The sequence below is a fragment of the Azorhizobium doebereinerae UFLA1-100 genome, assembly GCF_000473085.1.
GTDB lineage: Bacteria > Pseudomonadota > Alphaproteobacteria > Rhizobiales > Xanthobacteraceae > Azorhizobium > Azorhizobium doebereinerae.
In genome coordinates this window covers 1-55036 of the sequence record NZ_AXBA01000035.1, presented here as the reverse complement: position 1 = coordinate 55036, position 55036 = coordinate 1, and the positions used below count along the sequence as shown (strand labels likewise).

53 protein-coding genes are annotated in these 55036 nt (G+C 68.6%); 17 read left to right on the top strand and 36 right to left on the bottom strand.

All coding sequences use genetic code 11. The features are described 5' to 3' along the window. From YU1_RS32870 to YU1_RS30570, 6 genes are all read right to left on the bottom strand, one after another. Window positions 1-199 (bottom strand): transposase (locus tag YU1_RS32870; protein ID WP_029006138.1); only part of this gene is annotated, 199 nt, incomplete at its 3' end. A gap of 27 nt (window positions 200-226) precedes the next feature. Continuing rightward, window positions 227-589 carry a hypothetical protein gene (locus tag YU1_RS33630; RefSeq protein ID WP_156922340.1) on the bottom strand — a complete coding sequence of 121 codons (363 nt, stop codon included), beginning with the start codon at window positions 587-589 and terminating at the stop codon, window positions 227-229. Continuing rightward, window positions 583-2316: an AAA family ATPase gene (locus YU1_RS0121440; RefSeq protein WP_245263402.1), complete on the bottom strand. Its 1734-nt coding sequence runs from the start codon at window positions 2314-2316 to the stop codon at window positions 583-585. The genes YU1_RS33630 and YU1_RS0121440 overlap by 7 nt, the downstream gene beginning before the upstream one ends. A 308-nt stretch (window positions 2317-2624) precedes the next feature. Then, window positions 2625-3107 carry an SDR family NAD(P)-dependent oxidoreductase gene (locus YU1_RS34845; protein WP_342447007.1) on the bottom strand — a complete coding sequence of 161 codons (483 nt, stop codon included), beginning with the start codon at window positions 3105-3107 and terminating at the stop codon, window positions 2625-2627. Then, window positions 3086-3424: an SDR family NAD(P)-dependent oxidoreductase gene (locus tag YU1_RS34840; RefSeq protein ID WP_342447006.1), complete on the bottom strand. Its 339-nt coding sequence runs from the start codon at window positions 3422-3424 to the stop codon at window positions 3086-3088. The genes YU1_RS34845 and YU1_RS34840 overlap by 22 nt, the downstream gene beginning before the upstream one ends. Before the next feature lie 168 nt (window positions 3425-3592). Next, window positions 3593-4348 (bottom strand): hypothetical protein, encoded by a 756-nt coding sequence (locus YU1_RS30570; protein WP_245263401.1) that lies wholly within the window; start codon window positions 4346-4348, stop codon window positions 3593-3595. A 132-nt stretch (window positions 4349-4480) separates the two neighbouring features. Here YU1_RS30570 and YU1_RS0121425 point away from each other — a divergent pair, with 132 nt between their 5' ends. The 4 genes from YU1_RS0121425 to YU1_RS0121410 all read left to right on the top strand — a co-directional run bounded on the left by YU1_RS0121425 (window position 4481) and on the right by YU1_RS0121410 (window position 6594). Then, on the top strand, window positions 4481-4951 hold the full coding sequence (locus tag YU1_RS0121425) for a winged helix-turn-helix transcriptional regulator (RefSeq protein WP_029005832.1): 471 nt from the start codon (window positions 4481-4483) through the stop codon (window positions 4949-4951). A gap of 108 nt (window positions 4952-5059) precedes the next feature. Further along, window positions 5060-5890, top strand: coding sequence for a PhzF family phenazine biosynthesis protein (locus tag YU1_RS0121420; RefSeq protein WP_029005831.1), 831 nt, complete (start codon window positions 5060-5062; stop codon window positions 5888-5890). A 132-nt stretch (window positions 5891-6022) separates the two neighbouring features. Beyond that, entirely contained in the window at window positions 6023-6316 is a 294-nt protein-coding gene (locus YU1_RS0121415; RefSeq protein WP_029005830.1) for a hypothetical protein, read from the top strand. Next, the gene (locus YU1_RS0121410) at window positions 6313-6594 is read left to right on the top strand and encodes a type II toxin-antitoxin system RelE/ParE family toxin (protein WP_029005829.1); all 282 of its coding nucleotides are present in this window, start codon (window positions 6313-6315) and stop codon (window positions 6592-6594) included. Before YU1_RS0121415 ends, YU1_RS0121410 begins: the two co-directional genes overlap by 4 nt. Window positions 6595-6604: 10 nt before the next feature. On the opposite strand, the gene YU1_RS0121405 is transcribed toward YU1_RS0121410, so the two are convergent. Together YU1_RS0121405 and parC are read right to left on the bottom strand one after the other, a co-directional pair. Next, the gene (locus YU1_RS0121405) at window positions 6605-8374 is read right to left on the bottom strand and encodes a chloride channel protein (protein ID WP_051357132.1); all 1770 of its coding nucleotides are present in this window, start codon (window positions 8372-8374) and stop codon (window positions 6605-6607) included. Window positions 8375-8378: 4 nt separating this feature from the next. Next, window positions 8379-10616 carry a DNA topoisomerase IV subunit A gene (parC, locus tag YU1_RS0121400; RefSeq protein WP_029005827.1) on the bottom strand — a complete coding sequence of 746 codons (2238 nt, stop codon included), beginning with the start codon at window positions 10614-10616 and terminating at the stop codon, window positions 8379-8381. 352 nt (window positions 10617-10968) lie between these two features. On the opposite strand from parC, the gene YU1_RS34095 reads away from it, so the two are divergent. Then, window positions 10969-11274 (top strand): hypothetical protein, encoded by a 306-nt coding sequence (locus YU1_RS34095; protein WP_210163767.1) that lies wholly within the window; start codon window positions 10969-10971, stop codon window positions 11272-11274. 110 nt (window positions 11275-11384) lie between these two features. On the opposite strand, the gene YU1_RS0121390 is transcribed toward YU1_RS34095, so the two are convergent. Together YU1_RS0121390 and YU1_RS30565 are read right to left on the bottom strand one after the other, a co-directional pair. Beyond that, entirely contained in the window at window positions 11385-12344 is a 960-nt protein-coding gene (locus YU1_RS0121390; protein WP_029005825.1) for an AEC family transporter, read from the bottom strand. Window positions 12345-12457: 113 nt separating this feature from the next. Continuing rightward, window positions 12458-13240: a gamma-glutamylcyclotransferase family protein gene (locus YU1_RS30565; protein ID WP_245263400.1), complete on the bottom strand. Its 783-nt coding sequence runs from the start codon at window positions 13238-13240 to the stop codon at window positions 12458-12460. A gap of 196 nt (window positions 13241-13436) precedes the next feature. On the opposite strand from YU1_RS30565, the gene YU1_RS0121380 reads away from it, so the two are divergent. The 3 genes from YU1_RS0121380 to YU1_RS0121370 all read left to right on the top strand — a co-directional run bounded on the left by YU1_RS0121380 (window position 13437) and on the right by YU1_RS0121370 (window position 17236). Then, window positions 13437-14477 carry an HpcH/HpaI aldolase/citrate lyase family protein gene (locus YU1_RS0121380; RefSeq protein ID WP_029005824.1) on the top strand — a complete coding sequence of 347 codons (1041 nt, stop codon included), beginning with the start codon at window positions 13437-13439 and terminating at the stop codon, window positions 14475-14477. Window positions 14478-14705: 228 nt separating this feature from the next. Continuing rightward, window positions 14706-15029: a heat shock protein HspQ gene (gene hspQ / locus YU1_RS0121375; protein WP_029005823.1), complete on the top strand. Its 324-nt coding sequence runs from the start codon at window positions 14706-14708 to the stop codon at window positions 15027-15029. 122 nt (window positions 15030-15151) lie between these two features. Further along, complete coding sequence (locus YU1_RS0121370; protein WP_029005822.1) at window positions 15152-17236, top strand: methyl-accepting chemotaxis protein; 2085 nt, start codon at window positions 15152-15154, stop codon at window positions 17234-17236. A gap of 139 nt (window positions 17237-17375) precedes the next feature. Here YU1_RS0121370 and YU1_RS0121365 read toward each other — a convergent pair whose 3' ends face one another. After that, window positions 17376-18161, bottom strand: coding sequence for an invasion associated locus B family protein (locus YU1_RS0121365; protein ID WP_029005821.1), 786 nt, complete (start codon window positions 18159-18161; stop codon window positions 17376-17378). 262 nt (window positions 18162-18423) lie between these two features. Here YU1_RS0121365 and YU1_RS0121360 point away from each other — a divergent pair, with 262 nt between their 5' ends. Next, on the top strand, window positions 18424-20301 hold the full coding sequence (locus YU1_RS0121360) for an extracellular solute-binding protein (RefSeq protein WP_084540021.1): 1878 nt from the start codon (window positions 18424-18426) through the stop codon (window positions 20299-20301). An 18-nt stretch (window positions 20302-20319) separates the two neighbouring features. Here YU1_RS0121360 and YU1_RS0121355 read toward each other — a convergent pair whose 3' ends face one another. The 15 genes from YU1_RS0121355 to YU1_RS0121285 all read right to left on the bottom strand — a co-directional run bounded on the left by YU1_RS0121355 (window position 20320) and on the right by YU1_RS0121285 (window position 37962). After that, a complete protein-coding gene (locus tag YU1_RS0121355) occupies window positions 20320-21783 on the bottom strand; it encodes an EAL domain-containing protein (protein WP_029005819.1) in 1464 nt (487 codons plus the stop codon). A 207-nt stretch (window positions 21784-21990) separates the two neighbouring features. Continuing rightward, window positions 21991-25506: a transcription-repair coupling factor gene (mfd, locus tag YU1_RS0121350; protein ID WP_029005818.1), complete on the bottom strand. Its 3516-nt coding sequence runs from the start codon at window positions 25504-25506 to the stop codon at window positions 21991-21993. A gap of 123 nt (window positions 25507-25629) precedes the next feature. Further along, entirely contained in the window at window positions 25630-25941 is a 312-nt protein-coding gene (locus YU1_RS0121345; protein ID WP_029005817.1) for an FAD assembly factor SdhE, read from the bottom strand. A 166-nt stretch (window positions 25942-26107) separates the two neighbouring features. Next, on the bottom strand, window positions 26108-26875 hold the full coding sequence (gene surE, locus YU1_RS0121340) for a 5'/3'-nucleotidase SurE (protein ID WP_029005816.1): 768 nt from the start codon (window positions 26873-26875) through the stop codon (window positions 26108-26110). Window positions 26876-27236: 361 nt separating this feature from the next. Next, on the bottom strand, window positions 27237-28706 hold the full coding sequence (gene serS / locus YU1_RS0121335) for a serine--tRNA ligase (protein ID WP_029005815.1): 1470 nt from the start codon (window positions 28704-28706) through the stop codon (window positions 27237-27239). Window positions 28707-28902: 196 nt separating this feature from the next. Beyond that, window positions 28903-29700 carry a twin-arginine translocase subunit TatC gene (tatC, locus tag YU1_RS0121330; protein WP_029005814.1) on the bottom strand — a complete coding sequence of 266 codons (798 nt, stop codon included), beginning with the start codon at window positions 29698-29700 and terminating at the stop codon, window positions 28903-28905. 82 nt (window positions 29701-29782) lie between these two features. Further along, window positions 29783-30415 carry a Sec-independent protein translocase protein TatB gene (gene tatB, locus YU1_RS34090; protein ID WP_035716221.1) on the bottom strand — a complete coding sequence of 211 codons (633 nt, stop codon included), beginning with the start codon at window positions 30413-30415 and terminating at the stop codon, window positions 29783-29785. A gap of 54 nt (window positions 30416-30469) precedes the next feature. After that, complete coding sequence (locus tag YU1_RS0121320; RefSeq protein ID WP_029005813.1) at window positions 30470-30700, bottom strand: twin-arginine translocase TatA/TatE family subunit; 231 nt, start codon at window positions 30698-30700, stop codon at window positions 30470-30472. A gap of 78 nt (window positions 30701-30778) precedes the next feature. Then, on the bottom strand, window positions 30779-31867 hold the full coding sequence (locus YU1_RS0121315; RefSeq protein WP_029005812.1) for an ABC transporter ATP-binding protein: 1089 nt from the start codon (window positions 31865-31867) through the stop codon (window positions 30779-30781). After that, window positions 31864-32589, bottom strand: coding sequence for an SMC-Scp complex subunit ScpB (scpB, locus tag YU1_RS0121310; protein WP_029005811.1), 726 nt, complete (start codon window positions 32587-32589; stop codon window positions 31864-31866). The genes YU1_RS0121315 and scpB overlap by 4 nt, the downstream gene beginning before the upstream one ends. Beyond that, window positions 32586-33416 (bottom strand): segregation and condensation protein A, encoded by an 831-nt coding sequence (locus YU1_RS0121305; RefSeq protein WP_198019006.1) that lies wholly within the window; start codon window positions 33414-33416, stop codon window positions 32586-32588. Before YU1_RS0121305 ends, scpB begins: the two co-directional genes overlap by 4 nt. A 5-nt stretch (window positions 33417-33421) precedes the next feature. Continuing rightward, the gene (gene nagZ, locus YU1_RS0121300) at window positions 33422-34450 is read right to left on the bottom strand and encodes a beta-N-acetylhexosaminidase (RefSeq protein ID WP_029005809.1); all 1029 of its coding nucleotides are present in this window, start codon (window positions 34448-34450) and stop codon (window positions 33422-33424) included. A 123-nt stretch (window positions 34451-34573) separates the two neighbouring features. After that, window positions 34574-35764 (bottom strand): M23 family metallopeptidase, encoded by a 1191-nt coding sequence (locus tag YU1_RS34790; protein ID WP_051357131.1) that lies wholly within the window; start codon window positions 35762-35764, stop codon window positions 34574-34576. Window positions 35765-35966: 202 nt separating this feature from the next. Then, window positions 35967-37241 (bottom strand): alpha/beta hydrolase, encoded by a 1275-nt coding sequence (locus YU1_RS30555; protein ID WP_051357129.1) that lies wholly within the window; start codon window positions 37239-37241, stop codon window positions 35967-35969. 67 nt (window positions 37242-37308) lie between these two features. Continuing rightward, window positions 37309-37962, bottom strand: a complete 654-nt coding sequence (locus YU1_RS0121285) for a protein-L-isoaspartate(D-aspartate) O-methyltransferase (RefSeq protein WP_029005807.1) — start codon at window positions 37960-37962, stop codon at window positions 37309-37311. 157 nt (window positions 37963-38119) lie between these two features. Between YU1_RS0121285 and recG the strand changes: the two genes are divergently transcribed. Together recG and YU1_RS0121275 are read left to right on the top strand one after the other, a co-directional pair. Then, entirely contained in the window at window positions 38120-40216 is a 2097-nt protein-coding gene (gene recG, locus YU1_RS0121280; RefSeq protein ID WP_029005806.1) for an ATP-dependent DNA helicase RecG, read from the top strand. 42 nt (window positions 40217-40258) lie between these two features. Then, entirely contained in the window at window positions 40259-40672 is a 414-nt protein-coding gene (locus YU1_RS0121275; protein ID WP_245263399.1) for a YbaN family protein, read from the top strand. A gap of 10 nt (window positions 40673-40682) precedes the next feature. Here YU1_RS0121275 and YU1_RS32160 read toward each other — a convergent pair whose 3' ends face one another. After that, complete coding sequence (locus tag YU1_RS32160) at window positions 40683-41096, bottom strand: hypothetical protein (protein WP_156922336.1); 414 nt, start codon at window positions 41094-41096, stop codon at window positions 40683-40685. A gap of 98 nt (window positions 41097-41194) precedes the next feature. Beyond that, window positions 41195-42094: a MurR/RpiR family transcriptional regulator gene (locus tag YU1_RS0121265; RefSeq protein WP_245263398.1), complete on the bottom strand. Its 900-nt coding sequence runs from the start codon at window positions 42092-42094 to the stop codon at window positions 41195-41197. A gap of 427 nt (window positions 42095-42521) precedes the next feature. Between YU1_RS0121265 and YU1_RS30545 the strand changes: the two genes are divergently transcribed. After that, window positions 42522-43007: a hypothetical protein gene (locus YU1_RS30545; RefSeq protein ID WP_156922334.1), complete on the top strand. Its 486-nt coding sequence runs from the start codon at window positions 42522-42524 to the stop codon at window positions 43005-43007. 138 nt (window positions 43008-43145) lie between these two features. Here the strand turns inward: YU1_RS30545 and YU1_RS0121255 are convergent, their stop codons facing one another. Next, window positions 43146-43838 carry a response regulator transcription factor gene (locus tag YU1_RS0121255; RefSeq protein WP_029005803.1) on the bottom strand — a complete coding sequence of 231 codons (693 nt, stop codon included), beginning with the start codon at window positions 43836-43838 and terminating at the stop codon, window positions 43146-43148. 196 nt (window positions 43839-44034) lie between these two features. Here YU1_RS0121255 and YU1_RS0121250 point away from each other — a divergent pair, with 196 nt between their 5' ends. Beyond that, complete coding sequence (locus YU1_RS0121250; protein ID WP_029005802.1) at window positions 44035-44718, top strand: response regulator transcription factor; 684 nt, start codon at window positions 44035-44037, stop codon at window positions 44716-44718. Further along, on the top strand, window positions 44705-46060 hold the full coding sequence (locus tag YU1_RS0121245) for a sensor histidine kinase (RefSeq protein ID WP_051357124.1): 1356 nt from the start codon (window positions 44705-44707) through the stop codon (window positions 46058-46060). The genes YU1_RS0121250 and YU1_RS0121245 overlap by 14 nt, the downstream gene beginning before the upstream one ends. Window positions 46061-46069: 9 nt before the next feature. On the opposite strand, the gene YU1_RS0121240 is transcribed toward YU1_RS0121245, so the two are convergent. The 3 genes from YU1_RS0121240 to YU1_RS0121230 form a co-directional block, all read right to left on the bottom strand. Further along, a complete protein-coding gene (locus tag YU1_RS0121240; RefSeq protein ID WP_029005800.1) occupies window positions 46070-47134 on the bottom strand; it encodes an ABC transporter ATP-binding protein in 1065 nt (354 codons plus the stop codon). Further along, window positions 47131-48690: an ABC transporter permease gene (locus YU1_RS0121235; RefSeq protein ID WP_156922344.1), complete on the bottom strand. Its 1560-nt coding sequence runs from the start codon at window positions 48688-48690 to the stop codon at window positions 47131-47133. Before YU1_RS0121235 ends, YU1_RS0121240 begins: the two co-directional genes overlap by 4 nt. Before the next feature lie 138 nt (window positions 48691-48828). Continuing rightward, window positions 48829-49857 (bottom strand): iron ABC transporter substrate-binding protein, encoded by a 1029-nt coding sequence (locus tag YU1_RS0121230; RefSeq protein ID WP_029005798.1) that lies wholly within the window; start codon window positions 49855-49857, stop codon window positions 48829-48831. 499 nt (window positions 49858-50356) lie between these two features. Between YU1_RS0121230 and YU1_RS0121225 the strand changes: the two genes are divergently transcribed. Together YU1_RS0121225 and YU1_RS0121220 are read left to right on the top strand one after the other, a co-directional pair. Next, entirely contained in the window at window positions 50357-51106 is a 750-nt protein-coding gene (locus tag YU1_RS0121225) for a COG4280 domain-containing protein (protein ID WP_029005797.1), read from the top strand. Next, a complete protein-coding gene (locus tag YU1_RS0121220; RefSeq protein ID WP_029005796.1) occupies window positions 51106-51324 on the top strand; it encodes a hypothetical protein in 219 nt (72 codons plus the stop codon). Before YU1_RS0121225 ends, YU1_RS0121220 begins: the two co-directional genes overlap by 1 nt. Here the strand turns inward: YU1_RS0121220 and YU1_RS0121215 are convergent. From YU1_RS0121215 to YU1_RS0121200, 4 genes are all read right to left on the bottom strand, one after another. Further along, a complete protein-coding gene (locus tag YU1_RS0121215) occupies window positions 51321-52712 on the bottom strand; it encodes a HAMP domain-containing sensor histidine kinase (protein ID WP_051357121.1) in 1392 nt (463 codons plus the stop codon). The genes YU1_RS0121220 and YU1_RS0121215 overlap by 4 nt on opposite strands. Then, window positions 52709-53395 carry a winged helix-turn-helix domain-containing protein gene (locus YU1_RS0121210; protein WP_029005794.1) on the bottom strand — a complete coding sequence of 229 codons (687 nt, stop codon included), beginning with the start codon at window positions 53393-53395 and terminating at the stop codon, window positions 52709-52711. Before YU1_RS0121210 ends, YU1_RS0121215 begins: the two co-directional genes overlap by 4 nt. Before the next feature lie 83 nt (window positions 53396-53478). Beyond that, window positions 53479-53895, bottom strand: coding sequence for a hypothetical protein (locus tag YU1_RS0121205; RefSeq protein ID WP_029005793.1), 417 nt, complete (start codon window positions 53893-53895; stop codon window positions 53479-53481). 38 nt (window positions 53896-53933) lie between these two features. Next, the gene (locus YU1_RS0121200) at window positions 53934-54710 is read right to left on the bottom strand and encodes a COG4705 family protein (RefSeq protein WP_198019005.1); all 777 of its coding nucleotides are present in this window, start codon (window positions 54708-54710) and stop codon (window positions 53934-53936) included. A gap of 109 nt (window positions 54711-54819) precedes the next feature. Between YU1_RS0121200 and YU1_RS0121195 the strand changes: the two genes are divergently transcribed. After that, a partial coding sequence (locus YU1_RS0121195; protein WP_156922116.1) for a transposase occupies window positions 54820-55036 on the top strand: 217 nt, incomplete at its 3' end.

Below are 55036 nucleotides of genomic sequence, written 5' to 3'. Positions count from 1 at the left end.
CAAAGCGGTTGTAGAGCGTCTTACGCGGCCCATATTCAGGCGGCGCGTCGATCCATCGGCCGCCCGATTTCAGAACATGCACGATGCCGCTGATCACCCGTCGGTCATCGACGCGCGGCTTACCACGCGTGTCCTTGGGCAGATGCGGCTCAAGCCGTGCGAACTGTCCATCCGTCAGCCAGAAACAGTCTCCGCTCATCACCAGATCCTCCATGGATCTGGTGAATCACAACACGCTGCCAACGCAAATCATTTTATGGGTCTGAACCCTAGGGCTGCCCTCTTCCCCGCATGATGGACAAAACTGAAGCTTGCGATCCCGAAGGCCCTTGAGGACGGCATATTGCGAATGGTGCTCTTGCGGAGTGTTGTACAGCGTGTGAAACCGCGTACGGTGCGCATGAATAGCGGGCCATTTCGGGACAGATTCTGGATTTCCGTGCTCCACGATGTAGGTCTCGATACGACTACGCCATTCTGCGGAGATGCCATTGAAGTATTTGGCGTTTGGTCCATTGGCACGTTCCGCAACAACCACATCCATCAAAGCAAGGCTGCAAGTTTCCGGCAATGGCAATTTCGTCACCATTTGCCACGCTCCATCGCGTTGAGCTGGATGATAATCTCCTCATTGAGATCCTCATCGAGTGCTTCGATCACCGCGTCAGCGGTCCCGTACTGCCGCAGGAGATCCTTGAGCCAAGCGTCGTGCGGCTTTGAAACCGAACGATCGCCGAACACGTAGCTGGAAATTCGTTGCACGTCTCCGCCGAATGTCTCGAATGGTGGGTTGGTGATACGCAGGCCGTCGTCTGTGTGCTCGAACACATGCACACACCGACTGGGAACTTCGCGAACCGTAACCACCGAGTGCGTGGCCACCAGTGCCTTGGAACCGTAGGTGCGAAGAAGTTGCTTGAGCATCGACACAAATTGGATCTCTAGCGTCGGATGCAGAAACAGCTCTGGCTCATCGACCACTACGAGACTATTGCGCCGCATGACTCCGAGCACATTCACCACTATGTAGCAAAACAGCCTTTGGCCCGAGCTGAGTTCAACGTGGCTGCCATCGCGAAAAAATGCGACGCCACCTTCAAGATCGACATGCTTCTGGAGAGCGGCGATGTTGATCATGTCGTTGCCTGGGGAAATCGCGAGGTAGCGCTCCAACAGATCCTCGCCATCTGATCCTGTGGCATCTAGCTCGAAGACTTGCGCTTGCTCGGGGGGATCGTCGCCAATGATCTCGTGCAGCTCGGCATCCTGCTGCAATCTGACTGCTGCGGTGTCGAAGTCGATCGCACTACTGAGAACATTTTCCAATGTCCTCAGTTTATTGGCCCAAGCTTTGATGGTTCCGTAACGTCTGTCGTCGACAAGGCACTGGATAAGCGAGAGACAGGCATTGGTCCTTGGCACTGCTAAACTGTTTCTGATACTGGTAGGCCGACGAGTGTTCTGGGATAAATGGCGCCCCCGGAAGCCGAAGAACCGATATATATCCTTGTCTTTTAAGGCCTTCTCTAAGCTCGGTTCATCGTCGGTATCTACCGGGAAGCGTTCGAACGGGCTGTACGAAACTGCGACCAGTTGGCTGAGATTTGGCCTTGAATAGAAGAGAGCCCCCTCAAGCTCTGGATGATCGGCCTTCGGCTGTATCCATGCTCTGATCATCTGCCGAAGTGCCGATGACTTCCCGACACCGTTCGGTCCGATGATCACATTAATATCATGCGGCAGGGGCGAGCGAGAAACAAACTTCAACGCCAGCTCGGACAGATCATCGAATGTATCGCGAAATGTGAACTTCAGATCGCTGACCCCAAGCTCTTCTCCGCCTAGCTTACGCCATCCGTCCTCAAAGCTGTTCTGTGACGATCTCTCTCGTTGCAGCGATGTCCGAAATCCTTCCGTATCGACGAGCTTTATCGCCCGCTCATCTTCAAGAGAGAACACCAGATGGCTGGCGTCCCTTAGCGCCAGCGCAATGTCCACGGCATCTTGAGGGTCAAGCAGGTCTCGGAGGTGCTCGCAAAACGTGATCTCCTCGGGAACGGAGATATAGTTGGCATCGTCAATTGGGAAATTTCCGTCCCAGTCCTGTTCGCGCAGGTTAGCCAAGAAGGTGTGCGAGGCATGCTGCTTATCGAATAGTATTCGAATAGCGCCAAGTTCGACCACCTCTCCCTTGACCCTGCAAATAGTTGGGAAGCGTGTCTTGTAGCCGAAGTCGTCCCAACGGTCGCGCAGGAGAAGTAAGATGTCTCCCTTCTTGCTGAGCCAGCTTTGCCGCAATTCCTTGCTGGAGCCCACATAGGCTATTCGCACTGAAAATCCCCCTGCCAACAATGGTATTGTTATGTAAGTGATCCGGGGTTGCAAGGGCCTTCGGCAAACCACCCACCGCCGCGCAGTCTTCGATCATACCGTATGTCCGCGCTTGGGATACCGCCGGGTTTGGCTCAATGTCCGCAATGGGGTCGGGAGCAGACCTTCATGAACGCTTCCAAGAATGTCGGCTCCTGGCGCGTTTTTGCCTCCCCCACTCCCCTCCAAATGAGAGCCCCCCTCTTCCAGATCGATGCCCCCCCCCCCCCCCCCCGGCCGTTCGCTCCCCGCCGTCACGCCCGAATGCGATAGCGCGCGGCGACGTCGCGGCGGGACAGGTTGGGCAGCATGGCGTGGCGCGCGGCCTGCAGGGCCGTCCACTGCGCTTCATCGGCCAGCGGGGGAATCGTGACCGTTTCGCCGGCGTCGAAGCCGGCCAAAGCAGCGTCGACAAGATCATCGACCTCCATCACCCAATCGGGCGGGAAGGAATTGATGTCCTTGCCGGAGCGCTCCCAAATCTCCGTGCGCGTGGCGCCTGGCAGGACGGCCTGCACGTGAACGCCGCTGTCCTTCAGATTTTCCGCCAGGCCTTGCGTCAGGTTCAGGATGAACGCCTTGCTGGCGCTGTACGTGCCCTCGAACCGTTCGGGCGCGAGGGCCAGAACCGACGAAAGGTTGATGATGCCGCCGCCGCCGCGCCTGGCCAGGGAGCGGGCCGCCGCCCGGGCGAGAAGCGTCGGGGCAACGACGTTCAGGGCCAGGAGCTGGAGCACTTCCGCTTCATCGAGGAGGCCAGCGTGCCGTGCAGGCTCATGCCGGCGTTGTTGACGAAAAGCGTGAGGTCGGGGTCAGTCTCGACGCGCGCGGCGAACGCCGCCAGTTGCGCCGGATCAGCCAGATCGACGCGGAGGATCGCGGCTGACCGGCCGGTGTCCCGCGCGATGCGCTCCGCCACGGCGGACAGGCGGGCTTCGGTCCTGGCGACCAGCAGGAGATCATACCCCCTGCGCGCGAGGCGATCGGCATAGACCGCGCCGATGCCGGTGGAAGTGCCCGTGATGATCGCGAGGCCCTTTGAGTCATTCGACATGTTTCGATTCCTATGTGTTGGTGAAGGAAGCCCTGCGCCCGCGCCGGCGGGTGAACGTCACCCATCGATCCGGGAGGGCTGGGCATCGCGGGGGCTGCGCGAGCGCTGTATCGTCTCGGCCATTCCAGGCGCCGGTTCAGTCCGGGAAAGGCGTTGCGGCCGGGGCGGTCAGATCGCGCATGCCCCGGCCTCGCCCGGTGTCCGGGAGCCCGTGCGGTCGATGGCCTCGACGTTCAGGATGTCGATCGCGACGGCGACACGATCGAGGATCGGGGTGTTGTCCGGGCGCGTGGCATAGACCCGGCGCTTCGTCGGGATCACCAGCCCCGAGAAGGTCTTATGGTCGCTGGCATAATTGGCGCTGGCCGTGCCGCCCATGATGTCGACGCTGTAGTCGTGCCGGCGCAGCAGGCCGGCGGCGTCGAAATAGAAGGTCTGCACCGGCGAATGGCTGGGCACGGTGGCCGGGAAGGTCACCTTGAGCCGGCGCCAGGTTTCGCCGTTCTCGGTCCATGGCTCGATTTCCTCGGCCTCGAAGCCCGGAAGCCGGAACAGGAACGGCGTGGTCAGATAGGTCCAGATGGCATAGCCGGCGAAATAGATCAGGTTCTGCTGATCCCAGGGCGTCGGGATGGCGTGACCGTGGAAGAAGGACCGCGGCGCCGTGCGCTCCTCGACGATGCCGCCGTCGTCGGTGACGATCGCCGTCCGCTCGGGCTCCCAGACGCCGCGCTGTCCGGTCCGTGGAAAGGGCGCGTATTCGGCGTGCGGGCGGCGTGTCGATACGGTCACGTCGACGTCGGCATAGGCGCCCGGCCAGCCCTTCAAAGCCCAGATGCCCCCGCCGATATTGGCATGGGCGCGCAGGTCACTGAGCTGCGCCCAACGCTCCCAGCCGCCATGCGCCTTGATGGCCAGATCCACTAAGTCGTTCATTTCATTCATCTCCCAGCCATGCCGGCCCCTGCCGATAATGGTTTAAATTTGAAACCTATAGACACATATCCCGAACAGGTTTAATTTTGCAACTCGTATTTTGATGGAGCGTGCCGAGGCATGAAGGGCAAGCGGACGGATCTGGCGGGCGCCGGTTGCGGCATCGCGCGCACGTTGCAGGTCGTGGGCGACTGGTGGTCGCTGCTCATCATCCGGGATGCCTTCAACGGCCGCCGGCGGTTTTCCGAATTCCAGAAGAACCTCGGCGTCGCCCGCAACATCCTGTCGGCGCGGCTGCGAAAACTTGTCGACGAAGGCATTTTTACAGTAGAGCCGGATCCCCAATCCGGCCTGAGCCATCTCTACGTCCTGACGGCCAAGGGGCAGGAGCTGGGCGTCATACTGGTCGCGCTCTGGCAGTGGGGCGAGCAGCACTGCTTCGCGCCCGGGGAACTGGATTACGCGGTCGTGGACAAGCTGAACCGGCAGCCGCTGCCACCGCTTCAGCTTGTGGCTCAGGACGGCCGGGTCTTGGAACCTCAGGATTTTTGTGTCGCGCGAAGGACGGATGCCGATCAAACGCGCTCCTGAGCCCGACATGCCCCTGTTGGGTCGAAACACCGTTTCCCACCCTGGGGTCCGCTCCTGCGCAGGGAGCGAAAGTCCCCTTCCCCCCATCCCCCACCCCCGGTCCTCCCCATGAAAGCCCCCCTGTTCCAGGTCGATGCCTTCACCACCCGGCGGTTCGCCGGCAATCCCGCCGCCGTCATGCTGCTGGACGCCTACCCGGCGGACGACGTGCTGCGCGCCGTCGCGGCGGAGAACAACCTGTCCGAGACCGCCTTCCTGGTGCGGGACGGCGCCGATTATCGCCTGCGCTGGTTCACCCCCGCCGTGGAAGTGCCGCTGTGCGGCCACGCCACGCTCGCCAGCGCCGCCGTGGTGATGGAGCGCCTGGAGCCGGGGCGCACGAGCGTCACCTTCCACGGCGCCAGCGGCCCGCTGCCGGTGGCGCGCACGCCCGCCGGCTATGTGCTGGATTTTCCCGCCCGCCCGTCCGAGCCGGTGGCCGAGGCGGATGTCGTCGCCCGCATCGCCGCCGCCCTCGGCGTGGTGCCGCAGGAGGTGCGGGCCAATGCCTTCACCTATCTGGCGGTGCTGGAGAGCGCGGCGCAGGTGCGCGCCCTCGCTCCCGATCTCGCCGCCGTCAAGCGGCTCGACCGGCCCGGCCTCATTGTCACCGCGCCGGGGCAAGAGGCGCAGGGAAGCGGAGCGGCGGGGAACGAGGCTGGCGGCTTCGACATGGTCAGCCGCTATTTCGCCCCGGCCAAGGGCATCGACGAGGATCCGGTCACCGGCGCCGCCCACACCACGCTCGCCCCCTATTGGGCGGCGCGGCTCGGCAAGGCACGGCTCGCCGCGTTCCAGGCTTCCGCGCGCGGCGGCGAGATGACCTGCACGCTGAAGGACGACCGCGTGCTGCTGGAAGGCGCCTGCGTCTTCTTCCTGGACGGCACGGCGGAGATCTGAGGGGCGCCCCCCGCCTCAGCCGTCGCCGGCGACGCTGCGGCGGGCCTTGCGCCGGCCGGGATTGTCCCGCCTCACCGGGCCGCGCTATACTGACGGCGTATATACCTTGTCCTTACGCTATGGGACCGATCCATGCCCAAGGCCGCCGTCTTCACCATGAAGCTCGAACCGGAATTGCGTGACGCCTTCATGGCCGAGGCCGAGGCGGACCATCGGCCGGCCTCCCAGGTGGTGCGGGAGATGATGCGGGACTATGTGCGCCAGCGCCGGGAGGCCCGCGCCTATGACGCCTTCCTGGCCCGGAAGGTGGAGACGGCACGCGAGCAGATGCGGGCCGACCTCGGCGCCGCGGACGATGAGGTGGAAGCCGCGTTCGCCGCCCGCCGCGCGGCGCTGGCGCGCGATGACGGCGCCTCCGAGAGGTGAGCGTCCGCTGGACAGCAGCCGCGCAGCAGGATCGCGCCGCGATCTTCGATCATATCGCCGCCGACGCTCCCTCCGCGGCGCTGCGCATGGACCGCCTGTTCAGCGCGGCCGCGGCCCGGCTGGCGGAATTTCCCTTGCTGGGCCCCGCCGGCCGGATCGCCGGAACCCGCGAATTGCTGCCGCACGAGAGCTATCGCCTCGTCTATGAAGTGAAGGAGGGTACCGTCTGGGTGCTGGCGCTGGTGCACACCGCCCGCCAATGGCCGCCCGGCGCGTAAAACCCCCGCCTCAGCCGTCGCCGGCGACGCTGCGGCGGGCCTTGTCCAGCTCCTCCGCATAGCGGCGCAGCACGAAGGCCTCGCCCAGCAGGCCCACCACGCGGCGGTCGTCGGGGGCGTCCACCACCGCCAGTTCCTCGCTCTGGGTGCGGTCGAACAGGGCGGCGGCCTGCTTCACGTTCATCTCCGGCAGCAGCACCGTGTCGAGATGGCGGGCCAGCGTGCGCACCCGCTCCTCCGGGCCGTAGAGCGCCGCATGCGCCTCCGCCACCGAGACCAGACCGGCGTAGCGGCCCTCCTCGTCGCGCAGCACCACCTGCTTGACCGCGCCGAGCGGAAAGGCGGCGCGGAAGGTCTTCAGGTCGGCGTCGGGGCCGAAGGCGGCGACGTCGGTGCGCATCATCCGCTCCACCGTGAGCGCGCGCAGCCAGCCGATGTCCAGCGCGCTGCGGATGGTCTCGCCGCGCAGGTGCAGGCGCCAGGTGGAGAAGGAATAGCCGAAGGTCTCGCGCACCAGCAGCGAGCAGCCGATGGAGGCGGTCAGCACCAGAGCGGCGATATGCAGGTCGCCGGTGATCTCCAGGGTCAGGAAGGTCATGGTGAACGGGCCGCCCACCACCCCCACCGCCAGCGCGCTCATGCCCACCACGGCGGCGATCACCGGGTCGAGCACAAGGCCGGGGGCCAGCAGCGCCGCCCCGCCGGCGAACAACTTGCCCAGCAGCGAGCCCATGAACAGCGAGGAGAAGAACAGCCCGCCGCGGAACCCCGCGCCCAGCGACAGCGCCGAGGCGCAGACCTTCAGCGCGAACACGAGGGCCACCGCGCTGGTGACGCCGGTGCCCACCTGGATGTGCAGCGCCCCCTCCCCGCTCGCCAGCACCTGCGGCGAGACATAGGCCAGGGCGCCGACACCCAGCCCGCCCGCGGCCGGGCGCACATAGGCCGGCAGGCCGCTCGCCGAAAAGCCCCGCTCCACCAGGGTGACGAGCCGCATGATGCCGACGGACACGCCGCCGGCGATCAGCCCCAGCAGCAGGAACGGCAGGAAGGCGGAGGGCAGCAGTTCCCCGGTGGGCGGCACGATGATGGGCGAGGACACCGCGCCCAACTGGCCGGCGGTGAGATAGGCGACGATGGCCGCCGTCATCACCGGCGCGGCGGCGGGGATGGCATAGACGCCGATGATCAGCTCGAAGCCGTAGAAGGCGCCGGTGAGCGGGGCCTGGAACGCCGCCGCGATGCCGCCCGCCGCGCCGCAGCCCACCAGCACGCGCAGGTCGGTGCGGCGCAGGCGCAGGGCCTGGCCGAGCTTGGAGGCGAGGCCCGAGCCGGTCTGGGTATAGCCCGCCTCCATGCCCACCGAGGCGCCGAAGCCGTTGGCCAGCAGGGTCTGGGCGGAGAGAATGAGGCTGTCGGTGAGCGACATGCGCCCGCCGTGCAGCGCATTGGCCTCGATCGGATCGACGATGGCGTGCGGCCGCCAGCGCTTCAGCGCCAGCATGACGGCGCCCATGATCAGCCCGCCCACCGCCGGCCACAGCAGCAGCGAGGGCTTGAGCACCGGGATGGAGCTGATGCGCGCGGCGCCGTAGAGCAGCAGGTGCAGCAGTTCCGCGCCCCGGCTGATGGCGGTGACGCCGACGCCGGCGGCAAGGCCGACCAGCGCCGCCAGCACCACCAGCGACACCTCGCGCGCCCGCGCCAGGGTCCTCAGGCGGGACAGCAGGCCGGGCGCCGCGGCGACGTCCGGCACCGAGGCTTCGCCGGCCGCCGTCATGGCCTCAGGCGAACTTGTTGTTGCGCGGGAAGCCCTTGGGCGGCAGGCGGCCGGAGGAGGCGCGCTCGCCCTGCCAGTCCAGCAGCTCAGTCACGGTCCAGGTGCGGCCGGAACTGTCCTCCCAGGTCAGGCCCTCGTCGCGGGTGAACACCTTGAGGTCGGAGAGCCCGCCCTCCTTGTAGCGCTGGAGGCGCACGCCGCGCCCGCGCGTCATTTCCGGCACCTGGTTGAGCGGGAACAGCAGCAATTTGCGGTTGTCGCCGATCACCGCCACCGTGTCGCCATCCGCCGGCACCGCCAGCACGGCGGCGTCGGGCGGATCGACGCCCAGCACCTGTTTGCCCTTGCGCGTGGTGGCGAGGCAGTCGTCCTCGGCCACCACGAAGCCGCGCCCCTCGCGGGAGGCGACGACCAGCTTGTGGCCGGGCCGGTGGGCGAAGACGCAGACGATCTCCGCCTCCTGCTCCAGTTCGAACATCAGCCGCATGGGCTCGCCATGGCCGCGCCCGCCCGGCAGCTTGCTCGCCTCCAGGGTGAAGAAGCGCCCGTTGGAGGCCAGCACCATGATCTTGGAGGTGGTCTCGGCGAAGAAGGCGTGGGCGAGGGTGTCGTCGCCCTTGAACGGCACGCCGGTGACGTCCGGCACATGGCCCTTCAGCGCGCGGATCCAGCCCTTGGCGGAGACCACGACGGTCACCGGCTCGCGCTCCACCAGCGCCTCGGTGAAGGCATCCTCGCGCAGCTGCGGCAGCGGCGCGAAGGAGGTGCGGCGGCGGCCGAGCTCGGTCTCCGGGCCGTAGACCTTGCGGGTCTCGCGGATCTCCTTGCCGATGGCCTTCCACTGCGCGCCTTCGGAGGCCACCAGCTTGTTGAGCTGGTCCTGCTCCTTGCTCAGCTTGTCGTGCTCCTTGCGCAGCTCCATCTCCTCCAGGCGGCGCAACGAGCGCAGGCGCATGTTGAGGATGGATTCGGCCTGGAGGTCGGTCAGCTCGAAGGTCCGCATCAATTCGGCCTTCGGCTCGTCCTCCTCGCGGATGATGCGGATCACCTCGTCGAGGTTGAGATAGGCGATGAGATAGCCGCCCAGCACCTCCAGCCGGTGGGCGATCTCGCCCAGGCGATGGCGCGAGCGGCGCAGCAGCACGTCGCGGCGGTGGTCCAGCCACTCGCGCAGCGCGTCGGCCAGCGACAGCACCTTGGGCACCTGCCCGCGCACCAGCACGTTCATGTTCAGCGAGACGCGGGCCTCAAGCTCGGTGAGCTTGAACAGGCTCTCCATCAGCACCTCGGGGTCCACCTTGCCGGTGCGCGGCTCCAGCACCAGGCGGATGTCCTCGGCGCTCTCGTCGCGCACGTCGGCCAGCAGCGGCAGCTTCTTGTCGGTCAGCAGCTCGGCGATCTTCTCCACCAGCCGCGACTTCGGCACGCCGTAGGGGATCTCGGTGACCACCACCACATAAGTGCCGCGCCCGGTCTCCTCTTTCTCCCAGCGCGCCCGCACGCGGAAGGCGCCGCGCCCGGTGGCATAGGCCTCCGCCACGCCGACGGGGTCCTCCACCAGGATGCCGCCGGTGGGGAAGTCCGGGCCGGGGACGAATTGCAGCAGGTCGAACGCCGGCGCGTTGGGGTGCTCCAAAAGGTGCAGCGCCGCGTCCAAGAGTTCGGCCGCATTGTGCGGCGGGATCGAGGTGGCCATGCCCACCGCGATGCCCTGCGAGCCGTTGGCGAGCAGGTTCGGGAAGGCGGCGGGCAGCACCACCGGCTCTTCTTCCGAGCCGTCATAGGTGGGGCGGAAGTCCACCGCGTCGTCGTCGATGCCGTCCAGCAGCAGGCGGGCGGTCTCGGTGAGGCGGGCCTCGGTGTAGCGCATGGCGGCGGCGTTATCGCCGTCCACATTGCCGAAATTGCCCTGCCCGTCCACCAGCGGGTAGCGCTGGGCGAACTCCTGGGCGAGGCGCACCAGAGCGTCATAGACCGCCTGGTCGCCGTGCGGGTGGAACTTGCCGATCACGTCGCCGACGACGCGGGCGCACTTCTTGAAGCCCTGCCCCGGATCGAGCTTGAGCTGCCGCATGGCGTGCAGGATGCGGCGGTGCACCGGCTTCAGCCCGTCGCGCGCATCCGGCAGCGCCCGATGCATGATGGTGGACAGGGCATAGGCCAGATAGCGCTCCTCGAGCGCCGCTTTCAGTTCGACCGGCTCGATGGAGCCTTCGCCGGGGGGCAGGGTTTTCGTGGCCATGGCTTCCGAGTAGCGCGCCCGCCGGCGCCAGACAAGGCGCGGAAGGCCGCTGCACAGCTTTGTCGCCGCCCGGCCTTGCCCCTGACCCAAGGATGAACGGCGAGGCCCCGGCCGTTTAGGTACATGAACACCTGTTTAGACCAGAAGCATCGGAATACCATAAAGATGCGGATTAATTAACCTCGGGCGCCGCTGGGGAACATAATGGAGACAATCTGGTCCTTATCCTTAGAGCACAGTGCAAATAGGCACAAAGAGTTCTGAAGGAGAAGGTCTCATGAAACGGGTTCTTCTTGGTGTGTGCGGCGCAGCAATTCTTGGCCTTTCCGCCATTTCAACCGGCGCCACTGCGATGCCGCTCGCGAATGCTGGCGGGATGGCGCAGGCGGACGACGAATCGCCCGCTGGCCGGACGGAGCTTGGCGTCCCGGTGGAGACCGTGGGCTGGCGGACGGTGTGCCGCACCGTGCCCCGCTGGCGCTACGGCCAGCAATATATGGTCGAGCGCTGCCGCCAGGTCTGGGTGGATCGCGGCTGGGGCGGCGGCCCCGGCTATGGCCGCCCCGGCCCCTACGGCGGCGCCGGCTTCTACGGCGCCCCCCCGCCCCCGCGCCCGTCCTACGGCTGGGGCTATCGCGGCGGCCCCGGCTATTACTGAGCCGGGAGCACGTTTCATTCCCTGAACGCCGGTTGGCGCCGGCGCGACGCGAAGCCCTCTCCCGCCCGCGGGAGAGGGCCGGGGCGGAGGGCGCAACGCCGCCTTGCCGCTCAATGCAGCAGGTGCAGCGGCAGCAGTTTCTGCTGGATCAGGTACAAAAGCCCGGTGACGGTGGCCACCGACAGCACCGTGCCCACCAGCACGCCCGCCGAGGCCTGCTCCATATAGACGCGGTACTGCCGCGCCAGCACGAAGCAGTTGAGCGCCGGCGGCAGGGACGCCATCAGCACCGCCGTCTCCATCCAATGGTCCGCGAACGGCCCGAAGGCGCTGAACACCACCAGCGCGATGGCCGGATGGACCACCAGCTTCAGCCCCAGCAGCGCCGGCAATTCGGGCGGCACCCGTTTCAGCGGCCGCAGCGCCACGGTGACGCCGAGCGTGAACAGGGCGCAGGGGGCCGCCGCATTCTTCAGGAAATCCAGCATCCGCTCCACGGCGCCGGGCGCGTGGAAGCCGGATGCCGCCGCCAGCACGCCGAGGAAGGTGGCGATGTTGAACGGATGGGTGACCACGCGCTTCACCACCGTCAGCAGCGTCGCCCCGATATGGCCGCCGCGCCCGTGCACGGCGATCAGCAGCGGCACCAGGGTGAAGAACAGCAGGCTGTCGCAGGCGAAGATCAGCGCCGCCGGGGTCGCCGCCTCCGCCCCCAGCGCCGCCAGCGACAGGCCGGGGCCCATGTAGCCCACATTGGCATAGGCGCCCACGTTCAGGGCGATGGCGGATTCGGCGAGGTTGCCGCGCCGGAACCAGAGCGCGATGGCCAGCGCCAGCGCCGCCGTGGTGGCGGTGGAGACCACCGCCGCCAGGATGAAGCCGCCGTTGGCCAGTTCCGCGAACGGGGTCTGCGCCACGATGCGGTAGAACAGCGCCGGCAGCGCCACGTAGATGATGAAGAAGGACAGCCACGCCAGCCCCTCCTCCGGCAGGCGCACGAAGCGCCCGCAGGCGAAGCCGAGGAAGATCAGGCCGAAGAAGGGGAAGGCGAGGCCGAACAGGTCCGTCATGGCACCAGCGCGAATGAGGCAAGCCGCGAACAGACGATGTTCGCTGGCGCCCCGCAAGACGCGCGGGACGCAAGGCGGCGCGCGAACCTATGCGCGGTGCGCTGCGGTAGGGCTCAGGGCCGGGCCGGCTCCGCCGCCCGCGCCGGCATCAGATGGCGCGCGGCATACTCCTCGCTGAGCAGCCTTTTGGGGAAGGCGGCGGCGGCCGGCGGGGTGCCGGCCAGCAGGCGGTCGATGGTCCCGGCGGCGGGATTGGCGGTCCAGGGCCGGCGGGCGAAGGGGCGGTCGTTGAGCCAGAAGGTGTCCCAGCCGAAGGTGGTCTCCACCACCTCGCGGGCGAACGGCTCGCCATAGGCCAGGGCGCCGGACAGCACGAGATCCACATAGGACTGCACGATGGGATGGCCGGCATCCGGCACGGCGGAGCGCGCGCCGGGCTTGGGCACGTAAATCCAGGCGGTGCCGGTGTCCGGCAGGCGCAGCCAGGACAGCGACCGGACCAGCGCCGCCGGCACCGCCACCCGGTCATAGCCCGCCTCGCGGCGGTCGAACCGGGCCAGCGTCGGCCCGTCCACGGCGAACATCACGCCGTTGATGGTCTCCGCCGGCGCCTCGCCGCCGCCGCGCTCCAGCCCGAGCGCGGTGAAGCCGCTGCCGGCGAGGAGGTTCCACACCCGGCGGTAGCCGAAATCCGCCGACACCCGCACCGGCACCGCCTCCAGCCGCGCGCCCGCCGTGCCGGCGCGCGAGTCGGCGTCGATCAGGCTGCCGTAGCCGATCAGGAAATCGCCCGGCAGGCCGGACACATCCATCCGCGCGCGCGCCGGACGCCCGCCCGCCGCCATCGCGAGCCCGGCTCCGGCCAGTCCCGCCATCAGGTTGCGCCGTGACAGCACGCGTGATCCTCCCGCCATGGAGCGGCGGACGTTAGGGCGCGGGCGTGAGAGGTCAAGTCACGAGCAGGCGCGGGAGCGGGCTGGCCGCGCTGCACTGCCGCAGGGCCATGCTGCACGGCAAGCTTGCACCGCAAGCTTGCTCTTGCCCCTGCCCCGCCGGCTGTCCATTCTGCCTCCACAACAAAGGGGGGACCTCATGAAGCTGCCGCGCAACTTCTTCAAGCCGCTGGCCATCGGCGCGCCGGCCCCGTACCGCGACCTGCCGGTGCGGCTGGAGCGCATGATCCATTTCGTGCCGCCGCACCTGGAGAAGCTGCGCGCCAAGGTGCCGGACCTCGCCCGCCAGGTGGACGTGGTGCTGGGCAACCTGGAAGACGCCATCCCGATTGACGCCAAGGAGGCCGCGCGCGCCGGCTTCATCGAAATGGCCAAGGCGGTGGACTTCGGCACCACCGGCCTGTGGACCCGCATCAACGCGCTGAACAGCCCCTGGGCGCTGGACGATATCACGCAGATCGTCGGCGCGGTGGGCGACAAGCTGGACGTCATCATGCTGCCCAAGGTGGATGGCCCCTGGGACATCCATTATCTCGACCAGTTGCTGGCCCAGCTGGAGGCCCGGCACAAGGTGGAGAAGCCGATCCTCATCCACGCCATCCTGGAGACCGCCGAGGGCGTGAAGAATGTAGAGGCCATCGCCGCCGCCTCGCCCCGCATGCACGGCATGAGCCTCGGCCCGGCGGATCTGGCCGCCTCGCGCGCCATGAAGACCACCCGCGTCGGCGGCGGCCATCCCGAATACAAGGTGCTGGCGGACCCGGACGGCGACAATCCGCGCGCCGGCTACCAGCAGGACCTCTGGCACTACACCGTCGGCAAGATGGTGGACGCCTGCGCCTCCGCCGGCATCAAGCCGTTCTATGGCCCGTTCGGCGATTTCGCCGATCTGGCGGCCTGCGAGAGCCAGTTCCGCAACGCCTTCCTGCAAGGCTGCGTGGGCGCATGGTCGCTGCACCCGACACAGATCGACATCGCCAAGCGCGTGTTCAGCCCCGATCCGGGCGAGGTCGCCTTCGCGCTGAAGATCCTCCAAGCCATGCCGGACGGCGCCGGCGCGGTGATGATCGACGGCAAGATGCAGGACGACGCCACCTGGAAGCAGGCCAAGGTCATCGTCGATCTCGCCCGCATCGTCGCCGCCAAGGATGCGGACATGGCCGCCGTCTACGGCCTGTGAGCGCCATGCCGGGTCCCCTCCGGCGGCCCGGCATGGTAAATGGGTGGTGAACAGCGGCCCGTTGCGATATGTGACGCGCACAAGACGACAAAAGGGAATCAGCGGATGGCGAGGACCGTCAAGGAGCAGGCGCGGGCTGGCGAGCCGGGTGCGAAGGCCCGGGCGACCGCCCGCAACTTGGCCGCGGCCCGCGCCCTGCCGCAGGAGGCCCCGCACGCCGAGAGCCGCATGCGCACCGCCAAGTTCCGCATCGGCGAGGTGGTGCGCCACCGCCACTTCCCGTTCCGCGGCGTGGTGTTCGACGTCGATCCCGTGTTCGACAACACCGAGGAATGGTACCAGTCCATCCCCGAGGAGATCCGCCCGCGCAAGGACCAGCCCTTCTACCACCTGCTGGCCGAGAATGCGGAGAATGAGTACGTCGCCTACGTCTCCGAGCAGAATCTGGAGGCGGACACCTCCGAGGAGCCGGTGCGCCATCCCCGCGTCGCCGAGGCGCTGGCGGAGGATGGCACCGGCGGCTGGCGGGTGCGGCGCGACCTCCTGAACTGAGCGCCCCGCCACGCCCGGCGGACGCGACGTCAAAGCCGTACCTTGGTGCGGCAGCGTCCCAGCCCGGCGCAAGCTTGCCCATTCACATTGCGATCCTGGATTTTCCATCTTCGGAGGACAGGATGCGCATTCGCGGCATGATCCTGCTGTGTATCTCGACCCTCGGCGCCGTCTCCCTGGCCGCCGGCGCCGTGTTCGCGGTCAAGGAATGGCGGCAGTGGCAGTCGGCCATGGACGCGCAGGAGCTGATGCAGGTGTTCGCGAACCTCGCGCATGCCAGCGAGCGCTATTCCATCGAGCGCGGCGACTTCAACCAGATGCTGCTGGCCGAAGAGCCGGTCACGGCCGCCCTCACCGACACCGCCAAGGCCAACAGCGCGCGCACCGATGAGGCGCTGAAGGCGGCGCAGACCTATGCCGCCGAACTCGATGCCGCCGACCGCGCCGCCGTGGACGGCCCCATCGCCAAGACCGCCGCCGCCATCCAGCAGCTGCGCGAGGCCGCCTGGGCCGAGGGGCGCAAGCCCCGCTCCGGCCGCGACACCGCCTTCGTCTCCGCTTACGTGCCCAAGGCGCAGGACCTGCTCCAGGCCATGGCCCGCATCTCCGCCACGCTGGAGCTGAAGGCCGGCGACCAGGACACCTCCATCGGCCGCCTCGCCTCCTTCGCCCGCATCTCCGCCACCCTGCGCGACGCCGGCGGGCGGCGCTCCACCATGCTGACCACCTATCTGGGCTCCGGCACGCCGTTCACCCCGGCCCAGGCCGAGCAGTTCTTCCAGCTCGACGGCCAGGTGGCGGCCTATTGGGCGGTGCTCTCCCACGCCGGCAACGACCTCTCCGACGTCCCCGGCATCTCCGCCGCCATGGAAGCTGCCAAGAGCCGCTTCATGGGCACCGGCAACGAGATCACCCGCAAGGTGCTCGCCGCCGCCAAGGGCGAGACGCCGCCGCCCTTCACGGTGGCGGAATGGCGCGGCCAGATTAGCCAGGCGCTGCTGGCGGCGCTGGCCCCGCGCGATGCCGCCTTCACCGCCGCGAATGCCCAGTCGGAGGCCAATATCGCCGCCGCCCGCACCGGCTTCTTCATCGCCGGCGCGGTGGTGGTGTTCATCCTCGCCATCGTCGGCGGCTTCACCTTGTTCATCACCCGCCGCCTCATCCAGCCGATCCAGGGCCTGACGCGGGGCATCGAGCAGATCGCCAACGGCGTGCTCGACGTGGACGTGCCCGGCGCCGGCCGCAAGGACGAGGTGGGCGAGATCAGCCGCGCCGTCGAGATCCTGCGCGGCAACAGCCTGGAGATGGTCCGCCTCCAGGAGGAGCAGGTCACCATCCGCATCCAGGCCGAGGAAGACCGCCGCAGGGCGTTCCAGGAGGTCGCGGACGAGCTGGACAGCGTGGTCGGCAAGATCGCCGGCGCGGTGTCGGCCACCTCCGAAGAGCTCCAGGCCTCCGCCCGCGGCATGTCGGTCATGGCCGACCAGACCTCCGACCGCTCCTCCCTCGCCTCGCAGGCCTCGCATCTGGCCAGCGACATGGTGGGCGCGGTGGCCGCCGCGGCCGAGGAACTGTCCGCTTCGGTCAACGAGATCGGCAGCCAGGTGAAGGAATCCGCGCGCATCGCCGGGGTGGCGGTGGACGAGGCCAATGACGCCGCCGCCAAGGTGACCGCCATGTCCGACGCCGCCCGCAAGATCGGCGACATCCTGCGCCTGATCACCGACATCGCCGGCCAGACCAACCTGCTGGCGCTGAACGCCACCATCGAGGCGGCGCGCGCGGGCGAGGCCGGCAAGGGCTTCGCCGTGGTGGCCACCGAGGTGAAGAACCTCGCCGACCAGACCGCCAAGGCCACCGCCGAGATCGACACCCAGATCTCCGCCGTGCAGCGGGCCACCGACGGCGCGGTCTCCGCCATCACCGGCATCGCCAGCACCATCGGCCGCATGAACGAGATTTCGGGCAGCATCGCCGCGGCGGTCGGCGAGCAGCAGGCGGCGACCTCCGAGATCGCCGGCTCCATCGCCCGCGCCTCGGAAGGCACCCGCGACGCCAACGACAACATGCTCCAGGTCAACCAGACGGCGGCCGAGACCGGCACTGCCGCCAACCAGGTGCTGGGCGCCTCCACCGAGTTGTCGCGCACCTCCGGCGAGCTGCGCGTAGCGACCGACGCCTTCGTCGCCCGCATCCGCAGCGCCTGACGCGGCGCCGGGCGCACGCCCGGCCCGCTTCCCGAAACACGCCCCCTGAACGCAAAACGGCCCGCCGGATCGGCGGGCCGTTTCGTTTTCTGGCGCCCCCCGGCGCGCCTGCGCGGGCCGGAGGATCAGGACAGAAGGATCAGGGCTTGGCCGGAGCGGCCGGGGCGGCGGGAGCCGCCGGGGTGGCGGGCGCGCCGGCGGCGGGCGTCGCGCCGGGCTGGGCGCCGCCGCGCTCCTCCATCATCTTCTGCGCGCGCTTCTGGAGTTCCTCGGCCAGCTTCTGGCGCTCGGCGGCGACCACGTTCGGGTCGGACGGCGGGCCGTCATAGGCCTTGGCGAAGTCCTTCGCGGGCAGGATGAAGTTCAGCGTCCGGCCGCCCATCTGCAGCGCCTGGACGGTGATGTTCTGCGCCTTCTTCAGCTTGGTCACGAATTCGGCATTCACGTCCATGCCGGCGAAGCAGCCGTTGGGGAAGCAGATCTCGTACTTCAGCGACAGCGGCGGCTGCTGGTCGATGATGACGCGGGTGCCGGGCTGGAGCAGCATGCCCACCGGCACGGAGACGATGAACTTCTTGTTCGGATCGTCCTTCACCTCGCGGATCGCGGCGGAGGCCAAAGGCTGGCCGGTTTCCGCCGTGAAATCCTGCGTGGTCATGCAGATTTCTTTCTTGGTGCCCTGGTCGGTGCCGCACACCTTGGTCCACGGCGTGTTGATGCCGGGCACGGCGACGGACTGAGGGGCGCCTTGCTGCTGCGCCTGGGCGGGCTGCTGCGCGGGAGCGGCGGGCTGCGCCTGGGCGGGCTTGGCCTGCGCGGGCTTCGCGGGGGTCGCGGTCTGGGCGAAGGCCCCGCCAGCGGCACCGAGCGTGATCGCGGCGGCGGCGAGTGCGCTCGCGCGACGCAGAGTGGTGGCTTTTGTCATTCCCGTCTTCCCTGTGATGCCTGTCGCCAAGCAATGTCTGTCGCCAAGCAATGTTCGTCGCCGCACGCGGCCTGTCGCCACGCGCAAGACTCACGCGGTGGCGGCGAGTCCACCTCTCGTAACGCCGCTCTGTTCGGTGTCAATTGAGGCAAGACCGTGGCCGCCGTCGCGCGCCGCACACGCCGATCGTGTGTGACGTGCTACCTTGCCCACGAATGCGGCCGAGCCGAGACAGCGTGACAGAAAAGGTGCGAGCGGCTGAATGGCAGAAACCACCGGATCCAGCAATGCGTTTCCGCATGGCCCCGCGCTGCCGCGCCGCCCCTTCCCGTCCGGCAGGCCTCCCCGCCGGTCCCGCCACGGCCTCGTGTCCGGCCTCCTCGCCCTCATCGCGGCGGTGCTGCTGGCGCCGTCCGGCGCCGGCGCGCAGGACGCCGCGCTCGCCATGCACGGCCGGCCGCTGGCCGCCCCGGGCTTCAGCCATTTCGGCTATGTGAACCCGGACGCGCCCAAGGGCGGGCGCCTCACGCTCTCCGTCCTCGGCACCTTCGACAGCCTCAATCCCCTGGTGGTGAGGGGCTCGGCGGCGCCGGTCACGCGCGGCTACGTGATCGAGAGCCTGATGGTGCGCGGCTATGACGAGCCGTTCACGCTGTACGGCCTGCTGGCCCGGACGGTGACCACCGACGACGCCCGCAGCTTCGTGGAATTCGACATCGACCCCCGCGCCCGCTTCTCCGACGGCGCGCCGGTGACCGCCGACGACGTGCTGTTCTCCTTCGGCCTGCTGCGCGACAAGGGGCGGCCGAACATGCGACTTTATTACACGAAGGTGGCCACCGCGACGGCGCACGGCAGCCGCGTGCGCTTCACCTTCACCGAGCCGGATCGCGAGCTGCCGCTCATCATGGGCCTGATGCCCGTCCTCCCCCGCCACGCGGTGGACGCGGAGAGCTTCGACCAGACCAGCCTCGCCCCGCCCATCGGCTCGGGACCCTACCGCGTGGCCAAGGTGGATGCCGGCGCCGAGATCACCCTCGTCCGCAACCCCGACTATTGGGCCCGCGACCTGCCGGTGACGCGCGGCCTGTTCAATTTCGATGAGCTGCGCTTCACTTATTTCCGCGACGCCAACACCGAGTTCGAGGCGTTCAAGCGCGGGCTGGTGGATGCCCGGTTCGAGACCGATCCGGGGCGCTGGCAGACCGGCTACGACTTTCCCGCCGTGCGCGCGGGGCTGGTGGTGAAGGAGACCATCCCCACCGGCCTGCCCCGGCCGCATTATGCCCTGGTGTTCAACACGCGGCGGGCGATCTTCGCCGACGTGCGGGTGCGCCGCGCGCTCATCGAGCTGTTCGACTTCGAGTGGCTCGACCGCAACTTCTACTACAATCTCTATGGCCGCACCGCCGGCTTCTTCGACGGCTCGGAGCTCTCCAGCCTCGGCCGCAAGGCCGACGCCGCCGAGATGGCGATCCTGGCGCCCCATGGCGAGGCGCTGCGGGCGGACGTGCTGGCCGGCACCTATGCCCCGCCGGTGGCCGACGGCTCCGGCCGCGACCGCGCGCGGCTGAAGGCCGCCCTCGCTTTGTTCGCGCAGGCCGGTTGGGAGCTGAAGGCCGGCAAGCTGCGGCAGGTGGGCAGCGGAGCGCCGTTCGCGTTCGAGCTTATGGTGACCAGCCGCGAGCAGGAGCGCCTGGCGCTGGGCTTCGCCTCGCAGATGCAGCGCGCCGGGGTGACGGTGAACGTGCGGGTGGTGGACGCGGTGCAGTTCGACGCCCGCCGCAACGCCTATGAGTTCGACATGGTGCCCTTCACCTGGAGCCAGTCGCTCTCGCCGGGCAATGAGCAGGCATTCTATTTCGGCTCCGCCGCCGCCGACATGCCGGGCACGCGCAACTACATGGGCGCCAAGTCGCCCGCCATCGACGCCGCCATCGCGGCGCTGACATCCGCTTATACCAAGGCCGACGTGACGGCGGCGGCGCGCGCCCTTGACCGGGCGCTCATTTCCGGCGCCTACGGCGTGCCGCTGTTCCATGCTCCCGGCCAGTGGCTGGCGCGCTGGACGCGCATCGCCCATCCCGCGCGGCCCTCGCTCTACGGCACCCTGCCGGAGACCTGGTGGCGGGTGCCGTAGGCCGGTGGAGGCCGGGCCCTATTGGGCGCGCAGCCGCAACTGGGCGAGCGTCGCCTCCAGCTCCATCGGCCGGAAGAACAGGAAGCCCTGCGCCATGCGGATGCCGATGCGGCGGATGCGGTCGAGCTGGCGCTCGGTCTCGATGCCCTCGGCGATGATGCCGACGCCGAACTCCCGCGCCAGCAGCACGATGCTGTCCACCACGTTGGGCTCGCTGCCGCGACGCTCCAGCTCCTGGATGAAGGTCTTGTCCACCTTGATGAAATCCACGTCGAGCACGTGCAGCGAGGAGAGGTTGGAGAAGCCGATGCCGAAATCGTCCAGCGCGAACTGCGCGCCGCGCTCGCGCAGCCGCGCCACCACCCGCTGCACCACCGGCGAGGCATAATCGCCCGCCTCGCGCTCGGTCAGCTCGAACATCACCCGGCACAGGCTGAGCCGGTCGTCGCCGAAGGCGGCGAGCGCCGCATCCACCACCCGCTCGTCGCCGAGCTGGGTCGGCGGCAGGTTGATGCCCACGTACAGTTCGCCGTGCAGCTCGTTCATGCGCGCCAGGTCATCGGCCGCCTGGTGCAGCACCCAGCTGGTGGTCTCGTGGATCAGCGGGCTGCGCTCGATCCAGGGAATGAAGGCCGCCGGCTGGAGCAGGCCGTGGCGGCCGTGGCGCCAGCGCATCAGCGCCTCCACCCCCAGCCAGTCGCCGGTATTGATCTCCACCGTGGGCAGATAGGTGAGGAAGAACTCGCCCCGGCGCAGCGCCGCGCGCACCTGCCCCTCCACCGACAGGCGGCGGCGCAGCATGGCGAGCGGGCCGAACCACAGCACCAGGGCCGCGACCGCGAACAGCGCCACCTGGAGCGGCAGGTCGGCCACCCAGCGGCGGAACAGCCAGCTCTCCTGCGCCGTCACCTCCACCTTGATCGGCCAGTGCGCCGAGCGGATGACGACGATCGGCGCCGGGCCGGCGGCGGGCTCGCGCGGCTTCAGGTCCATCAGCCGGAGCTGGATGTCCTCGATGGCCAGCGAGAACGGCGCCAGCATGCAGGCGGGATAGATGCGGGCCTCCGCCGAGACGTTGCCCTGCGTACGGGTGATCAGCATGGCCGGGCCGCTGTCGCCGCCGCACACCGCCGTGCCGGCGATCTCCCCCGCCGCCCATTCGCACAGCGGCCGGTCGCCGGAACTGATGGTGATGCCGCCGACCGGCACGTTGAGCAGCCGGGCGAGCACCTGCGGCGCCACCGAGCCGCCCTTGCAGGCCCCCGCCCCGGCCTCGGCCGCCTGCCCCATGGCCACCGACATGGCGTCCATGCCCTTCTCGGCCCAGCGCAGGGCGGCGGTGGCATGGGTCTCGATCCGCTGAAGGGAATCGCGCCGCGAGCGCTGCAGGTCGAAGGCGAGATACAGCCCGAACAGGCAGGCCAGCACAAGAACATAGGCGACGGCGATCCGCCCGGACGTATCGTCCCCCCACTTCATCATCGACGGTGCTCGCTATGCCGCCGCCACCCCACGCGTGATGGTCGGGCCTATGACTAATACACGCGTCCCGGCATACTCCTGACGCTGCAACCTGCAGCTTCATCGCATTGACGATCGGTAAGGATCATCAATTCTTGCAAAGAACGCCACCAAAACGGAATAAACGAATAAACCACTTAAATACCTCCGGCGCAAGCCGGGGCGGAATTACGAGACCTTGCGCTTCTCCACCAGCCCGGCGAGCTTGCGCAGCACCTGCAAGGTGCCCTTCAGCCGCGCCTCGGCGGTGGGCCAGTCCTTCAGGAACACCACCTTGAAGTCCGGCCGCACCTTGGCCTGCGGGCCCTCCGCATTGATCATCTGCACCAGGCCTGCCGGGTCGGCGAACTGGTTCTCGCGGAACGCCAGCACCACGCCCTTCGGCCCGGCGTCCACCTTCTCCACATTGGCCTTGCGGGCCAGGGTCTTGATCTGCGACAGGCGCAGCAGGTGCGTCACCTCGTCCGGGGCGGGGCCGAAGCGGTCCACCAGCTCGGCGCCGAACGAATCCAGCTCCGCATCCTCGGTGATGTCCGCCAGCCGCCGGTAGAGCGCCAGGCGCACATGCAGGTCGGTGACATACGCCTCCGGGATCAGCACCGGCATGCCGATGGTGATGTTGGGCGACCACTTGTCGTCCACATAGTCGGTGATGCCGGCCTTCAGGTGGGCGATCGCCTCCTCCAGCATCTCCTGGTAGAGCTCGTAGCCCACCTCCTTGATGTGGCCGGACTGCTCGTCGCCGAGCAGGTTGCCGGCGCCGCGGATGTCGAGGTCGTGGCTGGCCAGCTGGAAGCCGGCGCCCAGCGTCTCCAGCGACTGGAGCACCTTGAGCCGCCGCTCAGCCTGAGGCGTCACCGGCTTGGTCGCCGGCACCGAGAAGATGGCGTAGGCGCGCGCCTTGGCCCGCCCGACGCGGCCGCGCAGCTGGTAGAGCTGCGACAGGCCGAACATGTCCGCCCGGTGGACGATCAGCGTGTTGGCGTTGGGCACGTCGAGCCCGCTCTCGACGATGGTGGTGGACAGCAGCACGTCGTACTGCCCGTCGTAGAAGGCGGTCATGATGTCTTCGAGCGTGGTGGCGGCCATCTGGCCGTGCGCCACCGCCACCTTCACCTCCGGCACCTGCTTCTCCAGGAACTCGCGCACCTCGGCGAGATCCTCGATGCGCGGCACCACGTAGAAGCTCTGCCCGCCGCGATAGCGCTCGCGCAGCAGCGCCTCGCGCACGATCAAGGGATCGAACGGGGTGACGAAGGTGCGCACCGCCAGGCGGTCCACCGGCGGGGTGGCGATGAGCGACAGCTCACGCACCCCGGTCATGGCCAGTTGCAGCGTGCGCGGGATCGGGGTGGCGGTCAAAGTGAGCACGTGCACCGCCGCCCGCAGCGCCTTGAGGCGCTCCTTGTGGGCGACGCCGAAATGCTGCTCCTCGTCGACGATGACGAGGCCGAGGTCGCGGAACTGGATCGCCTTGCCCAGCAGCGCGTGGGTGCCCACCACGATGTCCACCGTGCCGTCGGCAAGGCCCTTCTTCACCGCCGTCAGGTCCTTGCCGGTGACCATGCGCGAGGCCTGCGCCACGTTCACCGGCAGGCCCTTGAAGCGCTCGGAGAAGGTGCGGAAATGCTGGCGGGCGAGCAGCGTGGTGGGCACCACCACCGCCACCTGCTTGCCGGACAGCGCCACCGCGAAGGCGGCGCGCAACGCCACCTCGGTCTTGCCGAAGCCGACGTCGCCGCACACCAGACGGTCCATCGGGTGGCCGGAGCCGAGATCGTCCAGCACCGCGTCGATGGCGGCCTCCTGGTCGTCGGTCTCCTCGTAGGGGAAGCGGGCGCGGAACTCGTCATAGAGCCCGGCGGCGGGCACCAGGCGCGGCGCCTCGGACAGGTGGCGCGCGGCGGCGATCTTGATCAGTTCGCCGGCCATCTCGCGGATGCGCTTCTTCATCCGCGCCTTGCGCGTCTGCCAGCCGCCGCCGCCCAGCTTGTCCAGCTGCGCCTCGGTGTCCTCCGAGCCGTAGCGCGTCAGCAGCTCCAGGTTCTCCACCGGCAGGAACAGCTTGTCGCCGCCGGCATAGTGCAGCTCCAGGCAGTCGTGCGGCGCGCCCATGGCCTCGATGGCCTTGAGGCCGACGAAGCGGCCGATGCCGTGGTCCACATGCACCACGAGGTCGCCGGCGGTCAGCGAGGTCAGTTCGGAGATCACGTCCTGCGGCCGGCGCGCCTTGCGCTTGGGCCGCACCAGGCGGTCGCCGAGGATGTCCTGCTCGCCGATGACGGCGAAGTCCGGCGTCTCGAAGCCGCGCTCCACCCCATAGATGGCCAGCGTCGCCTTGGTGCGCGGCATGGCCTCGATGCTGGCGAACCTGGAGATCGGCGCCAGATCCTTCAGCCCGTGGTCGGCCAGCACCGTGGCGAGCCGCTCGCGCGAGCCCTCGCTCCAGCCGGCCAGGATCACCTTGCGCCCCTGCCCTTGCAGCTCGCGCACATGGGCGATGGCGGCGTCGAACACGTTGGCGTCGGGGTCGGCCCGCTCGGCGGCGAACGAGCGGCCCTCGACGCCGCCGATGTCCACCACCTTTCCGGCCCCGCTCTCCGGCACCAGGAAGGGGGTGATGCGCGCCACCCGGCTGGCGGCCAGATGCCCGCGCCATTCGCTCTCGGTGAGATAGAGCCGGTCCGGCGGCAGCGGCTTATAGACCGCGCCCGGCGCGCCGGAGGCGAGCGCCTCCCTGCGGGCGGCGTAATAGTCGCCGATCTGGGTGATGCGCTCGGCGGCCACGTCCTCGGCCTGCGCCTCGATGGCCAGCGGCGTGCGCTCGATATAATCGAACAGCGTGTCCAGCCCCTCGTGGAACAGCGGCAGCCAGTGCTCCATGCCCGCATGCCGGCGGCCTTCGCTCACCGCCTCATAGAGCGTGTCGCCCTTCGTGGCGGCGCCGAATTCCGCCAGATAGGCCATGCGGAAGCGCCGCATGGTGTCGGTGGTCAGCTGGAACTCGGCCATGGGCACGAGGTCGAGCGCGCGCAGCGTGCCGGATGAGCGCTGCGTCTCCGGATCGAAGGCGCGGATGGTCTCCAGCGTGTCGCCGAAGAAATCCAGGCGAATGGGCGCGTCGAGGCCCGGCGGATAAAGGTCGATGAGGCCGCCGCGCACCGCATATTCGCCGGTGTCGCGCACGGTGGGTGTGCGCAGGTAGCCGTTGCGCTCGGCCCATTCCACCACGCCCTCCAAAGCGATGGCGTTGCCCGGCGCGGCGGAGAGCGACTGCGCCGCCAGCAGCGCCTTGGACGGCACGCGCTGCACGGTGGCGTTCACCGTGGTCAGCAGCACGCTCGGCCCCCCGCCCTTCACCCGGGCGAGGCGGGCCAGCGTCGCCATGCGCCGCGCGGTGATGGCGGCGTTGGGCGAGGCGCGGTCATAGGGCAGGCAGTCCCAGGAGGGGAAGCTGTAGACCTCCAGCTCCGGGGCGAAGAAGGCGAGCCCGCGCTCCAACGCCGCCAGGCGCCGGCCGTCGCGGCAGATGACCGCCAGCGAAGGCCACGGCGCATCCTTGGCGGCGGCGGCGCTGCGGGCGAGATCGGCCACCACCAGCCCCTCCATGCCCTCGGGCACGCGGGCGAGGGTCAGGGGACGGCCCGGGGCGAGGTCTTCGGCGACGGAGCGGGGACGCTTCACGGGGACATTCCATCGAAAGGCCGCGCGCCTCGGCCGGGCGCGGGCGGGAACGGAGGGCCGGGACGGACGCCGGCGCCGGCGCCGGCGGCGCAGCGGGTCCCCGGCGGGATCGGGCGGGCGCGGTCAGAGCGGCGCGTTGGCGTCCGGCATGGAGCCGCCGGCCAGATGCCAGGCCTGGATCTTGCGGAAGAAGGGGGTGTCGAGCGCGGCCGGCACCGGCAGCGAGCCGCTGACCCAGGCGAACAGGTCCGGGTCCTCCACCTCCAGCAGGTGCTCGAACACGTCGATCTCCGCTTCGCTCAGGCCCTCGATCTCAGCATCCGCGAAGCGGCCCATGATCAGGTCCATCTCCCGCGTGCCCCGGTGCCAGGCGCGGAACAGGATGCGCCGGCGGCGCACGTCCAGCCCGGCGCTCGACTTCACGGTTCCCGACATGGGCGGTCTCCTCTCCAGCGCGACAGGCGCCGACGCGCGGCCGAGGACGGCGCGCGGCAAACGCGAATGCGGCCGGGCCGCGAGGCCCGTCCGTCGGGCGCGCTTATAGAAGCAAAGCGCCGGCGGCGAAAGCATGGCCTGTCGGCCGCGCCGCCACGCGGGCCGGTCAGATGGCCTCGAACACCTGGGCGAGGCGGGTCATCAGCGGCTCGTCGGTCTGGTCGACGCGCAGCGGCGTCACCGCGATGCGGCCCTCGTCCAGCGCCCGCAGATCGGAGCCCGGCGCGGTCTCGCTCGCCCGCCGCTCGAAGGCGATCCAGAAATAGTCGTGGCCCCGCCCGTCCTTGCGCGGATCGATGCGCATGAGCTTCTGGTCGCGCTTGCCCTGGGCGGCCACGGCGATGCCGGCCACCTCGCCCGGCGCGCGGTCGGGAAAGTTCACATTGATCAGGATGCCGGCCGGGATGCCTTCCTCCAGCAGCGTGCGGATCACCTTCGGCCCGTGCGCCTCGGCGGTGACATAGGACGGATTGTCCCGGCTCTTGGGGCCGAACGCCTGGGACAGGGCGATGGAGGGAATGCCGAGGATGGTGCCCTCGATGGCCCCCGCCACGGTGCCGGAATAGCTCACGTCCTCAGCGATGTTCTGCCCGCGGTTGACGCCGGACAGCACGAGGTCGGGCGGATTGTCGATCAGCAGGTGCCGCACCGCCATGATCACGCAATCGGTGGGCGTGCCCTTCACCGCGAAGCGCCGGTCGTCCACCTTGCGCAGCCGCAGCGGATCGTTGAGCGAGAGCGAATGGGCGACGCCGGACTGGTCGGCCTCGGGGGCCACCACCCACACGTCGTCGGACAGAGCGGCGGCGATGCGGGCGCAGGCCTCCAGGCCCGGGGCATGGATGCCGTCGTCATTGGTGACCAGGATACGCATGGGACCCCTCCGTCCGACCACCGCCCCGGCCGCAGCGGAGGCGCAGGGGGTGCTTACAATCTGGCGGGGGAGACTGCAACGAAGGTCGTAGGGGCGCGGGCAGACGGTCAGACCGCCGGAGCGGCGGAAAAGCCCTCTCCCGCTTACGGGGGAGGGTTGGGAGGGGGCCGCGCGTCAGCGCGGAACAGGTCGCGGGGTGGGTGCGCGCTCCGGGACCGCAGCGGCCGTGCGGATGGAACAAGCGTTTCCGAAGCTGCGCTTCGGCCCCCACCCTATCCCTCCCCCGCAAGCGGGAGAGGGGACCTGTCACGCGGGCGGCAAGGGCGACGCAAAGCCAGGCGCCGCGCGCCGGCGCCCGGCCTCACTTCGCCTTTTCGATCACGCTCACGCCGCCCATGTAGGGCCGCAGCACGTCGGGGACGACGATGGAGCCGTCTTCCTGCTGGTAGTTTTCCAGCACCGCCACCAAGGCGCGGCCGACGGCGACGCCGGAGCCGTTGAGCGTGTGGACGAAGCGCGGGCCTTTTCCTTCCGCCGGGCGGTAGCGGGCATCCATGCGGCGGGCCTGGAAGTCGCCGCACACCGAGCAGGAGGAAATCTCGCGATAGGCGTTCTGGCCCGGCAGCCAGACCTCGATGTCGAAGGTCTTCTGCGAGGCGAAGCCCATGTCGCCGGTGCACAGCGTCATCACGCGATAATGCAGGTCCAGCTTCTGCAGCACCGCCTCGGCGCTGGCGAGCATGCGGTGATGCTCCTCCTGCGACTGTTCCGGCGTGGTGATGGAGACCAGCTCCACCTTGGTGAACTGGTGCTGGCGGATCATGCCGCGGGTGTCGCGCCCGGCCGAGCCCGCCTCGGCGCGGAAGCAGGGCGTGCAGGCGGTGAGGCGCAGCGGCAGTTCGGCTTCAGCGAGGATGCTCTCGCGCACGAGGTTGGTGAGCGGCACTTCGGCGGTGGGGATGAGCCAGAGCGCGCCCAGGGCGCTCGCCAGCTCGTCGAAGCGGGCGAGACCCTGCTCGTTCAGCCCGTACAGGCCGTCGCGTGTCACCAGATAGTGGCTCGGCACGCCGTCGCGGGCCACATGCTCGGCGTCCTCGGCCACCACCTGCTTGAAGATGGCGTGCCGCTCCTCGTCGGACAGCAGCCGCTGGGCGCTGAACTGATCGTCGCGGAACTTCGGCAATTGCGCCGTGCCGAACATGGCCTCGTCGCGCACCAGCAGCGGCGGGTTCACTTCCGTATAGCCGTGCTCGCCGGTGTGGACGTCGAGGAAGAACTGGCCGAGCGCCCGCTCCAGCCGGGCCAGCGGCCCCTTGTTGACCACGAACCGCGCGCCGGACAGCTTGGCGGCGGTCTCGAAATCCATCAGGCCGAGCCCCTCGCCCAGCTCGAAATGCTGCTTCGGGGTGAAGGCGTAGGTCCGCTTGGCGCCCCAGGTCTTCAATTCCACATTGTCGTGCTCATCCTTGCCCTCGGGCACGGTGTCGAGCGGCACGTTGGGGACGGCGGCGAGGATGGCGTTGAGCTCCGCCTCGGTGGCCTTGGCCGCCTGCTCCAGCGCCGGCACGTCCTCCTTCAGCTTCGCTACTTCCGCCATGAGGGCGGCGGCGCGGGGCTCGTCCTTGGCCGCCTTGGCCTGGCCGATCTCCTTGGAGGCGGCATTGCGGCGGGCCAGCAGGCCCTCCAGCTTGGTCAGCGTCTCGCGGCGGGCGGTGTCGAGGGCGAGGATCCTGTCGCGCAGGGCCAAGGCCTCGGCTTCCGCCACCTGGCGGCGGACGAGCGCGCGCACCAGAGCCTCGGGCTCGTCGCGAATCCACTTGATGTCATGCATGAAACCGGCTCCGCCGCAGACCGGATGGACTGGCCGCCTTGCCCGCCGTCACGCCCGGCCTCGTGCCGAGCATCCACGCCGCTCCGCCCGCCTGGCGGCACCCGGTCCCGTGGATGGCCGGGACAAGCCCGGCCATGACGGCCCGAGCGGGCCGCCAGTTCATCGCTAAAACCCGAAAGGCGCGTCCCGCGAAGGCTTAGGAGGCGGAGGCCGCGTCGCGCGCCGCTTCTTCCGCCGCCCGGCGCTTCTCCACGATGCGCACCAGATAGACGGAGATTTCGTAGAGAAGCAGCGTCGGGATCGCAAGGGAGAGCTGGCTGACCACGTCCGGCGGGGTCAGCACCGCCGCCAGCACGAACACGCCGACGATGGCGTAGCGCCGCGCCTTCTTGAGCTGCTCGGAGGTGATGATGCCGATGCGGCCCAAGAGCGTCAGGATCACCGGCATCTGGAAGCAGATGCCGAACGCCAGGATCAGCGTGGTGATGAGCGAGAGATATTCCGAGACCCGCGGCAGCAGCGAGATTTCCGCCCGCCCGTCGCCGCCCGCCTGCTGCATGTTCAGGAAGTAGGTCATGGCCAGCGGCATGGCGACGAAATAGACGAAGGCCGCGCCGATCAGGAAGCAGATGGGGGTCGCCACCAGATAGGGCAGGAAGGCGTTCTTCTCGTGCTTGTAGAGGCCGGGCGCCACGAACATGTAGATCTGTGTCGCCACCACGGGGAACGACAGGAAGGCCGCGCCGAACATGCCGAGCTTGATCTGGGTGAACAGGAATTCCTGCGGCGCGGTGTAGATGAGCTTCACCCCGCCGGAGAAGCCGGAGGCGAACTCATAGGGCCACAGCAGGATATTGTAGATCTGCTTGGCCAGCATGAAGCACAGGAAGAAGGCCACCAGGAAGGCGATCACCGATTTGATCAGCCGCGAGCGCAGCTCGATCAGGTGCTCGATCAAAGGGGCCTTCGAGGCGTCGATGTCCTCCTGGCTCATGTCCGGTCCATGGTTCACAGTTGACTGGCTCGCGGCGGGTGACTGGCGCACGGGTGCGTGCGCGCGGTTGCGTCCACCGCGCTCAGGCCGCGCCGCCGGTGGCGGGCTTCGGCTCGATCGGCGCGGTCACGGGCTGGTTCTGCGACAGATCGGGGCCGGTGTCGAGCACAGGTTCCGCCGCCGGGCCCGGCAAGGGAACCAAAGGCTCGGACACGGGAGACGGGTGTGGCAGCGGCGCGCGCTCCACCGCGCCGGTCGGCGCGGCGATGGCCTGATCCACCGATGCCGCAGCGGCAATAGTGGCAGTCCCGCCGGTGGCCTTGGCCACCGAGGCGGCGATGGCCTCGCGCATCTCGCGGTGCGGGTCATAGGCCGGCACCACCGGCGTCTCGGGCGGCGCCGTGGCGCCCTCCACGCTGGCGCGGATGTCCTCGCGGATGCTGCGCAGGGGGTCGAACGCCTCGGTGCCGGGGAAGGACTTGCTGACGCTGTCCTTCACGCCGCCGACGATGTTGCCGATGTCGGTGCGGATGTCCGACAATTCGGCCTCGCGCAACGCCTCGTTGAATTGCCCCTGGAACTCGCCCGCCATGCGGCGCAGCTTCGTGACGGTGCGCCCCACCGTGCGCAGCACGCCGGGCAATTCCTTGGGTCCGATGACGATCAGCGCCACAACGCCGATCAGCATCAGTTCAGACCAGCCGATATCGAACATGACGGCTCACTGCCTGCGGCGGAACCGCGGCCCTCTCTCGCGCGATGCGGACCGTCAGACGGCTTTCTTTTCCGTTTCCGGCGCGGGGCTGGCCTGATGCGGCAGCGGACGCGGCGGCTCGGAGGCCTTCGGCGCGGGCGTCTCGTCGTCGTCCGCCATGCCCTTCTTGAAGGACTTGATGCCCTTGGCCACGTCGCCCATCAGGTCGGAGATCTTGCCGCGACCGAACAGCAGGAGCACCACGGCCAGCACCACGATCCAGTGCCAGATGCTCAACGAACCCATAACTCACCCTCCGTGAGGATCTTCCAAAGGACGCATGCGGAGACGGATTTCGCATGCCACCCCATTCGAGGCGCGAGACTAGGACCCGGAAGCGGCGAAAACAAGGACTTCCGCAGGGTCCACGTGGATGCCCACCTCGCTGCCGCGCGCCAGATCCCCGCCGGGCCGTACCCGCGCCACCAGCGGGCGCTCGAAACCCTCGATGATCACTTCCAGGAGATCGACCTCGCCGAGGAAGCGCCGCTCGATCACCCGCCCCGGCACGCCGCCGCCCGCGGCGGTGAAGCCCAGCCCCTGCGGGCGGATGGCGGCGATGGCCGGCCCGGCCGCCACATGCGGCGCCGGGACGCGGCCGAGCGGGGTGTCCGCCACCCCGTCCGCCACCACCGCCGGCAGCTCGTTCAGCTCGCAGAAGAAGCGCGCGACACCAAGGTCCGCCGGAGTGCGGTAGAGCACGTCCGGCGCCCCCAGCTGCACCAGCTCCCCGCCGCGCAGCAGAGCGATGCGGTCGGCGAGGCGCATGGCCTCCTCCGGGTCGTGGGTGACGATGATGCAGGTAGCGCGGGCCTCGCGCAGCACCGCCAGCGTGTCCGCCCGCACCTGGTCGCGCAGCCGCCGGTCGAGGCCGGAAAACGGCTCGTCCAGCAGCAGGATGCCGGGGCGCGGCGCCAGCGCGCGGGCGAGCGCCACGCGCTGCTGCTGGCCGCCGGATAATTCATGGGGATAAGCCGCCGCGAGCGCCGCCAGGCCCACCCGGTCGAGCGCCCGGCGCGCCTCCGCCTCCGCCGCGCCGCGCTTCAGGCGCGACAGGCCGAACATGACGTTCTCCAGATTGGTCAGATGCGGGAACAGGGCATAGTCCTGGAACACCAGCCCCACCCCGCGCCGCTCCGGCGGCACGAAGGCGGACGGGCCGGCCACTTCCCTGTCGTCCACGCACAGCCGCCCGCCGTCGGGCTGCTCGATGCCGGCGGCGAGGCGCAGCAGCGAGGTCTTGCCGCAGCCGGACGGGCCGAGCAGGCACAGCACCTCGCCGGGCTCCACCGCGAGCGTGATGCCGCGCACCGCTTCGACCGCGCCGTAGGACAGGCGCACCGCCTCGAACCGCAGGCCCTTGGCGAAGGCGGCGGGCGTGCGGCTACGCATGGCGGGACCGGCCATGGTCATTCGTCATCCCCGTCCCGCTCCGCATAATCGAGCAGCGGCGCCAGGGAGAGGTCCAGCGGCTCCTTCTCCAGCGGCTCCTCGTCCTCGCGCAGGCCGGCGTCGTCGGAGGGCAGCGGGATGGAGAAGCCGGCCGGGATGCGGCCGTCCAGCAGGCCGGCGCCGCGCAGTTCGTCGAGCCCCGGCAGGTCCTGCAGGGCGTCCAGGCCGAAATGCACCAGGAAGGCGGGCGTGGTGCCGTAGGTGACCGGCCGGCCCGGCGCCTTGCGGCGGCCGCGCAGGCGCACCCAGCCGCTCTCCAGCAGCACGTCCAGCGTGCCCTTGGAGGTGGAGACGCCGCGAATCTCCTCGATCTCGGCGCGGGTGACCGGCTGATGGTAGGCGACGATGGCCAGCACCTCCACGGCGGCGCGGGACAGCTTGCGGGTCTCCACCGCCCCCTTCGACACCACCGGGGCGAGGTCCGGCGCGGTGCGCAGCATGTAGCCGCCGGCCACCTTGACGATGTTGACCCCGCGCCGGGCATAGTCGGCGGCGAGGATCTCCATCAGCGCGTCCACGTCGGTCTTCTCCGGCAAATGGGCGGCCAGCGCCGCCCCATCCACCGGCGCGCCGGAGGTGAACAGCAGCGCCTCGATCACCCGGAGGTCGCGCGCCAGCGCGACGGCGCGCTCGTCGTCCGGGCGGACGTCGAACAGGTCGACGCGGGGGGCGGCGCGGTTCATTCCCGCCGCTCCGTGCGGGGCCGCAGCCACAGCGGCGCGAACGGCTCGTCCTGGCGGATGTCCAAGAGGCCCTCTTTCACCATCTCCAAGGTCGCCGAGAAGCTGGAGGCGATGGCGGTCGCCCGCTGCTCCGGCGTGGTCAGATACTCTATCAGGAACTGGTCGAGGCGCATCCAGTCGCCCACCGCCGTGCCCAGGAGCCGTTCCAGCCGCTCGCGGGCATCCGCCAGCGACCAGACCATGCGCGTCTTCAGCGTGACATAGGACAGCGCCTGCTTCTGCCGCTGGGTGGCATAGGCCGAGAGCAGGTCATAGAGCGTGGCGGTGAACACCACGGGGCGGGTCTCCGGCACGCTGTCGTCCGGCACCACGCGCGGGAAGACGGTCAGGCCCAGCCGGTCGCGGGCCATCAGGGCCTCGGCCGCCTTGCGGATGCGCTCCAGGTGGCGCAGGCGCCGGGTGAAGGCGGCGGCCAGTTCCTCGGCGCTCGGCCCGTCCTCCTTGGGCGGCGCCGGCAGCAGCAGGCGGGACTTCAGGTAGGCCAGCCACGCCGCCATCACCAGATAGTCGGCGGCCAGTTCCAGCCGCACCCGCCGCGCCTCCTCGATGAAGGAGAGATACTGGTCGGCCAGCGCCAGGATGGAGATGCGGGTGAGGTCCACCTTCTGGGTGCGGGCCAGCGCCAGCAAGAGGTCGAGCGGCCCCTCGAAGCCGTCCAGGTCGACCACGAAGGCCCCCTCCCCGGCGGCGGGCAGCTGATCCTCGACGAAATCCGGCGCGCCCGGCCCGGCCGGGCCGTCCCCTTCGGCGGAGGGCGCGCCGGACACCGGGGTCAGACCGGCAGTTCGAGCAGCACCGCCAGCTCGTGGCGGGCCTGCTCCATGTCGAACGGCGGCGGGGTGACGCGCAGCGCCAGGGCGCGGGCGGCGCGGCTGGCGGCGGTCCCCGCCAGTACCGGCGCCTCGCCGGCCACCGCGTCCATCTCGTCCGGCTTGCCGTTGCAATGCAGCAGCAGGTCGCAGCCGGCGGCGACGGAGGCCCGGGCGCGCTGGGCGAGCGAGCCGGACAGCGCGTTCATGGACAGATCGTCGCTCATCAGCGCGCCGTCGAAGCCGATGAAGCCGCGCACCACCTCGTCCAGCACCAGCCTGGAGGTGGTGGCCGGATTGTGCTTGTCGAGATCGGCATAGACCACGTGGGCGGTCATGCCGAGCGGCAGGGTGTTCAACGCCATGAAGGCGGCGAAATCGCTCGCTTCCAGCACCGAACGGCTGGCGGTGACGGTGGGCAGGTGCTCGTGGCTGTCCAGCGGCGCGCGGCCATGGCCGGGCATGTGCTTGACCACCGGCAGCACGCCGCCGTCCAGCAGCCCGCGCGCCGCCGCGCTGGCGAGCGCCGCCACCGTGGACGGCTCGCTGCCATAGGCGCGGTTGCCGATGATGCCGTGGCCTTCCGGCAGGCGCAGGTCCGCCACCGGCAGGCAGTCCACGTCGATGCCGAGCGTGGCGAGGTCGGCGGCGATGAGGCGGGAATTGAGGCGCACCGCCGTCAGCGCCCGCGCCTTGTCGGCCTTGTAGATGGCGCCGAACTGCTCGGCCGGCGGGTAGTCGATCCAGAATGGCGGGCGCAGGCGCTGCACCCGGCCGCCCTCCTGGTCGATCAGCACCGGCGCGTCCCAGCCGAGCGCGGCCCGGCCCTCGGCCACCAGATCGGCGACCTGCTCGGGCGTATCCACGTTGCGGGCGAACAGGATCAGACCCCACGGCTTGACGTCGCGCAGGAAGGCGCGCTCGCCCGGGGTGAGGCGATGGCCCGAGAGACCGACGATGAGCGCGCGGGTTCCAGCAGGGGCAGAAGTCATGAAACGGGCCTATCGGCGCGCGCCCCAGGCGTCAAGCCGGGCATGGGGACGCGGGAACACAAAGAAAACGGCCGGGCAAGCCCGGCCGTCGCGAGTGGTCTCGGGGAGAAACCTAAAGGTACCTCAGAGCCCCGCCACATACTGGCTGGGATCGACCGGCTGCGAGCCCTTGCGGATCTCGAAGTGCAACTGCGGGGTCCCGACGCCGCCGCTCTGGCCCGCCTTGGCGATGATCTGGCCGCGCCGCACGGTATCGCCGCGCTTCACGCTGATCTCGCTGTTGTGGGCATAAGCGGTGACGTAGCCGTCCGCATGCTTGATCAGGACGAGGTTGCCGTAGCCCTTCAGCTCGTTGCCGGCATAGGCCACGGTGCCGTCCTCGGCGGCGCGCACGCCGGTGCCTTCCGGCACGGCGAAGTTCACGCCGTCGTTGCGGGTGCCGCCGGGCTTCGGGCCGAAGCCGGAGATGACACGGCCGCGGACCGGGGCGCGAAACTGCGGGCCGGTGCCGGGCGAGCGGGCCTCGTCCGCATCGTCGGCGGGCGTCACCTTGGCGGCGGTCTCGACCTTGGCGGTGGTCGCCGCCACCGGCGCCGGGCTGGCGGCGGCCGGGGTCACGGCGGCGGTCTTCGCCGGCGCGGCGGCGGGCGCCGCGAGCTGGTTCGCCTTCGGCGGGGCCAGCGGCGCGGGACCGGGCGCCGGGGTCACGGCGGCGAGCTGTTGCGGCTTGGCTCCGGTGGCGGGCACCGGCGCCGCCGCGAGCGGCGCGGGCGCCGGGGTGCCCGGAGCAGGCGCGGCCGGACGGGCCTGGGCCACGGTGGAGCTGCCGGCGCCGGGGATGACCATGGACTGGCCGATGCGCAGCGGCGCGTCGGGGGCGAGGCCGTTGGCGGCGGCCACCTGGGCGCGGGTCAGATTGTAGCGGCGGGCGATCGAGCTGATGGTCTCGCCCGAGGTCACCACATGGGTGGTGCCGGCGGCCGCGACGGCGGGCGGAGCGGCCGGCACGGCCGGGGCCGGCGGCGCGGCGGCATAGCCCGCCGAGCCGTAGATCGGCTGGCCGGCATTGTTGGCATAGGGGGCGTTGGCCGGCGCATAGGCCACCGGTTGGGAGGCCGTGGGCGCGCCGATGGGCGCCGCATCCACCCGCGAGGTGGGGGCCGAGCCGAGCGATCCCGTTACGTCAGCCGAGGCCTGGCGCGGCAGCGCCGCCGTGGGGGCGGTGCCCCCGGCATCGGAAAACCGCGTCACGTCCGCACTGCAGCCCGCCAGCCCAACGGCCACCAGGCCGACCGCGGCAAAGCGAGCGATCACAATACGTCCCAAGGTTTCGCTGGAGGTTGCCATGTGACCTAACTCGCACGCACCGAACATGTCGTGGAGTAAAGGCCGTACGGGTAAACGACCGCTTAAGTATGGCCGCCGGCCACAACAATTGCGGCGCTGTGATGTTTATGCCACAGCCTCGCCCCGAGCCCGCCCCGGCACGGCCCGCCATGCGAGCCGGCCGGAACCGCTAGTTCTGGGGCGCCGTGGTGACGAGCCCGGTGGTGGAGGTCACCGTCCCGGACACCGTGCCGCCCAGGCTCTCCACCTGCTCGCCGAGATGGTCGCGGGTGTGCTGGTCCATCACCGCCACCGGCGCGGCGATCACCAGCCCCGCCGCCTGCCCGACGGTGGAGGCGGCGCCCGTGGTCACCTGGACGATGCGGTCGCCGACGCCCTCGCGGCTGTCGGTGATGGTGGCCTGCGAGGCGATCCGCTTGCCGATCATCTGCACCACCTCGGGGCTCTCGGCGAACTTGCCGTGGTTGAGCCCGTCCGGCGTGTTCAGCTTGGTGAGGTCGTAGACATTGATCTTGCGCGTCTCGAACTCGCTGCGGAACGGCTCCTGCGCCGGATCGATCTGCCCGAGCCGGGCGCGCGAGCCCCACACCCGCTGGGAGACCTTCAGCGCCTTGTCGTCCTGCGACACGAAGATGGTGACGTTGGGCGCCGGCGTGCCGAGATCGGCCCACTGCGACTGGAAGATGTCCACGTCCACGTCCGGGGCGGCGAGCATGATGTTCTTGATCTTGGGCAGCACGCGGCCGTTGCGGATGGCCATCTGGCGCAGCGCCTCGAACGTCACCCAATTGCCCATGGAATGCGCCAGCACCGACACCTCGCCCACCGCCGGGTCCTTGGCCAGCGCGGTCAGCAGGGTTTCCAGCGCGTCGCGGGAATAGACCGCGCTCTCGCGGTCATAGCCATAGGCCAGCAGGCTGCCGCGCGAGGGCCAGGTGAACAGCACCGGCGTCACGTCCGCGCCGGAATCGTGCACGATCTGCGCGAAGCGGAACACCGCGTCGTCGAACCGCTGGTTGTAGCCGTGGATGAACACCAGCACGCGATGCTTCGGCCGCCGGCTGACATCCTTGTGCAGCCAGGCGATGGCCTGGTCACGGCTGAGATCTTCGGCTCCGGTGACGACGAAGTCGGTCTGCGGATTGCCCGGCACGCTGCGCGGCCACTGCACCTCGCCCGCCTGCCGGGCGGCATCGGGCGGCAGGGAGACGGTGATCTCGGCGAAGCTCGGCGTCTTGCCGCGGTCACCGGAGAACATGTCGGGCGTGGTGGCCCTGGCGCGGGTGGTGGCGACGATCATCGCCACCTTGCTGGTGCCGGGCACGTCGGCCGCCTGGACCGGAATGAGCACGCCCGGCGGGCGTCCGGCGCACGATCCCACGGCCATGGCCAGCGCCAGCGTCGCCACCAGAATGAACGCTTTGCGTGCAGACACCAGACCCATCCCCGCGCTCCAGCCCCTGCCCGGCTTGGTAAAGCACGCGCCGCAACCGCGCAATGGAGGGCGCGCGCTACGATGTTACGGCAACGCCGGAAATCAGCGGCACGAAGCGGACCGGCATGAGGTCGGCGGCCGCCAGCCCCTCCGGCGTCTTGGTGAACTTGCGCAGCGTCTGCACCTGCTGCGGCTCGCCGATGGGCGCCACCAGGATGCCGCCGGGCTTCAGTTGGTCGACCAGCACCGGGGGCACCTCGGGCGTGGCGGCCGTGACCATGATGCGGTCATAAGGCCCCCGCCCCGGCAGGCCGGCCATGCCGTCGCCGACGAAGGCGGCCACGTTGCGCAGCCCCAGCACCTTGAAGCGCACCTGCGCCTCACTCACCAGCGCGCGGTAGCGGTCCATGGTCACCACCTGGGAGGCGAGGTGCGACAGCACGGCGGCCTGATAGCCGCTGCCGGTGCCGATCTCCAGCACGGTGTGCTCGGCATTGAGCGCCAGGGCCTCGGTCATGATCGCCACCAGGCTCGGCTGCGACATGGTCTGGCCGCAGGCGATGGGCAGGGCCACGTCCTCATAGGCGTGGCGGCGCAGGGTCGGATCGACGAACAGGGCGCGCGGCACCAGCTCCAGCGCCCGTAGCACCGCCAGATCGCGGATGCCGCGCCGCCGCAGCCCGAGGATGAAGGCGGCGCGTTCCGCGCGTTCGGCCTCGCTGTCGCTCATCGTGCTCTGCCCCCCGACGTCAACTCTACCGTGCCGCGCGGGATTGCACCTGCAACCCGTTCATGGGCCGCCCGGCGCGATGCCGGCGGTGGACGCGGCGCGGCTGTGCACAGGGGCGCTTGCCTCCGCCGCCCGCGTCCGCCACCTTCGGCGCGCCATGCGCCCGGCTTTGCTCGATCCGCTCTTCGCCCCCCTCACCTCGCTTCCGGGCATCGGCCCCAAGATGGTGCGCCCGTTCGCCCGGCTGCTGGGGCGGGAGAACCCGCGCGTCATCGACCTCCTGTTCCACATGCCCTCCGGCCTCATCGACCGGCGGGCGCGGCCGACCATCTTCGAGGCCCTGCCAGACACCGACGTGACGCTGGAGGTGCGGGTGGACGGCCACCAGGCGCCCCCGCCGGGGCGACGCGCGCCGCACCGCACCTTCGTCTCGGACGCCAGCGGCGACATGCAGGTGGTGCATTTCAAGACCGAGCGCGCCCGCATCGAGCGCCAGCTGCCGGTGGGCGAGACGCGCTGGCTGTGCGGGCGTATCACGCTCTATGACGGCATGCGGCAGATGACCCATCCCGACCGCATCCTCGATGCGGCCGGCCTCGCCAGGCTGCCGCCGGTGGAGACCAAATACCGGCTGGTGGAGGGCCTCGCCGCCGGCCATGTACGCCGGGCCATGGACGCCGCCCTCGCCCGCCTGCCCGAATTGCCCGAGGCGATCCCGCCGGACCTGCTGGCGCGTGAGGACTGGCCCGCCTTCAAGGCGGCGCTCACCCGCATCCACCAGCCGGAGACGCCGGTGGACGCGCTGCCCACCGGCCGCGCCTGGAGCCGCCTCGCCTTCGACGAGCTCTATGCCCATCAGGTGACGCTGGCCCTGGTGCGCCAGACCCAGGTGAAGGCGGGCGGGCGCTCCAGCCGGGGCGACGGGCATCTGGCCGCCGCCATTCTCGCCGCTTTGCCCTTCTCGCTGACCGGCGCGCAGGAGGCGGCGCTTTCAGCCATCCGCTCCGATCTGGCGGCGGACACCCGCATGCTGCGCCTGCTGCAAGGCGACGTGGGCTCGGGCAAGACGGTGGTGGCGCTGCTCGCCGCCGCCGGCGTCATCGAAACCGGCCGGCAAGCGGCGCTGATGGCGCCGACCGAAATCCTCGCCCGCCAGCATCTGGAGACCATCGCCCCGCTGGCGGCCGCCGCCGGCATCGGCGTGGCGCTGCTCACCGGACGCGAGAAGGGGCGCGCCCGCGCCGCCATCCTCGACGACCTCAGGGAAGGCCGCATCGGCCTCATCGTCGGCACCCACGCGCTGATCCAGGACGACGTCGCCTTCGCCGATCTGGCGCTGGCGGTGGTGGACGAGCAGCACCGCTTCGGCGTCGAGCAGCGCCTCGCCTTCTCCCGCAAGGGCCGCGCGGTGGACATGCTGCTGATGACCGCCACCCCCATTCCGCGCACCCTGGTGCTGACCCTGTTCGGCGACATGGACAGTTCCGAATTGCGCGAGAAGCCGCCCGGCCGCCTGCCGGTGGACACCCGCGCCATCTCTCTGGAGCGGCTGGACGAGGTGGTCGCCGCCGTGGGCCGGGCCCTCGCCCAGGGCGCCCAGGCCTATTGGATCTGCCCGCTGGTGGAGGAGAGCGACACCTCGGACCTCGCCGCCGCCACCGACCGGGCGGCCCATCTCGCCCAGGTGTTCGGGCAACAGGCGGTGGAGCTGGTGCACGGCCGCCTGTCGGGGAGCGAGAAGGACGCCGCCATGGCCCGCTTCGCCTCCGGCGCGGCGCGCATCCTGGTGGCGACCACGGTGGTGGAGGTGGGGGTGAACGTGCCCAACGCCAGCATCATGGTGATCGAGCATGCCGAGCGCTTCGGCCTTGCCCAGTTGCACCAGTTGCGCGGGCGCGTCGGGCGCGGCGAGAAGGCCTCCACCTGCCTGCTGCTCTATCGCGGCCCCTTGAGCGAGACCGCGAAATCCCGCCTCGCCATCCTGCGCGAGAGCGAGGACGGCTTCCGCCTCGCCGAGGAGGACCTGCGCCTGCGCGGCGAGGGCGACGTGCTGGGCACGCGTCAGAGCGGCTTTCCCGGCTTCAAGATCGCCCGGCTCGATGTCCATGGCGCCCTGGTGGCGCAGGCGCGCGACCTGGCGGGGCGGCTCGTTCCCGGCAATCCGGATCTGTCAGGCCCCGAGGGCGAGCGGGTGCGCACCTTGCTCTACGTGCATGAGCGCGATGCGGCGGTGCGCTTGCTCTCCGCCGGCTGAGGCGCGAAGTTGGGCGCCTCGCCACGCTGTCCGAGGTTGTCCGTGCCGCCCGACCTGCCGCCGCGCCCGCCTTATGCCGCCGCCATGTTCCGGCAGGTGGTGATGCAGCGCGTGCTGTTCTCCTGCGGCGTCTTCTTCCTGACGCTGGGGGCCATCGGCATGGTGGTGCCGATGATGCCGGGCACGGTGTTCCTGATCGGCGCCGCCTGGTGCTTCGCCCGGTCCTCGCCGCGCTTCGAGGCGTGGCTGCTCAACCACCGTTACCTCGGCCCCACCGTCAGGCGCTGGCAGGAGACCGGCGCCATCCCCCTGGTCGCCAAGGCCTTCGCGCTCATGAGCTTCATCGGCAGCTGGACCGGCGCGTGGTATTTCGGCGCCCCCATCTATGTGCTGTGGGGCCTCGGCCTCCTGTTCGCCGCTTTGGCGGTGTTCATGGTGACGCGGCCGTCGCGCTAACGGGCCGGGCTTAGAGCTTGAGCGCGTCGGCCATCGGCAGGAACAGGCGCAAGGACCGGCTGGGAAGCGGCCGGAAGCCGTAGCTCTCATAGAGCGCCTTGCGTCTCGCGGTTCGTCCGGCATCGCCGCAATCGAGGACATCCAGCAGGATCACCGCGAGCCCCAATTGCCGGGAGACGCGCGCCAGCCGCTTCAGGGCATCGGCGAGCAGCAGCCCGCCGATGTGTTCAGTCCCGAGGTCAGGCGCTCTTGCGAAGTGGCAGGCGTCGAGGAACGCGGCGAGGCGATCGTGAAGCGGCGGGGTTTCATAATGACGGTGCCGCATGGTGGCCTCCTTGCGCGTTCGATTCATCCGCTCCACCTTGACCGCTGGTCCCTGGGATGGCGGGCGTGGCGCTTCGCTACGGCGAAGCACCTGGCCCATGACGCCTCCAGGAATACGGGACCGGCTTCGCTGAAGCCCCCACACTCCGAGACTGAACACCTGGGGATCGGACAGATGATACCGGATCATCTCCGGGTTTAGCTGCTGCGGCGTTTAAGCCAGGATTTGTCGATGGCGCCACGCAGGGTACCAAACTGCCGGAGAGCATCGACCGCCGCGCTCTTGTCCTTGGCCGCGAGCGCCACGATCATCGCCTCAATCAGCACCAGAGTGGCTCCATGCATAGCCAAATGGTCGGCCCGGCCTCTCGCGACGGGAAGGATCTCGACGACCCCACCTACCGAGCCCAGGCTGTCACTGATGAGCACGGTCGGCACTCCGAGTTCGCCGGCGCGCTCCAGAACAACGGAAACCTCCCGATAGATCGGGGCATAGGCGAGCATGAGGACCGCATCCCCCGCTTCCATGTCCTGGAGGCCATCGGCAAGGCCGATGCCGCTGCGGGAGAGCGCCGAACTGCGAAGACCGATCCGGTTGAACTGCAGAGCGGCATATTCGGCGACGCTGCCGGATGGCCCGATGCCGAAAACATAGCGGCGCCGCGCTGCGAACAGCATATCGACTGCCCGCTCGAAAGCGGCGCCGAATGTTGGCGACGTCATCGTTTCCAGGCTAGAGTAATGTTCCCTCAGAACATGCGCCAGAACACCGTCTGACGTCGCGCTCACATCCTGCAGCGTTTTCGTCAGCCGATCCGCGGGCGCAGGCCCGGTGATGTCCGACAGGATCGCCTCCCGCAAACTAGCGAGGCCATCGAAACCGAGGGCCCGCGCGGTCCGCACGACCGTCGCGTCGCTGGTGCCGGCCCTGTCGGCAATCTCGGCAGCGGAGTTCAGGAGGACGACCGATCTTTGTTCCACAAAGAACCGCGCCATGCGCCGTTCGGCCGGACGCAAGCTGCCGATGACCCCGGCGACCCGGTCACTCAACGTAAGCGGCTTGGGCGCACCACGTCTGGGCATTGTCTTTGTGCTCATGATTGCAGCTTCACCGATTCGCCGTCTGCGCACATCGACTATACCCCCTGGGCAGCCCCCTCCGAGGCTTCATGGCCAAGGCATTCTGGCCGTCCGCCCCGTTAACCGGCCCTTCCCGCAGGCCCACGCCGGGGCGGATGAGAGGGCGCGCATGGCCGCGTGCCAAGCCATGTTTCATACACTACACGAACTGAAAATTCCGTTGTATTCACTACCAATATCGTGCCACAAACATCGCAGGCTCAGCGGAGCCCATGCGAGAGGCTGTCACCGGCAAGGCGTTTCCGAGCCGGCGGCGCAGGCCGCATGCAAATCCGAGATGCAGGATGCCGCAGGACCATCCATCGTCAGGCATTCGACCGCGTGACCAGCAAGGAACCCGTCTGGTCGTGGCTTCTCCCCCTGCCCTCTGCGGTGGAGGTGATCATTGACACGGGCCAAGGCAGACGCCGGACGACCAGCACGGGGCCAATTTGCCTCGACTATCCCTGAAGTGGACACGCGGCGCGGGCTTTTCGCAAAATTGCGGGAAGAGGTCGAGATACTTCATGCGTTCGGGTTGAAGCGGGAAGAGATCGCCAGTGTTCTGGAAATCGACCTTAGAGATGTGCGGGCCCTATGCCCCACCCCCCGCAAGAAAGCCACGTCGTCCCTCCTCCCGCGGCGGGCGCTGATCGCCCTTCTGAACGGTCGTCACGCGATAAGAGGCGGTGCCACGCTGGCCGAACGAACCCAGAGGCTGGCCGACATTGCCAGCCACTACACCGAAGAAGAATTCTCCAACGAGCCCGGCGTGGGCGCGGTCACCGTGATCGAAGTGTCTCTCTGGCTCAGCGAGCGGGGGTATTCATTTCGTTTGACGCGCGACGCCCATGTGAAGTCCCGTGGCTTCTCCCAACAACAGGAGACATGAGGACTGGCACCGAGGCGGGCGCACAGACCGGAGACGCAAGCGCAGGGCGACAGCACATCTGGACGGGACCGCAGAGATCACGGGGCACGTTCACCTTGACGCAGCGGCGGCAAGGGAAAGCCGGCGTCCAGGATGCCGTCAGGACCGTTTGCGTGGAGGCACATCCGACAGCATATACCCTACGCCGGCGATGGTATGGATCAGGGGCGTGTTCGTATCGCCGTCAACCTTCCGGCGCAGGCGGTGCATATGCATGTCGATGATGTTGCCCTTCGGCTCGAAGTCATAGTCCCACGCCGCTTCCAGCAGCATGCCGCGGCTCACCGCGCGATGGGCGTTCCGCATCAGGGTTTCGAGCAGAAGGAATTCACGCGGCTGCAAGCCGATGTCCTGCGCGCCGCGCATCCCGAGCCGGGCGCGCAGGTCGAGGCTCAAATCGCCCACGCGGAGCACGGCCTGCCCCCGCGCCCGGTCCGCTCGGCGCGCCAGCGCCTCCAGCCGGGCCAGCAGCTCGGAGAACTGAAAGGGCTTGGCAAGGTAGTCGTCACTACCGGCGCGCAGGCCCTCCGCCCGATCCCGTGCCGAAGCGATAGCGCTCAGTATCAGGACGGGCAGATGCCTGTTCTCGTCCCGCAGCCGCCTCACGAGACTGATGCCATCCAGCTCGGGCAGCATCCGGTCCACGACCGCAATGTCGTAAATGTCCTCCAGGGCCATTGCCAGCCCCAGAGCGCCATCCGCCGCGCGATCCACCACATGGCCGCTCTCCGACAGCCCGCGAACAAGATGCTGGGCCGTCCGGTCATCGTCTTCCACCACCAGAATGCGCATGCCCGACCCATTTCACGGCGCCATGGCGCCCCCTTCGCCCGGTCGGGAAGGAACATGAAATATGTTTCATCTTCCGGCGACCTGCCCGGCATCTTCCCTGGGCTAAACCTATTTAGCAGAGTTGAACCCCGCCGCTTCCAGCGATGCACCGCCTCATCGGCCGGCAGGACGCGGCCCGCGTAGGGAAAACGGACAAATGACACGCGTGCTCGTGGTCGAAGACGACACCGCCACCGCACGGGAACTCTGCGCGGCACTGGAGGACCACGGTTTTGAGGTCGACCTTGCCGCCGACGGCAAGGGCGGTCTCCTCAAGGCCGCGACCGGCGGCTATGACGCGATCATTCTCGATCGTATGCTGCCGGGCGAACTGGACGGCCTCGGCATCCTGTCCACCCTGCGGGCGGTCGGTGTGGAGGTTCCGGTGCTGATCGTGAGCGCCCTCTCCGCCGTCGACGAACGCGTACGAGGCCTGAAAGCGGGCGGCGACGACTATCTCGTCAAGCCGGTGGAGTTCGTGGAACTCACCGCGCGGGTCGAGGCCCTCCTCCGACGCCGGACGACGCCGGCGCGGGCCAGCCGCCTGCAAGTAGGCGATCTGGACCTGGACCTCATCACCCACCAGGTCACGCGTGCCGGACGCCCGCTCGACCTGCTGCCGCGCGAATATGAACTGCTGGAATATCTGATGCGGCAGGCAGGACAGGTGGTCACCCGCACCATGCTGTTCGAGGAGGTCTGGAAGTACCACTATCCGGAATCCAGCAATGTCATCGACGTGCATATCAGCAAGCTGCGCCGCAAGATCGATCCGGAGGGGGCCTCGCCCATGATCCAGACCATTCGGGGCGCCGGATATATCCTCAATGCGGCTTCGTGAACTCCCGCGCACCACGAGCTTCCGCCTCGCGGTCTTCTTCCTGCTGCTGTTCGGCGGCGCCTCCAGCGCGCTCTTCGGCGTGCTGTATGTGCAGATGCAGGGCTTCCTCGTCGCCCGCGTCGACGAATGGCTGCTGCGCGAGCGCACCGACCTGTCGCGCTACAGCCCCGAGGAACTGCGCACGCGCCTTGAGGCCCGCGCCCTCGTCGATCCCAGCCTCGAGCGGGCCATGGCCGTCTTCGATCCCGCCGGCCGGCGCCTCGACGGCACGGAGCTGCCCGCTCCCGCCACGATCTCCGCCTGGGATGTGCCCTTCGACTTCGCCATCGCCCTGAACGGCAAGCGGGAGACATATCGCGGCCTCGCCCGCCGGCTGGAGACCGGCGATACGCTTCTCATCGCCCAAAGCCTTCACGAGACCGACGAATTCAACGAAGCGCTCGTCCAAGCGATGTTGATCGGCGGCGCGCTCACCATCGTGCTCGCGCTCGGTGGCGCGGTCTTCGTCGGCATCGGCGCGGTCAGGCGCCTCGATGCGGTGACGCTGGCCATCCGCAAGATCGTCGCCGGCGACCTGTCCAACCGCCTGCCGACCCGGGGCACGCTCGACGACGTGGACCGGCTCATCCATGTGGTCAACGGCATGCTGGAGGAGATCGACCGCCTCATGCGCGAGGTGAAGGGCGTGTGCGACAACATCGCCCATGATCTTCGCACGCCCCTGACACGGCTCCTCGGCGGACTCGAACGGGTGCGCCGGCATGACCCGTCCAAGGAGGAGTACGGCCTTGCGGTGGACGACGCCATTGCCGAAACCAAGGGCATCCTGAAGACCTTCGCCGCCTTGCTGCGCATCTCCGAGGTGGAGGATGGCGCGCGGCGATCCGGCTTCGTCAGCGTCGATCTTGCCGCCATCGTGCAGGATGCCGTCGATTTCTACGAACCGCTGGCCGATGAGAAGCAGATCGCCCTGAGCCTGAGCGGGCAGCCCGTGCGCCTGCCGCTCATGGGCGATGCCAGCCTGCTATTCGAGGCCGTGGGCAACTTGCTGGACAATGCCATCAAGTTCACGCCGCCCGGCGGCCATGTGCGGGTCACGCTGTTCTCTTGCGCGACCGCAGTGGGGGTCGCGGTCGCCGACGACGGGCCAGGCATTCCACCGGCCGAGTGGGAGGCCGTGCTCCGCCGATTTTATCGGACGGAAAAAAGCCGGAGCACGCCGGGCAGCGGTCTTGGCCTGAGCCTCGTCGCCGGCATAGCGGGCCTCCATGGTATGGAACTGGTGCTGGCGGACAACGAGCCCGGGTGCAGGATCACGCTTTCGAAGGCGCCGGACGCCTGATCGGCCCCGTCAGCCGAACACATGAGCCTCGCCGGCAACGGAGATCTGCACCTGCGTGCCCACCGGCAGCGCGTCCATGGACGAACGCTGCAGGGCGATGCGCCGGGCCGGGGCTGCCGGCGCACCGCCCGGCACCTCCACCACCATGGCGCACGAGGCCCCCGCGAACTCCATCTCCATCACGCGGCCGAAGACACCGGCGCCGTGCACCCCGGCCTCCGCCGAAAGCACGTGGACACGGACCTGTTCCGGACGCAGCATCACCTCCGCGCGACCGGACGGATGCCCCTCGGCCACCGCAAGCGGGCCGAGGATGGAGGTGGCGGCGCGCCCTTCAATCACCGCCGAAAGAATGATGGCCTCGCCCAGGAATTCGGCCACCATGCGATCCACCGGCTGCCGGTAGAGCCTGTGAGGCGGCCCCACCTGCGCCAGCCGCCCCTTGTGCATGACGGCCACCTGATCGGCGAAGGACAGCGCTTCCGCCTGATCATGGGTCACGAGCAGCGCCGTCACACCCGTGGCGGCCAGAAGCGCGATCACCGCCTTGCGCGTGCTGATGCGCAGCGCCGTGTCCAGGGCGGAGAACGGCTCATCCAGCAGCAGCAGCCGCGGATTGGGCGCCAGGGCCCGTGCCAGCGCCACACGCTGCTGCTGGCCGCCGGAAATCTGATCCGGCCGCCGATCGAGAAGACTGATGTCGAGATCCACCATGGCCATGAGATCCCGCACCCGCGCCGCCCGTCCCGCGTCGCGCGGCGGAAGACCGAAGGCCACGTTCTCGGCGACGCTGAGGTGGGGAAACAGGGCCCCATCCTGCACTACGATGCCGATGCCGCGCCGATGGGCGGGCATGGAGATCCCACCCTCGGCGAGAACCGTCCCGTCGAGCCGGATGGTTCCCGCATCGGGCGCCTCGAAACCCGCGATCAGCCGCATGAGCGTCGACTTGCCCGACCCCGAGGGGCCGACAATGGAGGTGCGGCTGCCGCGCGCAACGACAAGGTCGATAGCGTCCGTCGCCCGTGCCGCCGCATAGTGCTTGGTGAGGCCTTGCAGAACCAGAAAGCTCATCGCCCGCTTCTCCGTCTGGCCTGTACATGCAGAAGCCAAGTCAATGGCAGGGACGCCGCCACCATGATGACGGCGTAAGGGGCCGCCGCGGCGTAATCCAGCTCGCCGGAGAGATCCCAGAAGCGCATGGCGAGGGTCTGCGTGCCGCTTGGCGCCAGCATCTGGGTCGCGGTCAGCTCGTTGAAGATCCCGAGCCCTACCAGCGCCAGGCTCGCCGCCGCACCGGGAGCGGCGAGCCTCAGCGTGATGACCCGCATGACCCCGAAGGGGGAATGCCCGAGACTGCCGGCGGCCTGCTCCAGCTCCACCGGGGTCTGCGCGATCGCTGCCCGCAGGCTGACCAGCGCCCGGGGCAGGAAAATGATGGCGTAGGCGACCAATATGGTGAAAACCGTCTGATAGAGCGGCAGGGCGACCCGCACGGTAACCATCACCAGCGCAAGGGCGACGGCCACGCCCGGCAAGGCGCCCGCGATGTAGTTGCATCCCTCCAGGAACCGCTGGAAGCGGCCCGGATGGCGTACCGCGATCCAGGCCACCGGAAAGGCCGCCAACGTCGCCAGCAGGCCGCCGGCCAAAGCGAAGGCCAGCGTCTGCCAGAGCGCGCCGAGGATCTCGCCCATGCGCCAGACGTCCCGCCCGCCGACCAGAAGCCAGCGCCCCAGCGTCAGCATCGGCACGCCGATGGAGAGCAAGGCCGTCGCCGCGAGCAGAACGGCTGCACCGGGAGCGTAGCGGCCGAGCGCGACCGTGCGGGACCGGCTGGGCGTACCGGACCCCACCCGGGCATAGCGGGCGCGGCCACGCACGCCACCTTCGAGCAGGAGCAGCAGCAGGCAGCACACCACCAGCACGCTCGCCAGCATGTTGGCCGCCGGCCCGTCGAAGGCGGTCTGAAACTGCTCGACGATCGCCGTGGCGAAGGTATCGAAGCGGATCATGGCGTAGAGGCCGTATTCGGCCAGCAGATGCAGCGCGACCAGCAAGGATCCGCCGAGGATGGCCAGCCGGAGCTGGGGCACCACCACGCGCCGGAAAACCCGCCACGGGCCGTGGCCGAGGGAGGCCGCCACATCCTCGAGCGCGGGGTCCATCTGCCGCAGCGTCGCCGCCACGGGCAGATAGAGGAAGGGAAGATAGGCCAGCACCGACACCGTCACGCCGGCGAACAGGCCATGGAAGGCGGGGACGAGGCTGATCCAGGCATAGCTCTGGACAAAGGCCGGCACGGCCAGCGGCGCCACGCATACCCAGGCCCAGACGCGGGCCCCGGCCAGATCAGTGCGTTCGGTCAGCCAGGCCAGAGCCACCGCGAGGCCCGCGCAGACCGGCACCGTGAGAACGATCAGCGCCGTCGTATTGAGCAGGAGGTCTGCGACCCGCGGCCGGAAGACGAGGAGTGACACCGTCGCCCAGCCGGCCTGGATCGTGACCCACGCCACGAAGACCAGCGGCAGCAGCGAGAAGAAGGAGACCACGACGGCGGCCATGCCCATCGGCGACAAGCCGCGGCGCCAGGTCCGGACGCGAGCGAGGCCACGCCGGGGCCACGACATCCCTCCGGTATCGGGGCTGGGCGCGGGGACCGGCATCATCTTGTCTGTCGTGGTCACGAAACGCATGTACCGTCTTGGGGATGGCGCATCGGCCCCGCGGCTTCATCCTCACCGCGGGGCCGATGCCTGTCGGGGAGGCTACAGGATGCCGGCAGCCAGCATCAGCTCCATCACCTTCTTGCTGTCGAGCGCGGACGGCTCGACCTTCGGCGCGCCGAGCTCGGTGAGGGGCACCAGACGATCGTTCGACGGCGCACCGACGCCAACCGCATATTCATAGGAGGTTCCGGTGCGCAGAACGGCCTGCCCGCCCTTGCCGGCGATCCACTTCAGGAAGGCGACGGCCTCCTCCTTGTGCTTGCTGGAGGCGAGGACACCGCCGCCAGAGATGCTCACGAACGCACCCGGATCCCCATTCTTGAAATAATGCAGCGCGACGTTCCTGGAGTTCTCCCCGGTCTTGGCCTGATCGCCCACGAAATAATAATGGTAGATGATGGCGGTCGGCACCTGCCCGTCGTTCACCGCCTTCAAAGCGATGCTGTTGCTCTTGAAGGGAACGGCATTCTCCTTCATCGCCTTGAGCCAGGCCGCCGTTTCCTTTTCGCCCTTCAGCTCCAGCAGGGCCGCGACGATGGCGTGGAAGTCCGCACCACCCGGCGCCGCCCCCCAGCGCCCCTTCCAGGCCGGCAGGGCGAGATCCAGCAGCGACTTCGGCAGGTCGGCTTCCTTCAGCTTGGTCTTGTCATAGGCCAGCACGGTGGCACGGGCGGCGATGCCGATCCATGTGCCATTGGCCGGGCGATATTGCGCCGGCACTTCGGCCAGAACGTCCTCCGGCAACGGCGCGAACAACTTCGCCTTCTCCACCAGCGCCATGGCCGGTGAGTTTTCGGTCAGGAAGACATCCGCCGGCGAGGCGGCTCCCTCCTGCACGATCTGGTTGCCGAGCTGGGTGTCGCCGCCATTGCGAAGCGTCACCTTGATGCCCGTTTCCGTCGTGAATGCGTCAGCCCATTCCTTGGCTAGGCTCTGGTGCTGGGCATTGTAGACGACGATGCCGTCTGCGCTCGGCTTGATCCCGGACTGGGCAAAGGAGGCTGCGGGGGCGATGGCCAGCCCGGCCAGCAGCGCCGCACCAGCGAGCGCGGTGATAGCGAATTTCATAGTGCACCTGCACAAAGTAAAACCTGCATCGCGCCTGCGACACATCTCTCCCATCCGCCACTTCAGCATCAAACGTCAACATTTATGATTTAGAATCAATCAAATTTATCTCAAATTACGCTACGTTCCATTTATTAAACGGCAGTTGTGAGCCGCAAATGCGCAAGAATTCGCGCTCACTCGAAAAGATAAATTTTATCCCACGGAAGGCACTTCTCCGGAATACGTGAAAGTGCGCCACCGAAATCGTCGCAGGAACGCCCCCGCTTGTCATATGTCGCCCTCCTGTTCCCCCGCACGGGCGGATGCATTTTTCGCCATACGCCCCAACGTAAGGGGCTTCCCTGAAGCATTTACTTCCTATAATTCACTCATGTTGCATTTGCTACAGACGCAAACGCCGGCCAGATTTTTCGTCGGAACCACTGCGAGGCGCCCGGCGCCGCGGAGCCCGATGCCGGACGGCGCCACCCCTGAGGCACGCAAGGGACGCACGCCCATGACGACGATGACCACAATCGGATCCACCGTGACGGCCGCCTTTCTCGGCTCCTTCGTGGAAGTCGTTGAGGCCTTCACGATCATTCTCGCGGTCGGCCTCTCGCGTGGCTGGAAGCCGGCCTTCGTGGGCACCGGCCTCGCACTTCTGGTGCTGGCCGCCCTCGTTCTCGTCTTCGGCCCACTGATCAGCCTCATTCCCCTCCAGCTGATGCAGTTCGTGATCGGCACGCTGCTGATCCTGTTCGGCATGCGCTGGCTGCGCAAAGCCATCCTGCGCACGTCCGGCTTCATTCCGCTGCATGACGAGGATCAGGCGTTCACCACCGAAAGCGACTTGCTGAAACGGCAGAGCACGGATCGACGGGCCGACTTCCTCGCCGCGTCCGCCGCCTTCAAGGCAGTGTTGCTGGAAGGCGTGGAGGTGGTTTTCATCGTCATCGCGGTGGGTGCCGGCCGTGGATTGATGGTCTATGCCAGTCTCGGTGCCCTTGCCGCCTGCCTGCTCGTCATCCTTGTCGGCCTCGCGGTGCACCGCCCGCTGTCGCGCGTCCCCGAGAACACGCTCAAGTTCACCGTCGGCCTGATGCTGAGTACGTTTGGCGTGTTCTGGGTCGGCGAAGGACTGGGCGTGGACTGGCCCGGCGCGGATCTCGCGCTGCTGGCCATCTTCGCTATCTTCACGCTCGTGGCGCTGGCCGCTGTCCAGTGGCTGCGCCAACTCACCCCCACCACCGCAAGGGCCTCGTGATGAAATTTCTCCGCGGCGTCATCTCCGAAGTGCTCGGGATGTTCATCGACGACGGTGCGCTGGCCCTCGCCAGCGTCGTCCTGATTGCGCTCGTCGCCATGGCGGTCAAGGCGGCCGGAACGCCGCCGCTCGCTGGCGGCGCACTGCTGCTGGTCGGGTGTCTGGCGATCCTGCTCGAAAGCGTCAACCGCGCGGCCCGGAAGAAACCCAAAGGCTAACCCGGTCCAGCCCGCCACAGCGGAAGGCTGAGGGTCACCTTAAGACCCGGGGCAGCATTTTCCACGACCAGCGTGCCGTCATGGAACTCGACGACGGCCGCGGCCAGGGTCAGGCCGAGGCCGTTTCCCGGGCTGCTCCGGGACCGCTCGCTGCGAAAGAAGCGATGCGTCAGACGATGGAGGTCCGCCTCCGGCACGCCCGATCCATCATCCCGGACGCTCACGCACACCCGTCTTTCGTCCGCGCGATCGGGCGCGAGGTCCAGGTAGATGCGGGTACCGGCCGGCGTGTGACGCATCGCATTCTCGACCAGATTGGCGATCGCCTGCGTCAGCAATTCCTTGTCGCCGAGCACTGTGGCGCCGGCCGAGATGTGCAAAGCGATGAACCGGCCGTCCATCTCCGCATCCGGGCGATAGGCATCGGCCACGGCTTCCAGGATCGTATCCAGCGCGATCGCTTCGAAACTGTCCCGGGACGCCGCCCCTTCAAGGTTCGCCACCCTGAGCAGAGCCGCGAAGGTGTCGAGCAGTCCCTCCGCTTCATGCGTGGCGGCTTCGATCAGATGCCGGGTCTCGCTCGCGGAAGCCGAGCCATCCCCCGCGCGCTCCAGCTTCTGCAAGAGGCGGGCAAGTGGCGTGCGCAGGTCGTGGGCCACGTCGCTGCTGACCTGGCGCAGGCTGTCCATGAGGCGCTCGGTGCGGTCGAGCATGCGGTTCAGCGTCTCGGCCAGATGATCGAGATCATCCGCTGAACCGCGGAGCGGAATGCGCCGCGACAGGTCGCCGGCGATGATCGCCTCCGCGGTCCGGGAGATCGCTTCGACCTTGGCGAGGAATATCCGGCTCACCACCACACCGCCGGCAATGGCCAGCAGGGCAGCCAGCCCCACGGCCCAAGCCAACGCGGTCAGGATTGCTTCCTGCACCTCGCGGATCCGCCGCAGGTCATCCCCGACGGCGAGCAACATCCCTCCCCCCAGATCGGTGACCAGCGCCAGCACCTGCTCGGGCTTGCCGTCATCCTCCGATGCCTGCGGGACATCCATGATTTTCCAGCCGAAGCGTACGTCGGTTCCGACGGCCGGCATCTCGCCGGCAAGATGCCGGCCGTCGCCGGCTTGCAGGAGATAGTCCAGCGCACTCGCGCCCCGTCCCCTTATGCGGACGACGTCCGCCAGTCGCGCCATGCCGCCATGCTCGAACTCCTCCCGCAAGAGGGCCGTCTCGGCCCGGATCCGGGTTTCCATCTGATGCTCGAGCACCTTGCGTGCCGTCAGGAAGACAGCCGCGCCGAGGATGACCGAGGAAACCGCGAATACGAGGACATAGAGCGCAGCGAGGCGGGCCGGCACGCGCCGGGTCGGAGCACGGATCGCCACCTTCACGATTCCGTCGGGCCGCGGAGGAGATAGCCCGCCCCGCGCACCGTATGGATCAGTTCGGGATCCCTGCCGCCCCGGGAGATCTTGCTGCGCAGGCGGCTCATGTGGCTTTCGACGATGTTGGTCTTGGGGTCGAAATGGAAGTCCCAGACCCCTTCCAGCAGCATCGTCCGGGTCACGATCCGGTCCGCGTGCCGCAGGAGGAATTCCAAGAGGAGGAACTCCCGCGGCTGCAGGTCGATGCGCTCGCCTCCACGCATGGCCGAACGCTTGAGCAGATCGACCTCAAGATCCGCGAGCCGCAAGATCAAGGGCGTCTCGGCAAGCGGCGGCCGGCGCGCAAGGGCGTTCAGGCGGGCCAGCAATTCCGCGAATGCGAAGGGCTTGACGAGATAGTCGTCGCCTCCCGCCTCAAGTCCGCGCACCCGGTCCCCCACCCCGCGCAACGCCGTGAGGAACAGCACCGGCGTGCGTATGCCGGAGGCGCGCAGGCGGCGGACCAAAGCGATGCCGTCCAGTTCCGGCAGCATCCGGTCCACCACAAGCGTGTCGTGGATGTCGCGCATGGCCAGGAGCAATCCGTCCTGCCCGTCCTGCGCGTGATCGACCGAATGCCCGTGCTCACGTAGTCCCCGCAGAATGTAGTCCGCGGTTTCGGCATCGTCCTCGATCAGCAGCACCTTCATCGCACACACATCTGCATCTTTTTGCACGCTTCACACGAAGCACAGCCGCCTGGACCGGCGGGCGGCGGCCCCGGCAGCCGCCCCTACCGCGCCGCCGGATTATCCATCACAGCCAGAAGGTCGGACAGGGTCTTCTTGCATTCGATCGCATCCGGCTTCGGGGCGCGCAGGGCCGTGAGGGCCTTGTCGATCGCCTTGTCCACCACGTGCCAGTCGGCTGCCGCACGCGGCTTCAGGCCCGCCTCGGCGGCATCCCAACTGGTTTCGAGGTCCTTGATCCGCAGGGTCGCCCCCGGAAGGTTGCCTTGATCCACAAGGCCGGCGGTATCCACCACGATGGCACGGAAGGACGACAGGTCCCCGAGCTTCGAGGGCGCCGCGGCGGCAGCCGTGACGCCGGATATGGACAGCACCGACATTCCGGCCGTCACCAGGGCGACCTGGGGCAGAGCAAGAGTGGTGACGATGCAACAGACGCTGAGCAGTTTGGTCCGAGCCATTTTGTTTATCCTGCGAAGTCAGAGGGTGATGGGCGCGGTCAGGCGGGGCGCTGCGTGCGTCCGGCGCGCGCGAGGGTGAGATAGACCACAAGCATCAGGATGATCGTAAGGAAGATGAGGCTTGTATTCACGGCACCGAGCCCCAGCCCGCCGTAGATCTGCGATTGGGAGAGCAGGTCTCCGAGCGAGGCCCCCAGGGGCCGCGTCAGGACGTAGGCGAGCCAGAATGCCAGGACGCCGTTCATGTTCGCGAAGTAGAGCAGACCGATGAAGGCGATCGCCCCGCTGAAGACGAGCACGCCCAAGGTGAAGCCGAGCCCCAGCGCTTCCGTCGCCAGATCGCCCGCCGCCGTGCCAAGGGCGAAGGTCAGCAGCACCACCAGCCAGTAGAACAGTTCCCGCCGCGTCGTATCGACGGCGTGGATGGAGAGGGTCCGCTCGACCGCGTACCAGACTGCAAAGGCCACCAGCAGCAGAAACGCGAAGGCTGCCGTGCTGTAATAGAGGCTCACTTCCATGCGATCCGTGAGCACATCGGTGAGCTGGGTTCCGACGACGCTGACGAAGACCACCGTCAACCAATAGATCGCGGGGACGTAGCGAGGCATGGCCACCTGGATGCACAGCAGCGCGAGCAGCACCGCGCACGTCAATCCAGTAGTCAGGCCCGTTCCCAGCCCGGCGTTCACGGCAAGATAATCCGCTCCAGTCTCCCCGACTGTGGTGGCCAGGATCTTGATGACCCAGAAGACAGCGGTGATCTCGGGAACTTTGTTCTCCAGGATCCTGGAGGTTCGGCGAGTTGAGGGCGGCACGGCATATCCTTCACGATGCGGCTGATGCGATTGACGGGCAGGAGACTAGGCTCAGGACCTATTAATTTGCCTTGAGTTGTGATTCACAGTCTCCATTGAGGAGGCTGTGATGAGCGATTTGTTCCTGCTGAGCGAAAGGCAGATGTCTCGGATCTCGCCCTTCTTTCCCTTGGCCCATGGCGTGCCGCGCGTCGATGACCGCCGGGTGGTGAGTGGCATCGTTTATGTGATCCGCAACGGGTTGCAGTGGAAGGATGCCCCCAAGGACTACGGCCCGCACAAGACGCTGTACAACCGCTTCATCCGCTGGAGCCGGCTCGGGGTCT

Coding starts and splice junctions, on each gene's coding strand:
- YU1_RS0121240 (WP_029005800.1), bottom strand. CDS start 47,134: ATGAGCTTTCTGGTTCTGCAAGGCCTCACCAAGCACTATGCGGCGGCA.
- tatC (WP_029005814.1), bottom strand. CDS start 29,700: ATGAGCCAGGAGGACATCGACGCCTCGAAGGCCCCTTTGATCGAGCAC.
- YU1_RS0121360 (WP_084540021.1), top strand. CDS start 18,424: ATGGCAGAAACCACCGGATCCAGCAATGCGTTTCCGCATGGCCCCGCG.
- YU1_RS34095 (WP_210163767.1), top strand. CDS start 10,969: ATGCCGCTCGCGAATGCTGGCGGGATGGCGCAGGCGGACGACGAATCG.
- YU1_RS0121365 (WP_029005821.1), bottom strand. CDS start 18,161: ATGACAAAAGCCACCACTCTGCGTCGCGCGAGCGCACTCGCCGCCGCC.
- YU1_RS0121355 (WP_029005819.1), bottom strand. CDS start 21,783: ATGATGAAGTGGGGGGACGATACGTCCGGGCGGATCGCCGTCGCCTAT.
- YU1_RS0121255 (WP_029005803.1), bottom strand. CDS start 43,838: ATGCGCATTCTGGTGGTGGAAGACGATGACCGGACGGCCCAGCATCTT.
- nagZ (WP_029005809.1), bottom strand. CDS start 34,450: ATGACTTCTGCCCCTGCTGGAACCCGCGCGCTCATCGTCGGTCTCTCG.
- YU1_RS0121265 (WP_245263398.1), bottom strand. CDS start 42,094: ATGAGCACAAAGACAATGCCCAGACGTGGTGCGCCCAAGCCGCTTACG.
- YU1_RS0121230 (WP_029005798.1), bottom strand. CDS start 49,857: ATGAAATTCGCTATCACCGCGCTCGCTGGTGCGGCGCTGCTGGCCGGG.
- YU1_RS33630 (WP_156922340.1), bottom strand. CDS start 589: ATGGTGACGAAATTGCCATTGCCGGAAACTTGCAGCCTTGCTTTGATG.
- hspQ (WP_029005823.1), top strand. CDS start 14,706: ATGCGCACCGCCAAGTTCCGCATCGGCGAGGTGGTGCGCCACCGCCAC.
- YU1_RS0121390 (WP_029005825.1), bottom strand. CDS start 12,344: ATGACGGACCTGTTCGGCCTCGCCTTCCCCTTCTTCGGCCTGATCTTC.
- scpB (WP_029005811.1), bottom strand. CDS start 32,589: ATGAACCGCGCCGCCCCCCGCGTCGACCTGTTCGACGTCCGCCCGGAC.
- parC (WP_029005827.1), bottom strand. CDS start 10,616: ATGGCCACGAAAACCCTGCCCCCCGGCGAAGGCTCCATCGAGCCGGTC.
- YU1_RS34840 (WP_342447006.1), bottom strand. CDS start 3,424: ATGTCGAATGACTCAAAGGGCCTCGCGATCATCACGGGCACTTCCACC.
- YU1_RS30555 (WP_051357129.1), bottom strand. CDS start 37,241: ATGGGTCTGGTGTCTGCACGCAAAGCGTTCATTCTGGTGGCGACGCTG.
- YU1_RS0121235 (WP_156922344.1), bottom strand. CDS start 48,690: ATGTCGTGGCCCCGGCGTGGCCTCGCTCGCGTCCGGACCTGGCGCCGC.
- surE (WP_029005816.1), bottom strand. CDS start 26,875: ATGCGTATCCTGGTCACCAATGACGACGGCATCCATGCCCCGGGCCTG.
- YU1_RS0121380 (WP_029005824.1), top strand. CDS start 13,437: ATGAAGCTGCCGCGCAACTTCTTCAAGCCGCTGGCCATCGGCGCGCCG.
- YU1_RS0121225 (WP_029005797.1), top strand. CDS start 50,357: ATGACGACGATGACCACAATCGGATCCACCGTGACGGCCGCCTTTCTC.
- YU1_RS0121315 (WP_029005812.1), bottom strand. CDS start 31,867: ATGACCATGGCCGGTCCCGCCATGCGTAGCCGCACGCCCGCCGCCTTC.
- YU1_RS0121210 (WP_029005794.1), bottom strand. CDS start 53,395: ATGAAGGTGCTGCTGATCGAGGACGATGCCGAAACCGCGGACTACATT.
- YU1_RS0121415 (WP_029005830.1), top strand. CDS start 6,023: ATGCCCAAGGCCGCCGTCTTCACCATGAAGCTCGAACCGGAATTGCGT.
- recG (WP_029005806.1), top strand. CDS start 38,120: ATGCGCCCGGCTTTGCTCGATCCGCTCTTCGCCCCCCTCACCTCGCTT.
- serS (WP_029005815.1), bottom strand. CDS start 28,706: ATGCATGACATCAAGTGGATTCGCGACGAGCCCGAGGCTCTGGTGCGC.
- YU1_RS0121220 (WP_029005796.1), top strand. CDS start 51,106: ATGAAATTTCTCCGCGGCGTCATCTCCGAAGTGCTCGGGATGTTCATC.
- YU1_RS0121370 (WP_029005822.1), top strand. CDS start 15,152: ATGCGCATTCGCGGCATGATCCTGCTGTGTATCTCGACCCTCGGCGCC.
- YU1_RS32160 (WP_156922336.1), bottom strand. CDS start 41,096: ATGGGCCAGGTGCTTCGCCGTAGCGAAGCGCCACGCCCGCCATCCCAG.
- tatB (WP_035716221.1), bottom strand. CDS start 30,415: ATGTTCGATATCGGCTGGTCTGAACTGATGCTGATCGGCGTTGTGGCG.
- YU1_RS0121425 (WP_029005832.1), top strand. CDS start 4,481: ATGAAGGGCAAGCGGACGGATCTGGCGGGCGCCGGTTGCGGCATCGCG.
- YU1_RS0121250 (WP_029005802.1), top strand. CDS start 44,035: ATGACACGCGTGCTCGTGGTCGAAGACGACACCGCCACCGCACGGGAA.
- YU1_RS0121205 (WP_029005793.1), bottom strand. CDS start 53,895: ATGGCTCGGACCAAACTGCTCAGCGTCTGTTGCATCGTCACCACTCTT.
- YU1_RS0121285 (WP_029005807.1), bottom strand. CDS start 37,962: ATGAGCGACAGCGAGGCCGAACGCGCGGAACGCGCCGCCTTCATCCTC.
- YU1_RS0121245 (WP_051357124.1), top strand. CDS start 44,705: ATGCGGCTTCGTGAACTCCCGCGCACCACGAGCTTCCGCCTCGCGGTC.
- YU1_RS0121405 (WP_051357132.1), bottom strand. CDS start 8,374: ATGACGGCGGCCGGCGAAGCCTCGGTGCCGGACGTCGCCGCGGCGCCC.
- YU1_RS0121345 (WP_029005817.1), bottom strand. CDS start 25,941: ATGTCGGGAACCGTGAAGTCGAGCGCCGGGCTGGACGTGCGCCGCCGG.
- YU1_RS0121420 (WP_029005831.1), top strand. CDS start 5,060: ATGAAAGCCCCCCTGTTCCAGGTCGATGCCTTCACCACCCGGCGGTTC.
- YU1_RS0121320 (WP_029005813.1), bottom strand. CDS start 30,700: ATGGGTTCGTTGAGCATCTGGCACTGGATCGTGGTGCTGGCCGTGGTG.